General features: G+C 71.1%; 48 protein-coding genes (1 of these 48 running past the window's edge). 30 read left to right on the top strand and 18 right to left on the bottom strand.

Annotated features, from left to right (window positions below; genetic code table 11):
- Nucleotides 1–520: 520 nt before the first annotated feature.
- Nucleotides 521–3,337 carry a penicillin acylase family protein gene (locus AB0I59_RS36785; RefSeq protein WP_435831161.1) on the top strand — a complete coding sequence of 939 codons (2,817 nt, stop codon included), beginning with the start codon at nt 521–523 and terminating at the stop codon, nt 3,335–3,337.
- A 73-nt stretch (nt 3,338–3,410) separates the two neighbouring features.
- On the opposite strand, the gene AB0I59_RS36780 is transcribed toward AB0I59_RS36785, so the two are convergent.
- Both AB0I59_RS36780 and AB0I59_RS36775 read right to left on the bottom strand, forming a co-directional pair.
- A complete protein-coding gene (locus tag AB0I59_RS36780; protein WP_358140492.1) occupies nt 3,411–6,272 on the bottom strand; it encodes a helicase-associated domain-containing protein in 2,862 nt (953 codons plus the stop codon).
- 296 nt (nt 6,273–6,568) lie between these two features.
- A complete protein-coding gene (locus tag AB0I59_RS36775; protein ID WP_061256786.1) occupies nt 6,569–7,087 on the bottom strand; it encodes an ATP-binding protein in 519 nt (172 codons plus the stop codon).
- A gap of 156 nt (nt 7,088–7,243) precedes the next feature.
- On the opposite strand from AB0I59_RS36775, the gene AB0I59_RS36770 reads away from it, so the two are divergent.
- The 3 genes from AB0I59_RS36770 (at nt 7,244) to AB0I59_RS36760 (ending at nt 8,727) form a co-directional block, all read left to right on the top strand.
- Nucleotides 7,244–8,110 (top strand): Sco1979 family transcriptional regulator, encoded by an 867-nt coding sequence (locus AB0I59_RS36770; RefSeq protein ID WP_494410556.1) that lies wholly within the window; start codon nt 7,244–7,246, stop codon nt 8,108–8,110.
- Entirely contained in the window at nt 8,111–8,344 is a 234-nt protein-coding gene (locus AB0I59_RS36765; RefSeq protein ID WP_061256322.1) for a DUF397 domain-containing protein, read from the top strand. It abuts the gene before it with no gap.
- A gap of 83 nt (nt 8,345–8,427) precedes the next feature.
- On the top strand, nt 8,428–8,727 hold the full coding sequence (locus tag AB0I59_RS36760) for a hypothetical protein (RefSeq protein ID WP_358140489.1): 300 nt from the start codon (nt 8,428–8,430) through the stop codon (nt 8,725–8,727).
- Nucleotides 8,728–8,856: 129 nt separating this feature from the next.
- Here the strand turns inward: AB0I59_RS36760 and AB0I59_RS36755 are convergent, their stop codons facing one another.
- On the bottom strand, nt 8,857–9,435 hold the full coding sequence (locus tag AB0I59_RS36755) for a histidine phosphatase family protein (RefSeq protein WP_358140487.1): 579 nt from the start codon (nt 9,433–9,435) through the stop codon (nt 8,857–8,859).
- Nucleotides 9,436–9,572: 137 nt separating this feature from the next.
- On the opposite strand from AB0I59_RS36755, the gene AB0I59_RS36750 reads away from it, so the two are divergent.
- On the top strand, nt 9,573–10,442 hold the full coding sequence (locus AB0I59_RS36750) for a Gfo/Idh/MocA family protein (protein WP_061256326.1): 870 nt from the start codon (nt 9,573–9,575) through the stop codon (nt 10,440–10,442).
- Nucleotides 10,443–10,452: 10 nt separating this feature from the next.
- Here the strand turns inward: AB0I59_RS36750 and AB0I59_RS36745 are convergent, their stop codons facing one another.
- The 3 genes from AB0I59_RS36745 to AB0I59_RS36735 all read right to left on the bottom strand — a co-directional run bounded on the left by AB0I59_RS36745 (nt 10,453) and on the right by AB0I59_RS36735 (nt 13,817).
- The gene (locus AB0I59_RS36745) at nt 10,453–11,775 is read right to left on the bottom strand and encodes an acyltransferase (RefSeq protein ID WP_358140483.1); all 1,323 of its coding nucleotides are present in this window, start codon (nt 11,773–11,775) and stop codon (nt 10,453–10,455) included.
- 153 nt (nt 11,776–11,928) lie between these two features.
- The gene (locus AB0I59_RS36740; protein WP_358140504.1) at nt 11,929–12,570 is read right to left on the bottom strand and encodes a response regulator; all 642 of its coding nucleotides are present in this window, start codon (nt 12,568–12,570) and stop codon (nt 11,929–11,931) included.
- The gene (locus AB0I59_RS36735) at nt 12,567–13,817 is read right to left on the bottom strand and encodes a sensor histidine kinase (protein ID WP_358140480.1); all 1,251 of its coding nucleotides are present in this window, start codon (nt 13,815–13,817) and stop codon (nt 12,567–12,569) included. Before AB0I59_RS36735 ends, AB0I59_RS36740 begins: the two co-directional genes overlap by 4 nt.
- A gap of 227 nt (nt 13,818–14,044) precedes the next feature.
- Between AB0I59_RS36735 and AB0I59_RS36730 the strand changes: the two genes are divergently transcribed.
- The 6 genes from AB0I59_RS36730 to AB0I59_RS36705 all read left to right on the top strand — a co-directional run bounded on the left by AB0I59_RS36730 (nt 14,045) and on the right by AB0I59_RS36705 (nt 20,303).
- Complete coding sequence (locus AB0I59_RS36730) at nt 14,045–14,998, top strand: ABC transporter substrate-binding protein (RefSeq protein ID WP_358140477.1); 954 nt, start codon at nt 14,045–14,047, stop codon at nt 14,996–14,998.
- Nucleotides 14,999–15,026: 28 nt separating this feature from the next.
- A complete protein-coding gene (locus AB0I59_RS36725) occupies nt 15,027–16,097 on the top strand; it encodes a FecCD family ABC transporter permease (protein ID WP_082776946.1) in 1,071 nt (356 codons plus the stop codon).
- Nucleotides 16,094–16,891, top strand: a complete 798-nt coding sequence (locus AB0I59_RS36720; protein WP_358140474.1) for an ABC transporter ATP-binding protein — start codon at nt 16,094–16,096, stop codon at nt 16,889–16,891. The genes AB0I59_RS36725 and AB0I59_RS36720 overlap by 4 nt, the downstream gene beginning before the upstream one ends.
- A gap of 15 nt (nt 16,892–16,906) precedes the next feature.
- Nucleotides 16,907–17,605, top strand: a complete 699-nt coding sequence (locus AB0I59_RS36715) for an adenosylcobinamide amidohydrolase (RefSeq protein WP_435831162.1) — start codon at nt 16,907–16,909, stop codon at nt 17,603–17,605.
- A 128-nt stretch (nt 17,606–17,733) separates the two neighbouring features.
- Nucleotides 17,734–18,489 (top strand): ABC transporter ATP-binding protein, encoded by a 756-nt coding sequence (locus AB0I59_RS36710; RefSeq protein WP_358140468.1) that lies wholly within the window; start codon nt 17,734–17,736, stop codon nt 18,487–18,489.
- Nucleotides 18,474–20,303 carry a hypothetical protein gene (locus AB0I59_RS36705; RefSeq protein ID WP_061256337.1) on the top strand — a complete coding sequence of 610 codons (1,830 nt, stop codon included), beginning with the start codon at nt 18,474–18,476 and terminating at the stop codon, nt 20,301–20,303. Before AB0I59_RS36710 ends, AB0I59_RS36705 begins: the two co-directional genes overlap by 16 nt.
- On the opposite strand, the gene AB0I59_RS36700 is transcribed toward AB0I59_RS36705, so the two are convergent.
- Together AB0I59_RS36700 and AB0I59_RS36695 are read right to left on the bottom strand one after the other, a co-directional pair.
- A complete protein-coding gene (locus tag AB0I59_RS36700) occupies nt 20,293–22,041 on the bottom strand; it encodes a serine/threonine-protein kinase (RefSeq protein WP_358140465.1) in 1,749 nt (582 codons plus the stop codon). The genes AB0I59_RS36705 and AB0I59_RS36700 overlap by 11 nt on opposite strands.
- A complete protein-coding gene (locus AB0I59_RS36695) occupies nt 22,038–23,636 on the bottom strand; it encodes a zinc ribbon domain-containing protein (RefSeq protein WP_358140462.1) in 1,599 nt (532 codons plus the stop codon). Before AB0I59_RS36695 ends, AB0I59_RS36700 begins: the two co-directional genes overlap by 4 nt.
- A 196-nt stretch (nt 23,637–23,832) precedes the next feature.
- Here AB0I59_RS36695 and AB0I59_RS36690 point away from each other — a divergent pair, with 196 nt between their 5' ends.
- Nucleotides 23,833–25,011: a sensor histidine kinase gene (locus AB0I59_RS36690; protein ID WP_061256341.1), complete on the top strand. Its 1,179-nt coding sequence runs from the start codon at nt 23,833–23,835 to the stop codon at nt 25,009–25,011.
- Nucleotides 25,008–25,679 (top strand): response regulator, encoded by a 672-nt coding sequence (locus tag AB0I59_RS36685; RefSeq protein WP_061256343.1) that lies wholly within the window; start codon nt 25,008–25,010, stop codon nt 25,677–25,679. The genes AB0I59_RS36690 and AB0I59_RS36685 overlap by 4 nt, the downstream gene beginning before the upstream one ends.
- Here the strand turns inward: AB0I59_RS36685 and AB0I59_RS36680 are convergent.
- Nucleotides 25,622–26,320 (bottom strand): hypothetical protein, encoded by a 699-nt coding sequence (locus AB0I59_RS36680; protein ID WP_061256345.1) that lies wholly within the window; start codon nt 26,318–26,320, stop codon nt 25,622–25,624. The two genes, AB0I59_RS36685 and AB0I59_RS36680, sit on opposite strands and share 58 nt — an antisense overlap.
- A 196-nt stretch (nt 26,321–26,516) precedes the next feature.
- On the opposite strand from AB0I59_RS36680, the gene AB0I59_RS36675 reads away from it, so the two are divergent.
- Genes AB0I59_RS36675 through AB0I59_RS36665 form a run of 3 tightly spaced genes read left to right on the top strand, consistent with a single transcriptional unit; the run spans nt 26,517 to nt 30,491 of the window.
- Nucleotides 26,517–28,664 (top strand): DUF6421 family protein, encoded by a 2,148-nt coding sequence (locus AB0I59_RS36675; RefSeq protein ID WP_358140458.1) that lies wholly within the window; start codon nt 26,517–26,519, stop codon nt 28,662–28,664.
- A gap of 44 nt (nt 28,665–28,708) precedes the next feature.
- Nucleotides 28,709–29,365 carry an SDR family NAD(P)-dependent oxidoreductase gene (locus AB0I59_RS36670; RefSeq protein WP_358140455.1) on the top strand — a complete coding sequence of 219 codons (657 nt, stop codon included), beginning with the start codon at nt 28,709–28,711 and terminating at the stop codon, nt 29,363–29,365.
- A 52-nt stretch (nt 29,366–29,417) separates the two neighbouring features.
- A complete protein-coding gene (locus tag AB0I59_RS36665) occupies nt 29,418–30,491 on the top strand; it encodes a threonine aldolase family protein (RefSeq protein ID WP_358140452.1) in 1,074 nt (357 codons plus the stop codon).
- A 68-nt stretch (nt 30,492–30,559) separates the two neighbouring features.
- Here AB0I59_RS36665 and AB0I59_RS36660 read toward each other — a convergent pair whose 3' ends face one another.
- Together AB0I59_RS36660 and AB0I59_RS36655 are read right to left on the bottom strand one after the other, a co-directional pair.
- Nucleotides 30,560–30,856, bottom strand: coding sequence for a DUF3467 domain-containing protein (locus AB0I59_RS36660; protein WP_061256352.1), 297 nt, complete (start codon nt 30,854–30,856; stop codon nt 30,560–30,562).
- Between the two features lie 155 nt (nt 30,857–31,011).
- Complete coding sequence (locus AB0I59_RS36655) at nt 31,012–31,722, bottom strand: DUF305 domain-containing protein (RefSeq protein WP_358140448.1); 711 nt, start codon at nt 31,720–31,722, stop codon at nt 31,012–31,014.
- Between the two features lie 138 nt (nt 31,723–31,860).
- Here AB0I59_RS36655 and AB0I59_RS36650 point away from each other — a divergent pair, with 138 nt between their 5' ends.
- Nucleotides 31,861–32,610: a thioredoxin-like domain-containing protein gene (locus AB0I59_RS36650; protein ID WP_358140445.1), complete on the top strand. Its 750-nt coding sequence runs from the start codon at nt 31,861–31,863 to the stop codon at nt 32,608–32,610.
- 4 nt (nt 32,611–32,614) lie between these two features.
- Here AB0I59_RS36650 and ald read toward each other — a convergent pair whose 3' ends face one another.
- Nucleotides 32,615–33,730, bottom strand: coding sequence for an alanine dehydrogenase (gene ald / locus AB0I59_RS36645; protein ID WP_358140442.1), 1,116 nt, complete (start codon nt 33,728–33,730; stop codon nt 32,615–32,617).
- A gap of 341 nt (nt 33,731–34,071) precedes the next feature.
- Between ald and AB0I59_RS36640 the strand changes: the two genes are divergently transcribed.
- Nucleotides 34,072–35,004 carry an excalibur calcium-binding domain-containing protein gene (locus AB0I59_RS36640; RefSeq protein WP_358140439.1) on the top strand — a complete coding sequence of 311 codons (933 nt, stop codon included), beginning with the start codon at nt 34,072–34,074 and terminating at the stop codon, nt 35,002–35,004.
- Nucleotides 35,005–35,086: 82 nt separating this feature from the next.
- Here AB0I59_RS36640 and AB0I59_RS36635 read toward each other — a convergent pair whose 3' ends face one another.
- Nucleotides 35,087–37,339, bottom strand: coding sequence for a molybdopterin cofactor-binding domain-containing protein (locus tag AB0I59_RS36635; protein ID WP_358140501.1), 2,253 nt, complete (start codon nt 37,337–37,339; stop codon nt 35,087–35,089).
- A 201-nt stretch (nt 37,340–37,540) separates the two neighbouring features.
- On the opposite strand from AB0I59_RS36635, the gene AB0I59_RS36630 reads away from it, so the two are divergent.
- The 5 genes from AB0I59_RS36630 to AB0I59_RS36610 all read left to right on the top strand — a co-directional run bounded on the left by AB0I59_RS36630 (nt 37,541) and on the right by AB0I59_RS36610 (nt 44,114).
- Complete coding sequence (locus AB0I59_RS36630) at nt 37,541–39,067, top strand: PucR family transcriptional regulator (RefSeq protein WP_061256361.1); 1,527 nt, start codon at nt 37,541–37,543, stop codon at nt 39,065–39,067.
- Nucleotides 39,068–39,310: 243 nt separating this feature from the next.
- Nucleotides 39,311–40,603, top strand: a complete 1,293-nt coding sequence (locus tag AB0I59_RS36625) for a helix-turn-helix domain-containing protein (RefSeq protein ID WP_358140434.1) — start codon at nt 39,311–39,313, stop codon at nt 40,601–40,603.
- Nucleotides 40,604–40,827: 224 nt separating this feature from the next.
- Nucleotides 40,828–41,460, top strand: coding sequence for a copper resistance CopC family protein (locus AB0I59_RS36620; protein WP_061256365.1), 633 nt, complete (start codon nt 40,828–40,830; stop codon nt 41,458–41,460).
- A complete protein-coding gene (locus tag AB0I59_RS36615) occupies nt 41,457–43,448 on the top strand; it encodes a bifunctional copper resistance protein CopD/cytochrome c oxidase assembly protein (RefSeq protein ID WP_358140431.1) in 1,992 nt (663 codons plus the stop codon). The genes AB0I59_RS36620 and AB0I59_RS36615 overlap by 4 nt, the downstream gene beginning before the upstream one ends.
- 249 nt (nt 43,449–43,697) lie before the next feature.
- On the top strand, nt 43,698–44,114 hold the full coding sequence (locus tag AB0I59_RS36610; protein ID WP_061256369.1) for a sensor histidine kinase: 417 nt from the start codon (nt 43,698–43,700) through the stop codon (nt 44,112–44,114).
- Nucleotides 44,115–44,133: 19 nt separating this feature from the next.
- Here AB0I59_RS36610 and map read toward each other — a convergent pair whose 3' ends face one another.
- Nucleotides 44,134–44,982 (bottom strand): type I methionyl aminopeptidase, encoded by an 849-nt coding sequence (map, locus tag AB0I59_RS36605; RefSeq protein ID WP_061256371.1) that lies wholly within the window; start codon nt 44,980–44,982, stop codon nt 44,134–44,136.
- A gap of 43 nt (nt 44,983–45,025) precedes the next feature.
- Here map and AB0I59_RS36600 point away from each other — a divergent pair, with 43 nt between their 5' ends.
- Together AB0I59_RS36600 and AB0I59_RS36595 are read left to right on the top strand one after the other, a co-directional pair.
- Nucleotides 45,026–45,202: a hypothetical protein gene (locus AB0I59_RS36600; protein WP_228644827.1), complete on the top strand. Its 177-nt coding sequence runs from the start codon at nt 45,026–45,028 to the stop codon at nt 45,200–45,202.
- A gap of 71 nt (nt 45,203–45,273) precedes the next feature.
- Nucleotides 45,274–45,804 (top strand): hypothetical protein, encoded by a 531-nt coding sequence (locus tag AB0I59_RS36595; protein WP_358140426.1) that lies wholly within the window; start codon nt 45,274–45,276, stop codon nt 45,802–45,804.
- Here AB0I59_RS36595 and AB0I59_RS36590 read toward each other — a convergent pair.
- Entirely contained in the window at nt 45,779–46,366 is a 588-nt protein-coding gene (locus tag AB0I59_RS36590; protein ID WP_061256379.1) for a hypothetical protein, read from the bottom strand. The genes AB0I59_RS36595 and AB0I59_RS36590 overlap by 26 nt on opposite strands.
- Nucleotides 46,367–46,472: 106 nt before the next feature.
- Here AB0I59_RS36590 and npdG point away from each other — a divergent pair, with 106 nt between their 5' ends.
- Nucleotides 46,473–47,138, top strand: coding sequence for an NADPH-dependent F420 reductase (npdG, locus tag AB0I59_RS36585; RefSeq protein ID WP_358140423.1), 666 nt, complete (start codon nt 46,473–46,475; stop codon nt 47,136–47,138).
- A 21-nt stretch (nt 47,139–47,159) separates the two neighbouring features.
- Here the strand turns inward: npdG and AB0I59_RS36580 are convergent, their stop codons facing one another.
- Entirely contained in the window at nt 47,160–47,846 is a 687-nt protein-coding gene (locus AB0I59_RS36580; protein WP_358140420.1) for an alpha/beta fold hydrolase, read from the bottom strand.
- 128 nt (nt 47,847–47,974) lie between these two features.
- On the opposite strand from AB0I59_RS36580, the gene AB0I59_RS36575 reads away from it, so the two are divergent.
- The gene (locus tag AB0I59_RS36575; protein WP_358140417.1) at nt 47,975–49,147 is read left to right on the top strand and encodes a trans-sulfuration enzyme family protein; all 1,173 of its coding nucleotides are present in this window, start codon (nt 47,975–47,977) and stop codon (nt 49,145–49,147) included.
- 115 nt (nt 49,148–49,262) lie between these two features.
- On the opposite strand, the gene panB is transcribed toward AB0I59_RS36575, so the two are convergent.
- Nucleotides 49,263–50,114 (bottom strand): 3-methyl-2-oxobutanoate hydroxymethyltransferase, encoded by an 852-nt coding sequence (gene panB, locus AB0I59_RS36570; RefSeq protein WP_061256385.1) that lies wholly within the window; start codon nt 50,112–50,114, stop codon nt 49,263–49,265.
- Nucleotides 50,115–50,271: 157 nt separating this feature from the next.
- Here panB and AB0I59_RS36565 point away from each other — a divergent pair, with 157 nt between their 5' ends.
- The 3 genes from AB0I59_RS36565 to AB0I59_RS36555 all read left to right on the top strand — a co-directional run bounded on the left by AB0I59_RS36565 (nt 50,272) and on the right by AB0I59_RS36555 (nt 53,776).
- Complete coding sequence (locus AB0I59_RS36565) at nt 50,272–51,462, top strand: MFS transporter (RefSeq protein ID WP_061256387.1); 1,191 nt, start codon at nt 50,272–50,274, stop codon at nt 51,460–51,462.
- 129 nt (nt 51,463–51,591) lie between these two features.
- A complete protein-coding gene (locus tag AB0I59_RS36560; protein ID WP_061256389.1) occupies nt 51,592–53,154 on the top strand; it encodes an MFS transporter in 1,563 nt (520 codons plus the stop codon).
- A gap of 7 nt (nt 53,155–53,161) precedes the next feature.
- The gene (locus AB0I59_RS36555; RefSeq protein WP_063818781.1) at nt 53,162–53,776 is read left to right on the top strand and encodes a TetR/AcrR family transcriptional regulator; all 615 of its coding nucleotides are present in this window, start codon (nt 53,162–53,164) and stop codon (nt 53,774–53,776) included.
- Nucleotides 53,777–53,951: 175 nt separating this feature from the next.
- Here AB0I59_RS36555 and AB0I59_RS36550 read toward each other — a convergent pair whose 3' ends face one another.
- Nucleotides 53,952–54,178, bottom strand: partial view of an NAD+ synthase gene (locus AB0I59_RS36550; RefSeq protein WP_358140412.1) — the 3' end only. It continues 1,552 nt past the right edge of the window; only the last 227 of its 1,779 coding nucleotides appear in the window; the start codon falls outside the window, past its right edge; its stop codon occupies nt 53,952–53,954.

Here is a 54,178-nt window from a genome sequence, read left to right as displayed (position 1 = left end):
ACACGCAGAGTGTGAAGCGATCACGCCGACCGTGGTGGGACCTTGATCGGCGTGTCACCACGAAACAGGGCAAACCCAGGCTGATGCGGCACTAGCCGTGTGAGCGCGGGTGTCGTCTGGTCCCCGCAGGGCTCGGTGAGGTGGGGTTGGGCGGGGCGGGATGAGGCGAAGTTGGGCGGGGCTGGGCGAGGCTGTTGGCTGCCTGCCCCGCCTCCGTAGCCCCGCCTTCGTAACCCCTCTTCGTGATCCATCCCGGGCTCGCGCGCAGGCTGGCCTCCGAGGCCGTTTCGATGTGATGTCGCCTTCGATGGTGTCTTCGAGGTCTGCCTACAGAAAGCGGCCGTGAGGACGGACCACCCTGGTAGTTCGGACACCTGGACGGTTTGAGAGAAAGCTGGGGATTGATCTTACGCGCTAGGCCTTCATACTGTGATGCGCGTTCTGGAGGAAAGGTCGGTTGATGGTCAGGCTCGCCCCGTATGCTCGCTTCTCTTGGCCGATCCGATGGCTGTTCCGCTTCTTGACCGTTCTGCTGGTCCTCGCGCTCATACTCGCGGGGGTGGTCACGTGGGCCGTCCGGAGGTCCTTCCCGCAGGTGCACGGCGAGATCAAGCTGCCTGGTCTGTCGGCGAACGTCAGCGTCCTCCGCGATCAGTACGGCGTTCCGCAGATCTACGCCGACACCCCCGCCGATCTGTTCAAGGCTCAGGGCTATGTCCACGCCCAGGACCGCTTCTGGGAGATGGACTTCCGTCGTAAGACCACGGCAGGCCGCCTGTCCGAGCTGTTCGGGAGCTCGACCCTTGACATCGACAAGGTCGTACGCACGCTCGGCTGGCGTCGTACCGCCGAGAAGGAGTTCGGGCTGCTCGATCCCGAGGCGCGGAAGGCGCTCGAGGACTACGCCTCCGGCGTGAACGCGTGGCTGGACCAGCACCAGGGCTTCGCCGCACGCAGTCTCGAGTACGGCGTGCTCGCACTGACCAACGGCTCGTACGAACCGGAACCGTGGACGCCCGCAGACTCTCTCTCCTGGCTGAAGGCCCTCGCCTGGGACCTGCGGTCCAACATGAGCGCGGAGATAGAACGCGCCATCGACGCGTCGGTGCTACCGCTGGATCGGGTGAAGGAGCTCTTCCCCGGCTACCCGTTCGACCGCCACCAGCCGATCGTGACCAGGGGATCTGTGCGGGACGGTGAGTTCCGCACCGAGGAGGGGGCCGGCACCACCGCGGACAGTGCTGCGGGTACCGCGGTCGGGACGAGCGCGGTACCGGCCGCCGTGTCCGCAGGTTCGCCCGCCGTCGCCTCCGCTGCCGTCGTTGCCTCCGTCGCGGAGCGCGCCGGTCGGCCCGCCACCGAATCTGCCGCTCAGCCGATCGTCGAGTCCAGGACCCGGCCCCCCGGCGAACTCAGAACCGGACGCGCAATCGAACTCACGGCCGCAACCGCCGGCAAGACCGGCAAGACCGGCAAGACCGGTGGCACGTCCGCTGCCGTGTCCGATGCCGCGCGCACGTATGACTCTTCGGCTCGATCCGGTGGGGCGCCCGGCGATACGCGTGTGGACGCGCCCGCCGCCGAGGCGCTCGCCCGCGTTGCGAAGGTGCTCGACACCGTTCCCACCCTGCTCGGCACGGCCGGCGGCGACCAGGCGGGCATCGGCTCGAACTCGTGGGTGGTGAGCGGGAAGCACACCGAGAGCGGCAAGCCCCTGCTGGCCAACGATCCTCACCTCGGGCCGAGGATGCCCTCGATCTGGTACCAGGCCGGGCTGCACTGCCGCTCGCGCGGGCCGGCCTGCCCCTATGACGTCAGTGGATACACCTTCTCCGGCGTGCCCGGTGTGGTGATCGGGCACAACCACAAGATCGCATGGGGGTTCACCAACCTCGGACCCGATGTCACCGACCTGTACGTGGAGCGGGTGCAGAACGACACCTACGAGGTCAAGGGATCGTGGGTGCCGCTCCAGACACGGGTCGAGCAGATCAAGGTAGCGGGTGGAAAGACGGTCGAACTCCCCGTGCGCTCTACCGCTCACGGGCCGATCATCTCGGAGGTCCTGGGAGACGCCGGCGAGGCGTTGCCGGGCGCGGCGGCCAAGCTCGGCAAGATCGACAAGGGTATGGCCGTGGCGTTGCGCTGGACCGCGCTCGACCCCGGCAGGACGGGTGACGCGATCTTCCTGATGAACCGGGCGGAGAATTGGGAGCAGTTCCGCGAGGCGGCGTCGAAGTTCGAGGCTCCCGCCCAGAACCTGATCTACGCCGACCTGGAGGGCAACATCGGCTACCAGGCGCCGGGCAAGATCCCGATCCGGTCCGACGGCGACGGCCAGTGGCCCGCCGCCGGATGGTCAGGGGAGCAGGAGTGGACCGGATACATCCCGTTCGAGCAGCTTCCCCACGTGTACAACCCGCCCGAGGGGTTCATCGTCACCGCCAACAACGCCGCGGTCCGGCCTGACTACGGCCCGCTCCTCACGTCCGACTGGTCGTACGGGTACCGCTCGCAGCGCATCGTCGACCGGATCACGCAGGCCATCGACGCGGGCAAGATCACAGTCGACACCATGCGGGACATCCAGATGGACTCCCGTAACGGCCTCGCCGAGGCGCTCGTCCCGCACCTGTTGCGAGTGGGTGGAGGCGACACCGCGATGCTCAAGGGGTGGGATTTCGCCCAGACCCGGGACTCGTCCGAGGCCGCCTACTTCAACGCGGTCTGGCGGCACCTGCTCAAGCGGACGTTCGATGACGACATTCCCGAAAGCGGGCGGCCCGGTGGCGGCGACAGATGGTTCGAGGTCGTCAGGACGTTGCTCGGCGACCCGGACTCCCCGTGGTGGGACGACGTCCGTACCGAGGACACGACGGAGAACCGCGACGACATCCTGGCGGCGGCGATCAAGGATGCCGGTGCCGACCTGCGGGAGAAGCTCGGCGACACTCCGGAGGACTGGCGCTGGGGCGACCTGCACACCCTGGAGTTGACCAACGAGACGTTCGGCACCTCGGGCATCGCCCCGATCGAGTGGCTCTTCAACCGAGGCCCGCTCCATCTCGGTGGCAGCAAGGACGCGGTCGACGCCACGGGCTGGGACAGTGACAAGGGGTACGAGGTCGACTGGGTGCCCTCGATGCGGATGGTCATCGACCTCGCGGACTTCGATCGCTCACGCTGGGTCAACCTGACCGGGGCCTCGGGCCACGCCTTTCATGCCAACTACAACGACCAGTCCGAATTGTGGGCCGACGGTGGCACGACCGCCTGGCCCTTCTCCGAGCAGGGCGTACGCCGGGAGGCGGTGGACACTCTCACACTGACCCCGTGAACCGGCGACCCATGGACCGGCGAGCCCGTGAATCGGCGGTCGTTCTGTTCGGGGGCGATCAACGGCTTCTGTGCTAGTGGGCGGTGACGACCGATGTGATCTCGCTCAGCGGGAAGTCGAGGTAGTCCCCTGCCTCCTCGCACCAGGCGTCCAGGATGCCGCCGCCGCGCAGCTCACCGTGGCTGATCGTCGCGGTCACGCCGTCAGACAGTGTGATCAGGGCACGTACGCCGCGGTCGACGACGAACCCGAGCAAGGTCTGCTGCGCGGTCGGCAGCCGGGTCGCCAGGCGTCCGATCACCGCCCAGGTACGGCCCGGCGCCCGGTCGGACCTGTCGCCCGGCTGACGGGGCTGCCGGGGCTGCCGGGGTTGACCGGAAATATCCGGGCGACCGGCGTCGCCCGGTTGCGCGGGCCGACCGGCGACGATCAGCCGCCTTGCGTGCTCGCGGGGGTCCGGAGGCGGATCCGGCAGGGGGCCTGACAGCGGGTCAGAAAGCTGATGCGGGAACTGACCCGTCATCGGGCTGGGCAGCCCCTCCGGCGTGTGAGGCGGTGGGGGAGAAGGCGCGGGCTCGGTCGTCCGTCCGCCGGGCAGCAGAATCAACCGGCCACCGAGAGGTTCCGGGTCCTGCTCTCGTTCCGGGTTCCGCTGCCGCTCCGTATCAGGCTCTCGTTCCGAGGAAAGCTCCCGATCCGCGGCACGCTCGCCCTCTGCGCCATGCTCGCCGTTCGGGTCCTGGTCACGTCCCAGGCCATGACCCCCGGCCGGGTCCTGCTCCCGGTCCCGGCCCTGCGGAGGACCCGCGCCCTGCCCCGGCGCGGCACCGTGATCCCGACTCGCGCCATGCCACATGTCCGGGCTGAGTTCCGCGCCGATCCGTGATGCCGTGACGAGCCGTGATGCCGTGCCGGCCTGGACCGGCCGCCTTCCGTGGAGGTCGCGACGGATGGTGATGCCGCCTGCCCCGTCGGGAACCGGGGCGTACCCGACGTCGCGCAGGGCGGCGAGTGTCCGGTCGGCGGGTGCCTGGCTCGCCAGAACGGTCGGAGCCAGCGAACGGAGTCCGAGCCTGGCGAGTTTCCGATGGGCGGAGATCTCGGTCAGCAACGTGGGATCCGAACCGAGGATGACACAGCCCACCGAGGCCACGGTCACCTCGCCGTGCCTGCGCGCCACGTCACGGACCAGGTACACGAGAGGCTGGGGGAGAGCACCCACCTCGGCGAGCTGGTCGAGCAACGTGTCGGCGGTCTCCCCGCCGTCCAGTGCACGCCGTACGCTGGCCGGGCCGAACCGCCAGACCGACGCCGCGCCCCGGGACTCGCGGTCGGCGGCGCGGTCGAGCAGGGATGCCAGCTCGGCTGAGGGCGGACCGGTGACCACGGCGGTCAGGTCTGCCCCGAAGAGCGCCGTACGCTGGGCGCTCGCCAGTGCCTTGGCCGAGCGCTCCGCCAGCGCGGGATCGTGCTCGACCTCGGGCGCGGTGCCGTCGTTCTCGGCGCCCGCCACTGAGCCGAGCGCGGCCAGCGCCCGCCCCAGAGAGGTCGGGGCGCCGTTTGAGAACAGCCCGAGCAACCGCGCCTCCTCCAGGACGGCCGGGGCACATTCGGCGAGCAGTTCCCTGTCGAGCAGCGGCGCCTGCCAGTGGACGGACTGCACGAGCTCGGGGAAAGTGGCGAATCCCCGGCCTTCCGGGATCTCCGAGAGAGCGCCGATTACGGCCCGGCGGGTCCGGGCGATGGTCTCTCCCTCAGGGTCGTCGCCAAGCACGGTCGCGTACCGGTCCTGGACGCGGCGAAGCGACGACCGCTCCATCCGCCACCACGCGGCCAGCAGGACGCGCAGCCGGGCCGGGCCCTCCGACAGCCGCCAGGTGTCGAACCGGTCCGTGGGGACGAGCCCGCCCGTGTCCTCGTCCAACATGATCAGCCGGGAGACCGCGGACGTCTCGATCAGGAGGCGGACCTCCTCCTCGGTGCAGCCGGTCTCCTTGGCGACGCGCTTCACCTCGCGCACGCCGACGCCGCCGCCTTTCAGCAGAGGGAGCGGCGACTTGTCGATGTTCTCCAGCAGTGCGGTGGCGCGGTCGAGCAGATGGGGCGCGGCCAGGCACATCTCGTGTTCGACGGCGGCCACGTCGACCGGCACGGTGGCGAGATCGGGCGGGTAGGGCGTGAACGGCGCGTGATAGTCGGGGCCGCGCAGAGCCAGCGCGACCTCGCGGGGCATCCCCGCCACGCCCCACTGGGTACGGAAGAGCAGACCGCGGTCGAGGGCCCATTTCTCGGGCGTACCCGGTGTGATGAACAGGTCCCCGTTCACGCTGCGGATCGGCCCGTCCCAGGCGAAGTCGTCGAGCATGCCGATCGTGCCCTCCGGCGCGTCGGCGACCAGGGAGGAGAGCAGTTCGCTGTCACCGAGAGTCGCCGACACCCGGGCCATCAACTGGCGTTTCGTGCCCTGGGCGGAGATGCCCAGATTGCGGCACATCCGTCGCAGGCCCTCGGTGTTGAGCGTCCACGATTCGAGGTACGCCGACAACGGCTCGCCGAGGCCGCACGGAGCCGTCCACCATCGCGCGAGCGCCCCTGCCAGGGCGATCCTGCCATCCGGTGCGGGCCAGGCGAGCGCGTGGTCGTACAGCCGGTCCAGCCAGGGGATCGTCTCGGAGACGCTGACGCCGAGAAACCGGGCGAGTTCGTCCTCGCCGGGACGGCCGCCGAGCGCGAGGCACGCCTGCACGATCTCCAGAGCCGGGAGGGGCAGCGTGCGCATGACCTCCATCACGGCGAAGTCGCCGGAAAGCCGCTCGGCGAGCGCATCGAGCCTGCGTGGCCACGGCGGCGCGAGGGCGTCGGGGCGGTTGCCCAGTACGCGCGTGAGTCTTTCCTCGTCGAGAGTGGCCAGCCAGCCGGTCAGGTGATCGTCCATCACAGATCTCTTGGGAGTCTCGGGAGGCCACCGTAATCCAGATCACGTGCCCAAGGGGGCCGCGCGGCAGAAATATGAGCCTGCGTTCATTCGCACCGGGGACGGTGCGGCGCCCTTGGGTGGTCGCGAGACATGATCGCCGGCCCTACCGGGAGCGCCACTTCGTCAGCCCGGACAGATCAGCTGGACGGATCAGCTGGACGGATCAGCCCGGGCCCCGATGCCTCGGCCGGCATACATCAACGCGGCAGAACCCATGAGAGCCAGGCAGGCTGCCTGGAGCCTGCCCGCCGGGATCAGGCGGACAGGACCGCCCAGACGGCTTTGCCCTGGGGGGCGAGAGGTGACCAGCCCCAGCACACGCTCATGGACTCGACGATGTGCAGTCCCAGCCCGCCGGGCTCGAACGGCGACGGGTCGCGGAGCACGGGAACGGCGGAGCCGGGGTCGGTGATCGCGCAGGTGACCAGTGGCCCTCGGCGGATCAGCGACAGCCGTACGACCTCGCGTTCGCGGCGGCTCGGCATGGTGCTGAGCATGAGGCCGTGTCTCAGGGCGTTGGTGGCGAGCTCGGAGACGATGAGCTCCATGCCTTCGGCCAGGTCGCCCATGCCCCAGCCGGCCAGCGTGCCCGTGGCGAAGCTGCGGGCCGAATGGACCGATTCCGCTCGGGGAAGCAGAACGAAGGTGGCGCTTGCGGCGGTGGATCCAGGGGCGAGGAGATCGCGGGCGGGCTCCGGCCACCAGCCGAGAGGAGGCCACCAATCGAGCGCCGACCACTGGGTTTGGCCACGAGTCAGGTTCGCGGACTGCACGAGATCATGATGGTGCAAGCTCCCGTGCATGTGCAAGAGCGGATGCACGTGCATTTGAAGGATGCACGCGCTACGGTTACCCCCAATACACCTCTGGGACGAAGGGGGCGATCTTTGACAGACTGTGAACCAGTCCACATACCGGAGGAATAGCACGTGTCGATAGATCCGCCTGGATCCGGCTCCACCGTTCGGCGAATCATGCTGGGTGCGAGCCTTCGCAAGCTGCGCGAGGACCGGGGACTTACCCGGGAGGTGGCGGGATTCCATATCCGCGCCTCGGAGTCCAAGATCAGCCGGATGGAACTCGGCCGGGTCGGATTCAAGACACGTGATGTCGAAGACCTGCTCACGCTGTACGGCGTGCACGACGACGCCGAACGGCGCGGCCTGCTGGAAATGGTCCGGGAGGCCAACACGCCCGGTTGGTGGCACAAGTACGGCGACGTGCTGCCGGGCTGGTTCGTCACCTACATCGGGCTTGAGGAGGCGGCGAGCGTGATCCGCACCTACGAGGTGCAGTTCGTGCCCGGCCTGCTCCAGACGGCGGCGTACGCCCGCGCGGTGATCCGGCTCGGTTATCCGGACGATCCGGACGAGGCGATCGAGCACCGTGTGCATCTGCGCATGCAGCGCCAGGAGCGCCTGCGGCAGAAGGACGGGCCGAGGCTCTGGGCGGTCATCGACGAAGCCGCGCTCAAGCGTCCCATCGGTGGTGACGGGATCATGCGGGAGCAGCTCCAGCACCTGCTGGAGGTGGCCATGCTGCCCAACATCACCGTGCAGGTGATGCCGTTCCGCTTCGGCATGCACGCGGCCGAGGGAGGGGCGTTCACGATCCTGCGTTTCCCGGAGTCCGATCTTTCGGACGTGGTCTACGTCGAGCAGTTGTGGGGTGCCCTGTACCTGGACAAGCGTGAGGACATCGACCCGTACCTCACGGCCATGGAGCAGTTGTGCGTGGAGAGCACCACGCCAGGGGGTACCGCCGAGATCATCGGCGATCTTCTCAGAGAGATGTAAATGCAGACATATAACGGAATGCCCGCAAATGACCTGACCGGAGTCACCTGGCGGAAGAGCGTCCGGAGCAACTCGACCGGCAACTGCGTGGAGCTCGCCGAGCTTCCCGACGGCGGCGTGGCCGTGCGGAACTCGCGATTCCCCGAGGGGCCGGCGCTGATCTACACGCGGGACGAGATCCGGGCGCTGGTGCTCGGCGTCAAAGACGGGGAATTCGACGGCCTTCTGGTGTAACGCCGTTTTTACACGACACGCGCAGCCTTAACCGGCTCGTGCGGAGCCGCGTAACACGCGTCCGGCAGATTGGGTCCCACACGATGGTGACGATCAGGGGGCTCGGCATGCTGGACCAGATGACTCTCTATCCCGTGGCCGACGACGTGCTCTTCGCACCAGGAGGACGTGTGGTGATCCGCACGTACGGCGTCGCGTCGGTGGCGGAGTCCGCCGACGGCCGGCCCAGGTCCGTCGCCTACCGGACGTGGGTCACCGGGGTCATGGATCAGCCCAGGTACTGGCACTGGGGCCACTTCGAGGACGCGCGAAGGGGACACCGCAAGGTCCTCGAGTGGCTGACCGGCCGTGGGCCCCAGCCGCAGCCGGTCGCCGCCGGCTGAGCACGTAGACATACGCACACGTACGTACCGACGCATCAACGGCGATGCGTCGAAAGCGTGCTCCGCATCGCTCTTCGCACCGGCGGGAATCGTCGTGCCGGCCCGGAAACCGAGCCCGGAAACCGAGCCTTAGACCGGAGCGTTCCACCGCAGGATGACGGGCTCGCCATGCTCGAATCCCAGCGTGGAGTACGTCCCGGTGTCCAAGCGGAAGAACCGCCCGTTGTCGGCGGGCAGGCCCAGCCACCGGGCGGCGAGCACGCGCAGGAAGTGGCCGTGCGACACCAGCACCACGTCGCCGTCGATCGGCCGGATCCGCGCGATGACCTTGTCCGCCCGGTCGCCCACATGCTCGATGCTCTCTCCGGGGTGTGCGGCGTCGCCGGGGATGACCCCGTCGCGCCAGGCGTACCACCCGGGACGGGTCTTCCTGATCTCCTCGGTGGTGATCCCCTCGTAACCGCCGTAGTCCCACTCCCACAGATTGGGGTCGGTCTCGGTGGCGGAGAGCCCGGCGAGCCGCGCGGTCACCCGGGCCCGCTGCGCGGGGCCGGACAGGGCGAGGGAGAACGTCCGCCCCCGCACCACGCGGGCGAGCGCCCGTGCCTGCTCCTCTCCGCGTTTCGTGAGCGGCAGATCCGTCAGGCCCGTGTGCCGTCCGTCCCTGCTCCACTCCGTCTCGCCGTGCCGCAGCAGAATGACTTCCATACCAGGCATCATGCCGGTCCGCCGCCGCCCGTCCGCCACCCAGACGCCTGGCCAACCCGGTGATCGCGGACTACTCTCGTCGCGACGCCGCCGAAAACCCGCCGGAGTTCCCCAGGCGCTGACGAAAGGGATCGCCGATGGACGCTGTACCGGTGGGACTGGTCGGAGCGGGCCCCTGGGCCGACATGGTGCACGCCCCCGCTCTCGCCGCCGGACCGCACACACGGCTCGCCGGCGTCTGGGCGCGGCGGCCCGAGGCGGCGGCCGAACTGGCGGCCAAGCACGGCGTCCCCGCCTTCGAACGGCTGGAGGACCTGTTCGACGTCTGCTCGGCCGTGGCCTTCTCGGTGCCGCCCGCCGTACAGGCAGAGCTGGGGATTCTCGCGGCCAAGGCGGGCAAGGCGCTGCTGCTGGAGAAGCCGCTCGCGGCCGACCTCGACGGGGCGAAGCGGCTGGCCGACGCGATCGGCGAGGCCGGAGTCGCCTCCCAGATGGTCTTCACCTTCCGCTATTCGCCCGTGACCAGGGCCTTCCTGGAGAGGGCCCGCGCGATCGAGCCGTTCGGTGGCTACGCCGCCAACATCTCGGGCGCGCTGCACGGCGGGCCCTTCGCGACGCCGTGGCGGCTGGAGCGGGGCGCGCTCCTCGACGTCGGGCCGCACATGATCGACCTGCTGGACGCCGCTCTCGGCCCGGTCACCGCCGTCCGGGCGCACGGTGATCCGCTGGCCTGGGTCGGGCTGCTGCTGGAGCACGAGAGCGGCGCGGTGAGCGAGGCGTCGCTGTCCATGGCCGCGACGGGCGAGGTCCCGCCGTCCCGTGTGGATGTGTACGGCCGGAAGGGGAACGCCTCGCTGCCCGCCACGGAGCTCGGCGACGGGCTCTTCACCACGATGGCCGCCGAGTTCGCGGAGACCGTACGCCGGGGAGGCGGGCATCCGCTGGACGCCCGCCACGGTCTCCGCCTCCAGGAGATCATCCACGAGGCGGAGCGGCAGCTCGGATAGTTCCGGCCTCTCACGCCTGGCCGGCTCGCGCGGGTCCGGTCACGCCCCGCCCGTGCGGGTCCGGCCCGCCGGACCGGCGCGCTCCCGTACGGCTGAGCAGGAGAAGGCCGGCGATGAGCACGCAGGTGGCCAGCGGCGGGACGACCCCGACGGCGAACCCGGTGATCATCAGTGCGGTCAGCGCCGCACCGACCATCAGGGTGCCGACGACCACCATGCGCGCCGAGGCCGTACCGGGGGGTTCCTCCATCCGGCCGAACAGCCCGACCAACGCCAGCAGCACGACCGTGAGAGCGGCCAGCCAGAGCGGCATCCGCGTCCACCACGAGAGCGAGCCCACCTCGGGCGACTCCACCCCGAACCCGAGCAGCGCGATGCCCGCCACGGTGATCAGGGCGGTCATGTGCCACAGGTAGAGGGTCATCATCCGGGGAGCCAGGACGGTGAGCAGCGTGTCGGTCCACGGCCTCCGGCCGAACCGGTCGAGCGCCGGCCGCAGCAACATCGCCAGGCCGAGCTGGCCGGCGAACAGCGCGAGCATGCAGGCACTCGGCGGAGCCATGTTCGACACCGCGCCGGGCATGCCGATCATGCTGGCCGGGTACGGCCCGACGGCCACCAGGCCGGTCACCATGCCGAATCCGGCGACGGCCAGCGCCAGGGCCCGGCGTCCGGCCAGCCACTCCAGGCGGCCTTCGGCGTACAGGAACCCGACCTGGTGGACGGCGAGCCAGACGAAGAGCACGTTCAGATATCCGGCTTGCTCCAGCCCGGAGAACCTCACCACGTCCACCACCACCGCGCCGGCCGCCAGGGCCGGCAGCACCCGCCCGGTCGGGAGCCGGGTCAGGTACGGCGTGGCCACGACGGCCAGCAGATAGACCGCGAGGAACCACAGGAGCTGGCCCACGGTGCGCGCCGCCACCGCGACCGGCTGGGCGGGCGCGCCGAGGGCCGTGAGGACATACGGAAGCGGCAGCCAGACGAACGCCAGCGGAAGCACCGGCCAGGCGAGCCGCCGCAGCCGCCTGGCCAGCCAGAGCCCCGGCGCCTGCCCCTTACGCGCCGCGGACCGCCAGCTGATCGCGTTGGCCGCGCCGCCGGCGAAGAACACCAGCGGCATGACCTGGCTGATCCAGGTGATCAGCGGCACTCCGGCCAGGGCGTTCCCGGTCGTCAGCCGGCCGTCCGCGTAGACCAGCACCGGCATGGTCCAGTGCTGGACGACGACCAGGACCATACCGAACACGCGCAGGATGTCGACGAACCTGTCCCGGGGGGCAGGCGTCGCCGGAACGCCGACACGGGATGGGGGAAGCATGGTCAGTGACATGGGGGTTTCGCCTCCGCTGGGGATCAACCCCTTCAGAATGCCGAGAAACCCCAGTTCAGCGCAGCGGTGCAGGCCCCCGTACTGATCGTTCGGCCTGGCCTACCCCCGATGGTGTAGCCAGCTACACCCCCCGGCCCCGACGACCACGTCACATCACTGCGACAGGTAGCTCAGCACGGCCAGGACCCGGCGGTGCCCGCCGTCACTCGGCGGCAGCCCGAGCTTGACGAAGATGTTGCCGACGTGTTTGTGCACCGAGCGTTCGGTGACGGTCAGCTCCTCCGCGATGTCGCCGTTGGACCGCCCCTCGGCCATCAGCGCGAGCACCTCGCGCTCGCGCGGGCTCAGCGAGTCGACGGGATGCCGGCCGTGCCGGACCAGCAACTGCGAGATGACCTCCGGGTCCATCGCGGTGCCGCCTCCGGCCACGCGGAGCAGCGCGTCGACGAACTCCGAGACCCTGCTGACCCGGTCCTTCAGCAGGTAGCCGATGCCGCCTCCGCCGCCCGCGAGCAACTCCGTGGCGTACGTCTGCTCGACGTACTGCGACAGCACGAGGATCGGCTGGCCGGGATGCCTGCGCCGTACCTCGACGGCCGCGCGCACGCCTTCGTCGCTGAACGTGGGCGGCAGCCGTACGTCGACGACGGCGATGTCGGGGCGGTGCTGGTCGACGGCCTTCAGGAACGCCTCGCCGGTGTCGACTGTCGCGATCACCTCGTGGCCCTCGGTGCGGAGCAGCAGCGCCAGCCCCTCGGCCAGCAGCACGTTGTCCTCGACGATCAGCACTCTCACCGGCACGGCAGCTCCACGGTCAGGGTCGTCGGGCCGCCCGGAGGGCTGGCCAGGTCGGTGCGTCCGTCGAAGGCCGCCGCCCTGCGCCTGATCCCCGCGAGACCCGTGCCCCCGGCCTCGTCCGCCGCGCCACGGCCGTCGTCGGTGATCAGGACGGTCAGCCACCCGCCCTCGTCGTTCTGGCGTACGGACAGGCGTACGGACGCGGAGGACGCGCCGCTGTGCTTGGCCACGTTGGTCAGCGCCTCGGCGACGACGAAGTAGGCGGCCGCCTCCACCGCGGCGGGCAGCCGGCCGACCCCGTCCGTCGCCGTCGTCACCGGTACGGGGCAGCGCGCGGCGAGGGCGGCCACCGCGCCGGGCAGTCCCCGGTCGGCGAGGATGGGGGGATACATGCCGCGGATGATGCCGCGCAGCTCGGTCATCGTCTCCTCGGTGCTCTGCCGGGCCTCCGACACCAGCTCCGCCGCCTGGTCCGGGTCGGTCGCCATCATCCGTTCGGCGATGCCGAGGCGCATCGCGATCGACACCAGCCGGGCCTGCGCCCCGTCGTGCAAATCCCGTTCGATGCGCCGCAGCTCGGCGCCGTGCGCGTCCAGGGCCGCCGCCCGCGTCTCGGTCAGCTCCGCGACCCGTTCCGCCAGCCGTACGCGCTCGGGGGTGGCGAGGACCAGCCGGGCCAGATGGGCGTCGGCGAGGGCCAGCCAGGGGATCCCCAACAGCGCGACGGCGGCGACGGCCGCGAAGTGCACGGGGACGACGGTGACCACGCGGAACCAGCTGTCGATGCTGACGCCGGCCAGGTTGACGACGTGCTCGGGCAGCGGCGCCCACCACCAGATCGGCAGCGACAGGTCGAACCCGAGACCGGCCCACAGGGCGAGCGCCAGAGCGGGCAGCGCGACGCCGGTGAGGATGTGGAGGGCCAGCCACCCGGCGTCCCGCCAGGTCACCGGGTCGTTCAGGGTCAGCCGGGCCCGGTTCAGCACGCCGGATCGCGGGCCGTATCGGGCGGTGACCGGCCGGTCGAGCACCTTCGACGCGAGCCGCCTGGCCAGCTCGGCGACGCCGCGGTTCACCCTGGCGGCGTACGGGAGCAGGAGCAACCCGACGAACGTCACGCTGAGCAGCAGCGCCAGGACGAACTGCAGGAGCGCCAGCACGCAGAGAGGGACGAGCAGCAGGCTGAGGACCAGGTGACCGGTCGCCCGCGCGGCCCTTACGACGCGCCGCCCGATGCCTCCCACGGGGGCAAGACTATGGGGTCAGTGACCCGGTTGATACCGTTCATCCCGACGCACGGCGTAGCGAAGTCCGGTGAGATTCCGGCGCTGTCCCGCAACTGTGAACCCCCTCCCCCGGGGATGAGCCAGGTCGCCTGCACCGTGCCGACGCCATCGACCCTCGTGGAAAAGGGTGATCCGTCAATCGACACGGGTCTCTCCGATTCCCGGCGATCCCCCTGGAGGACTTCGTGTCGCCCCTACGCACGGTTGTCGCGGGCGCGTTGCTGGGTGTCGTCGCCCTGGCCGGATGCGGCCAGACCGACGAGACGTCCGGCGCCGCCCCCGCGGCCACTCCCACCGGCGCCACGAGCGCCGCGGCTTCCGCCTTCCCCGTCACGGTCCAGGCGGGCAACGGCGCGGTGACCATCGCCACGCGCCCGGAGCGCATCGTGTCGCTCTCCCCGACGGCCACCGAGACCCTGTACGCCCTGGGAGCGGGCAGCCAGGTCACGGCCGTCGACGACCAGTCCAACTATCCGGCGGACGCGCCGAAGACCGCGTTGTCCGGGTTCAAGCCCAACGTCGAGGCGATCGCCGCGGCCAAGCCCGACCTGGTCGTGCTCTCCAACGACATCGACGGCGTCGTGGCGGGGCTGGCGAAGGTGGGCGTGCCCGTCCTCGTGGAGCCCGCCGCCAACACGCTCGACGAGGCGTACGACGAGATCACCGACCTGGGCGCGGCCACCGGCAACGCCGAGAAGGCGACGGAGATCGTGACGGGCATGAAGCGGGAGCTCGACCAGCTCGCCGCCGCCGCGCCCAAGGACAAGAAGCTGACCTATTATCACGAGCTGGACACCACGCCCTACGCGGCGACCTCCAGCACCTTCCTCGGCCAGATCTACGGCCTGTTCGGGCTCGTCAACGTGGCCGACGAGGCGCCCGACGCGGCCGGCGGCTATCCCAAGCTCTCGGCGGAGTTCGTCGCCAAGGCGGACCCGGCGCTGATCTTCCTCGGGGACACCAAGTGTTGCGGCCAGAACAAGGACGCGCTGGCCAAGCGTCCCGGCTGGTCGGAGCTGTCGGCGATCAAGAACGACGCCGTGATCGAGCTCGACGACGACATCGCCTCCCGCTGGGGTCCGCGTGTCGTCGATCTCGCCAGGACGGTCGGCGAGGCCGTCCAGAAGGCCGCGAGCTGAGCCGGACGAGCCAGGTGACGAGCACGCCATGACCGCCGATCAGCCGGCTGTCCAGCCACGCGCCGCTCTGCCGCGCACCGGACGGGTGCGGGCGGTGACGCTGCTGATCGCGGTGGCCCTCCTGCTCGTGAGCATGCTCCTCGGGCTGCTGGCCGGCGCGGCCGGGATCTCCCCGAAGGGGATCCTGCTCGCGCTGCTGGACCGGATGCCGTTCGTCGACGTGGATTCGGGACTCGCGCCGGTCGAACAGGGACTGCTGTTCCAGCTCCGGCTGCCGAGGGTGCTGCTCGCGGCGATCGTCGGAGGGCTGCTCGCGGTCGCGGGCGCCGGTTACCAGGGGGTCTTCCGCAACCCCCTGGCCGATCCCTACCTGCTCGGCGCCGCCGCCGGAGCCGGGCTCACCGTGACCCTGGTGATCGTGTTCTCCGGCGGCGACACCGGGGCGGTCACCGTGCCCGTCGCCGCCTTCGCGGGCGCGGTCGGCGGCGTGTTCCTCGCGTACGCCGTGGGCAACACCGCCGGACGCGGCGGCGGAACGGCGACGCTGGTGCTCGCGGGCGTGGCGGTCACGTCGTTCCTGACCGCGATCCAGACCTTCGTGCAGCAGCTCAGGGTCGAGGAGCTGCAGCGGATCTACTCCTGGATCCTGGGCGACGTCGGCGGCGGCTGGGAGCAGGTGTGGCTGATCGCCCCGTACGCCACGGTGTCGACGATCGCGCTGCTGCTGCACGGGCGGCTCCTCGACGTGCTGTCGGTCGGCGACGACGAGGCCACCGGGCTGGGGCTGCGCGCCGGCCGGGTCCGGCTCGTCGTGCTGCTCGCCGCGTCCCTGGCCACCGCGTCCGCGGTCGCGGTCAGTGGCCTGATCGCCTTCGTCGGGATCGTGGTCCCGCATGTGGTGCGCAGACTCGCGGGCTGGTCCTACCGGGTCGTGCTGCCCCTCTCCTTCCTCGGAGGCGCGGCCTTCCTGGTGCTCGCCGACCTCGTCGCGCGTACGGCGCTCGCCCCGGCGGAACTGCCCATCGGCGTCGTCACCGCCTTCGTGGGCGCGCCGTTCTTCGTCGCGGTCCTGCGCCTGACCCGGCGGGTGGGCACGTGAGCGGCCCGCGGACGTACCCGCTGGAGGTCAGGGACCTCGGCGTGACGCTCGACGGGCGCGAGGTCCTCGCCGGCGCCGGCGTCTCGGCGGGCGGCGGGACATGGCTGGCCGTCGTCGGTCCCAACGGCGCCGGAAAGTCCACGCTGCTCAAGGCCATGATGGGACTCCTTCCGCACACCGGTGAGGTCGTGGTCGACGGCGTCCGGGTGCGGGACCTCAAGCCCCGGGAGCGGGCCAGGCTCATCGCGTACGCGCCGCAGAGCCCGTCGCTGCCGCCCGACATGACCGTGTTCGACTACACCCTGCTCGGCCGGACCCCGTACATCGCCTACCTGGGACGGGAGAGCGCCCGGGACCGCGAGATCGCCGGGGCGGTGCTGGAGCGCCTCGACCTGTCGGGGTTCGCGACCCGGCCGCTCGCCCACCTGTCCGGCGGCGAACGGCAGCGCGTCGTCCTCGCCCGGGCGCTGACCCAGCAGGCGCCCGTGCTGCTGCTGGACGAGCCGACCACCGCCCTCGACCTGGGACACCAGCAGCAGGTCCTCGAACTGGTGGACCGGCTGCGTGCGGGTGACGGGCTCACCGTCGTGACGACGCTGCACGATCTGAGCCTGGCCGGGCAGTACGCCGACACGCTGCTGCTGCTCGCGGGCGGCAGGGTGATCGCCTCAGGGCCGCCCCGGCAGGTGCTGACCGAGCCGCTGCTGGCCAGGCATTTCGGCGCCCGGGTACGGGTGGAGCCGGGAACGGACGGCCGTCCCCTCGTGCACCTGGTCCGTCCCGGTGATCGGTAGGTTCCCGGCATGAGAATGACACTCGGATACCGGGACGAGGACGGGGCGCGGCTCGCGTCGTTGCTGTGGGAGTTCGGGCCGGGCTGGCGGATGATCTCCTCGGCGATGCTCGGCGGCGGCATCGGCCCCCGGGAGTGGGTGCTGAACGCCCAGGTGATCGCCGCGTACGTGCGGATGGACCCGCTGGACCACCTGGCCGAGCTCGGCCCGGAGGGCGCGGGCCCCGGCGTCGGCATGCTGACGGCTGCCTCCGTCGACCGGTACGTCCTGGCGTCCGACGGGGGAGTGGACGCGGTCGCCACGGTGGGGCTGCGGGTTCCGACATGGGCGGCGTCCCCCGAAGGCAGGCCCGATCCGGAACTGCGTCCCGCGCTGCTGGATCCGGTGCCCCCGGCCGTTCCCGCCCCCGGGACGATCAACATCGTGGTGGCCGTACCGGTGGCGTTCACCGACGCGGCGCTGGTCAACGCGGTCATGACCGTGACGGAGGCCAAGACCCAGGCCCTGATCGAGGCCGGGTTCCGGTGCACGGGCACGGCCTCCGACGCCGTCTGCGTCGCCGTACGGGACACCGGGGCGGGCGGTCGGCCAGGGGACGGCACGGGAGAGCTCTTCGGCGGCCCGAGATCCACGTGGGGTGCGCGGATCGCCCGAGCCGTGCACCGGGCCGTGCTCGCGGGAGCCGAGCAATGGACGGCGACACACCTCGGGTGATCGTGTCTCGGCCGGGCGGGATGTAGACGGCAGATCCATTCGGATGATGGAATTTCGTGATCCGCACCTGCATGCCTCGTACGCGGCCCGGCCACACCCCCACGCCAGCGCACCTGGAGAGAGCCTCCATGACCTCAGCGTTAGAGATCACCGGACTGTCCAAGACCTTCGGTGACAAGGTCGCGGTCGACGGCATCGACCTGGTGGTCCCCCAAGGTTCGTTCTACGGTCTGGTCGGCCAGAACGGCGCGGGCAAGACCACCACGTTGTCCATGGCCGTCGGCCTGCTGCGGCCGGACGCCGGTGGCTCCCGGATCTTCGGTGCAGACGTCTGGACCGACCCCTCCACGGCCAAGGCCCTGGTCGGCGTGTTGCCCGACGGTCTCGCGATGCCGGAACGGCTGACCGGGCGCGAGGTGCTCACCTATCTCGGGCTGCTGCGCGGCCTGCCCAGGGACGTCGTCGCCGAACGCGCCCACGAGCTGCTCGCGGTGCTGGAGCTCGACGAGGCGGAGAAGACCCTCGTGATCGAGTACTCCACGGGCATGCGCAAGAAGATCGGGCTGGCCATCGCCCTGCTGCACGCCCCGCGGCTGCTCGTGCTCGACGAGCCCTTCGAGGCCGTCGATCCCGTCTCGGCGGCCACGATCAAGACGATCCTGCGGGGCTTCGTGGCGGGGGGCGGCTCCATCGTCCTGTCCAGCCACGTCATGGCCCTGGTCGAGCAGCTCTGCGACCACGTCGCCGTGATCGACAAGGGCAGGGTCGCCGTGGCGGGGCCGCTGGAGGAGGTCAGGGGCGGCCAATCCCTGGAGGACACCTTCGTCGGTCTCGTCGGAGCGTCCGACCTCGGGGCGAAGGAGCTGTCGTGGCTGTCGCGCTGACCATGGTCGCGATGAAGGTGGCCATCCTCCGGAACTCGATGACCGGCCAGAAGGGCAGCCTCATCGCGACCGGCGGCGGGCTCGGGCTGATCCTGGTGGCCGGGACCGTCGCCGCCGCGGTCCTCAACGGCGACCTGCTCGCCGCGGCGTACGCGATCTGGATGCTCGGATGGATCTTCGGCCCGGTCTTCGCCGGGGGCGGCGACGAGACGCTCCGCCCCGAGTACTTCACCCTCATCGGCCTCCCGCCGCGCCGCCTGGCGACCGGCCTGCTGGTGTCGGCCTTCGTCGGCGTCGCGCCCGCGATCAGCCTGCTCGCCCTGACCGGGCTCGTGGTCGTCGGCGTACGGCAGAGCCCGCTGGCGGCCCTGGTCGCGCTGCCCGCCATGGCCCTGCAACTGGCGATCTTCGTCCTGCTGTCCCGGGTCGCGGTGGCCGTCCTGGGCATCGCCCTGCGCTCGCGCGTGGGCGCGATCAGCGCCGGCTTGATCAACGGCGTGATCCTGGCCGCGCTCGGCCAGGGCTGGATCCTGGCGGTGGCACTCGGCCAGGCGGGCGGGCTCCCCGCGGGGGTGTCGGCGACGGTCCGCTACCTCCCATCCGGCTGGGGGCTGGTCGCGGTCGAGGCGGCGGGCGCTGGTGACTGGGGGCACACGGCCCTCGCGGTCGGCGCGATGGCGGTGCTGGTCGTGCTGCTGCTGGCCGCCTGGGCGGCGCTGCTCACCCGGCGCGCGGGCGCCACCAGACCGTCGACCCGAGGCCGGCGGCCGATGAGGGCCTCGACCGTGTCGGGCGCCGTGCTGGCCAAGGAACTGCGCACCTGGTCGCGGGACCTGGTGCGGACCCACCAGCTGACCTTCGCCCTCGCCTACGGCGTCTTCTTCACCGCGGCCCCGCTCGCCCTCGGGTGGAACGGCATGCTGCCCCTGGCCGGGCCGATCTTCATCGTCATGGCCGCCGCCATGTCGGCCAACGTGTACGGCATCGACGGCACCGCGTTGTGGCTCACGCTGATGTGCCCGGACGCGGCCGACGTGCGGGGCAGGCAGCGGGCCTGGCTGCTGACCGTGGGGCCTGTGGCGGTGACCCTGACCCTGGCCTTCACCTCCGTGACCGGAGGGCCGTGGCCGCTGGTGCTGGCGCTCACGCCGGCCCTGCTCGGCGGCGGCGCCGGGATCGTGGTCCTGATGTCGGTGTACGGGCTCATCCCCGGCACCGATCCGCATCGGCGCGGCGGCAACCCGCTGCGCTTCACCGAGGACGACGGCGCCATGACCGGCCAGGCGTACGCCGTACTGGCCCTGGTGGCGCTCACCGGGGCGCCCGCGGGGGTGGTGGCGGCGTTGTCCGGCTGGCCGGGCGTGGCCGTGGGCGTGGTGACCGGCGTCCTGTGCTTCTGGTTGTTCGGGCTGCTCGCCCAGCGGCGGCTGCACAGCCACGGGCCCGAACTGCTCCACATGATGCGCACGGGCAAGCGGCCCCCCGCCGCACCGGGGAGCCGGTGGGGCCGGGTGAGGTTCGAGGACCTCCCGCGCCGCGAGCGGATCGTCTCGGTCGTCTGCTGGTCGACCGGAGCCATCCCGCTGTTCCCCCAGGGCATCGTGGCCGGCGCCTTCAAGATCAACGCAACTTCGGAGCGGAGCTGGTTCCTCGCGCTCTATCTGCCCGAGGCGCTCCAGTGGCCGGTGATCGTCTTCATGGTCCTGCTCGGCCTCTCGATGTACGGCCTGGGCCTGTGGCTGCCCTACCGTCACCGAGACCGTCACCGCGCCGGCACGGCCTCGCGCGGTGACGTCCAGGGGCTCACGGAGTGAACTGCACGGTGTTGACCATGTGGTCGATCAGGCCCTGGTCGCACTTCGCGCAGAAGAACGTGATCAGCACCGACGACTCCCCGGTCTCCTGCCGTACGACGTAGGCGGAGAAGTCGAGCCGGCCGCCCTGCTGGGGGTCGCCCGCCACGCCCGTCAGCTTCACGGCGGGCCGCGCGCCCACCGTGACCGCCATGGGAGCGCCGGTGAAGGCGACGTTCCCTGGTAGCGCGGACTGCAGACTCTGCTGGAGTTCCACCGGTGAGTCCGACGTGCTCAGTGCGTTGTTGACCTGGGCGAAGATCCCCGAGGCGCGTTCCGGCTGCCCGCTGATGATCGGGTTGACCGTGGACCAGTCGGTGTTGCCCGGGATGGCGAACAGCGCGTTGAATTCGTCGGTCGCGGGCGTGGCGATCATCCACTGGTCGCCGTTGGTCTTCGCGGTCCCCCAGGTCGCCGGGTAGGCGATGGTGAAGGGCGCCGCGACGGAGCCGGGATAGGTGTTCCAGCTCGCCGCGGTGTCCCCGCCCCGGGTGAGGATCAGCGCGGCGGCCACCACGATCGAGACCAGTACGGCACAGCCGCCGATCAGCGGCCCCAGCGGCAGCCGGCGGCCCCGCTTCGCCGGGGCGGTGGCCGCGCCGTCGTCCGGTGATCCGGGGGGATACGACGTGGGAGGACGGGAGACGGCAGGCTGGGAGACGGGAGGCCGGGAGGTGGACGGGTGTGACACGGGAGGGTAGGACGTCGGCGCCGACGACCCCGGCGGGTAGGACGAGTGGCTGGACGAGGGACCGGACGCGAAGGCGGGCCGCCCGTGCGCCGGGCTCGCCCCCGCCTCGTCCCCGTCGCCGCCATGAACGCCGCCATGAACGCCGCCCTGAACGCCGCCGGAACCGCTGATCGCGTCGCGCAGGGCCGAGACGAACGCCTGGCACGTCGGGTAGCGCTCCTCCGGCGACTTCGCCAGGGCCCGCGCCGTCACCTGGTTGACCGCGTGCGGCAGGTCCGGGCGGTACGGCGTGAGCGGGGGCGGCTCGTGCGAGACGTGCGCGTACAGCAGGGCGAGCTCCGTGTCCCGCTGGAACGGCGGGAGCCCGGTGAGCGCCTCGTACGCCACGCAGGCGAAGGCGTACAGGTCGCTGCGCCCGTCCACGGGCAGGCCGCGTATCTGCTCGGGGGCGACGTACCGCGGCGTGCCCATGAAGTGCCCGTGGCTGGTCAGTCCCGCCTCGGCGGACGAGCTCTTGGTCAGCCCGAAGTCGGTGAGGTAGACGTGGTCGTCGTCCGCCACCAGGATGTTGGCCGGTTTCACGTCGCGGTGGACCAGCCCGTTGGCGTGCGCGGAGTCGAGCGCCGAGGCGATCTGCGCGAACAGCCGGTTCGCGCGCGCCACCGGCATCGGTCCCGCCGACTGCACGAGCCTGCGCATGTCGCTGCCCTCGACGTACCGCATGGCGATGAACAGCAGCTCGTCCTTCTCGCCCGCCTCGTAGATCGGGATGATGTTGGGGTGGTCGATGCTCGCGACCAGCCGTGACTCCCGGACGAACCGCTCGCGGAACCTGTGGTCGTGGGCGAGTTGCGGCGCCAGGATCTTCAGGGCGACGGCGCGCCCGAGCCGCCGGTCCCTGGCGCGGTAGACGGTGGCCATCCCGCCGCGGCCGACGACCGCCTCGATCGTGTAGTCGCCCAGCGTGCGGCCGACCAGCCCGGCCGGTGTCGAGGGTCCTTCGGTCATCGCGAGTCCGCCGGATGCCCGCAGAACCCGCAGAACCGGTGGCCCTGCCCGAGCCGCATCCCGCACTGCGTGCAGAACTTGAGCTGCGCCTGTCCGCGCGGCGGTGACGGGTCGCCCGGAGGCCGTACGTCCAACGGCCGGACCTCGACCGGCCGCGCGTCCTGCGCTCTCTCCGGGACCTCCGGAGTGCCGGGAGCGGGCGTCGCGGCCACCGGCACGTCGAACGAGGGCGCGTCGAACGGATGGGCCTCGAACACCTGGGTCCTGGCGGGCGGCCAGGACGAGACCGGCACGGCGTCCTGACGTGCCGCCTCCTGATGGCCGTCCTCGTGCCGTCCGGGCTCCCACGAGCCGTCCGGAGCGGGCGCGGGCTGCCCGGCGCCGGACCGCCTGCGGCGCAGCAGGGCGGGCATGGCCACCGCCGCGATCACGATGACGACCACGGCGCCGCCGCCCACCCAGAGCAGCGGTGACACCCCGGACGACCGCTTCTCCGCGGGCCCGGCCGACGGCGACGGCCGGTTGCCGGTGTCCTCGGCGGTCCCGGCCTTGGACCTGGCGACCTTGAGGTGGTCGAGCGCGACCGCGTGGTCCGGCCGCAGGTTGAGCACCTGGAGCAGCACGGGGACCGCTCCGGCGTAGAGCTTGTTGTGATAGGACGCCAGCGCGCTCTCGTACACGACGTCGACCGGGCCGCGGCGGGGCGTGACCCCGGCGGCGACCAGCGAGGTGCGGATCTCCTCGACCGGTGTGATCGTCAGAGGAGTGCTGGAGTCCCCGGCCAGCAGTCCCACGACCTCGCTCTTGTTGTCGTCGATGAGCGCTCCGCCCGAGGCCCCGTCCTTGAGCAGCTTGGCGAGCTTGTCCCGGTCCTCCTGCTTGAACGTGCGGGTTCCGGGCGGGTCGAGGTGGGCGGTCTCCGCCTTGGCGGGCTGCTTCGCCGACGGGCGGCCGGCGAAGGAGATCACGTCGAGGGCGACCACGGACTGGCCGAGCGAGACGCCCATGGGGACGGTGGGGAGGGTCTGCTTCTCACCGCCCTTGGTGACCTTCAGCACCGCGGGGGCGGCGGGGGAGGTGCCGGTTGTCAGGATCTGCGCGGGCAGCCCGTCCGGCAACGGGGGGTCGAGATAGGGGAAGACGGTCACGTTCGTGGTAACGGTCGCGATGCACGTCGAGTTCGGACCCTGGGGCGGGTAGCAGGCCTGTAACCGCCGGTTCAGGTCGGCGTCGTCGAGGGAGTGCCGGGAGAAGTCCGCCGGGATCTTGACCTTGAAGTATTCGGCGAAGACCTTGTTCGCGGCGTAGACCCTGGGGTCGCGGCTCGACTGCACCACGCCGGTCGCGGTCACGACCACTCCGTCCGGGGTGACCGTGAACCCGCTGCCGTCGGCCAGGTCGGTGTCGTACTCCCGGACGATCTGCTGGATGACGCTGCGGTCGTCGAGCAACGTGATCGAGACGTGCGAGGTGGACTCGACGCGTACGGCGCCGGGGGTGACCCGGTCCGTGGAGCCGCTGGGATGGGGGTGCAACGGCAGTGAGAGCATGCCGAGGGCGCCCAGCCCCGCAATGAGGGAGTGCAGGGAGGGCATTTCCGCCTCCTATGACCCGGTGGGAACAGTCCAAGGGTCCCAGTGCGGAGAGTGATGTTCAAGGGTCCGCACAGTGACCGACATTCAGTTGATACCGGTGCTCGATCGCGCGGTCACTTGTAAATGACTTGGCAACGAATTGGAGACGTGGTCAGGCCCGTATGCCCGACAAGGGGGGCATATTAGTGTGCCCCGTATGCCCTCCCTCATCCGGCATCTACGTACGCTTCCCCTGGTCGATCTCCTGATCGGCGTCGCGGTGATCGTTCTCGGCACCGTCGAGGCGCTGACGGTCGCGACGTCGTACGGCGCGGCGGAGAACCCGGAGTTCTGGTGGATGCTCCAGGCGATCGTCACCGGTGTGCTGGTCGTCTACCGCCGTAGGTTCCCCGTGGCGGTCTTCATCCTGATGCTGCTCGCGCAGTACGCGTGGCACCGGCAGGGGAACGAAGAGTGTCCGGTCTGGCAGCTCGCCTCGCTCCTCATCGTCTTCCACACGCTCGGCGCGAAGCTGCCGCCGAAGCCGGGGGCGTCCTGGGCGATCGTGGGCATCCTCGTCTTCGACTCGGGCGCCGTGGACCACCGGACGCTCCCCCTGGAGGAGGTCATCTTCCTGACGGTCATCTTCGGCTCCGCGTACCTGACCGGGCTGGCCCTGCGTGGCTACCAGATGCGCGCGCAGCGGATGGCCGAGCGGGCGGCCCACCTGGAGCTGGAGCGCGAGCGCCGGGCCGCCGAGGCGGTCGCCGCCGAGCGCACCCGGATCGCCAGGGAACTGCACGACGTCGTCGCCCACAGCGTGAGCATGATGGTCATGCGGGCCGGGGTGCTGCGCCGCAGCCTCGGGGGCGACAACGAGATCCTCTCCGGCATCGAGCAGACCGGCAGGGAGGCCGTCGAGGAGCTGCGCATCATGCTCGGGGCGCTCAGGATGCCGCAGGACGAGGCGCTGCCCCAGCCGGGCCTGGACATGGTGGACAGCCTCGTCTCCACCGTCGGCTGGTCGGGGCCGCGCATCGGCCTCACCGTCGAGGGCGACCCGGTACGGCTGCCGCCCGGTCTCGACCTGTCGGCCTACCGGATCGTCCAGGAGGCGCTGACCAACGCGGTGAAGTACGCGGGAGAAGCCGAGGTCACGATCACGATCGCCTATCGCGAGGACGTCGTGGAGCTGGACATCGTCGATAATGGCACGACCGGCCAGACTGCGGCCGGGACCGGGCTGTCCACCGGTAACGGCCTCATCGGCATGCGCGAGCGGGCCGAGCTGTTCGGCGGCTCGCTCGAGGCGGGCCCTACGGCCGAGGGCGGTTTCCGGGTCCACGCCAGGCTTCCCATCTCCCAAGGGATCTCCATGAGCGAGCGTGCGCGATGAGCGCCGAACCCCCGATCCGCGTCGTTCTCGCGGACGACCAGGCCATGATCCGCGCCGGGCTGCGGATGGTCGTCGAGAGCGAGCCCGGCATGGAGGTCGTGGGCGAGGCCGCCGACGGAGTCGAGGCGGTGGCCATCGCGCGGCGGTTCCAGCCGGACGTCGTTCTCATGGACATCTCGATGCCGCGCCTGGACGGCCTGACCGCGGCCAGGCAGCTGCTCGACACGCCCCGGCCCCCGAAGATCATCATGTTGACGACCTTCGACACCGACGAGAACCTGTACGCCGCGCTCCGCGCGGGGACGAGCGGGTTCCTGCTCAAGGTGTCGCCGCCGGAGCAGCTCGTCGAGGCCATCAGGGTCGTCGCCGGAGGCGACGGGCTGCTGGACCCGGCCGTGACCACCCGGGTGATCGCCTCCTTCGCCGGGCGGCACGAGCCGGTCCGCCCACCGCAGCTCGCCGAACTGACGCCGCGCGAGCTGGAGGTGCTGCGGATGCTCGCCCGCGGCCTCACCAACGCCGAGATCGCCGGGGAGCTCTTCGTCGGCGAGGCCACGGTCAAGACCCACGTGGCCCGCGTGCTCATGAAGCTGAACCTCCGCGACCGCGCTCAGGCGGTCGTGTTCGCGTACGAGTCGGGCGTGGTGACCCCGGGGGCGGCGGGGTAGTAGGCCGCCCACGCGTCGTCGCCCATGCGCAGCACCTTCAGGCCGACCGCGCCGAGAGCGACGACGGGCAGCGCCCAGAAGGGGATCGTGAGCGGGCCGTACGGCACGGGGAACGACGCGATGTAGCCGATCGCGACCGTGAGCGGCACCCACCAGTGGACCGCCCCGGCCCGCCACACGGCGGTCAGCAGCAGGGGCAGGGAGACGAGGCCGACCATCGCCGGGAGCACGAAGGCGAAGGTCTGGTGCGGCAGGTCCATCATCTCGTTCAGGATGCGCTGTGCCTCCTCCGGCGGGTAGTGCTGTCCGAGCCACCACTCGACCGGGTCGGTCATCAGCAGCGATGACAGGTTGATGTAGCCGAGGACGGTTATCACGCCGGCGATGTTGCCGAACACCACGGCGCGGCGGCGTACGAAGTGGAGCAGGCCGACGGCCATGACGGCCATCAGCAGCCAGCTCCAGTGATAGAGCGCGGATTCGAGCTGGGCGAGGGCGGGGTTGGCGCCGTAGCTGACCGCCTCGCGGTCGTCGCCCCAGGTGCCGGGGTCGACGATCACCGCGATGAGCTGCAGCAGCGGGGCGAGGATCAGCAGGGTGCCGGTGGCGACGCGCCTGAACCGGGTCGAGTTCTTGAGCATGGACGTTCCTCACGATGACGCGCGTGCGATCGCGTTCCGATCGCGTTTCGATCGCAGCGGGACGTTAGGTCTCCGTCCCGCCGGCGTACGTCCATCGGCGGGGTGATTCACGGTCCACCGCTCGGGTGACTTGTGGTCACAGGTGTCGGTATGTGTATATTTTCCTGCAGATAGGTCCTGATTCGGGAGATATTTCATGACGACGTTCCCCTCGATCCTGTTCGACGAGGCACACAGCGAGGCATGGACCATCCGCCGTGAGGTCGCGGAGGCCATGAATCCGGCGCATCCCGACGACAACAGCTACGCCAGAGCCGCGGCGACGCTGCGGGAGCTGGGCCACGCGGTGACCGCCCACACCGGGGGGCCGATCACGCCCTCGCTGCTGAGCGCCCACGACGTCTTCGTCGTCGCGCACCCGTCGGGCGAGCTGTGGGAGCGGACCACCGGACTGGGCAGCCCCGTCTTCCCCGCCGAGGAGCTGGACGCGATCGAGGCGTACGTCGCCGACGGCGGCGGGCTGGTCGTGCTGGCCGAGTGCGAGCAGGAGAAGTACGGCAGCAACCTCGCCGACCTTCTGGCCCGCTTCGGTGTCGGCATCGAGCACGTCACCGTCCAGGACCCCGCGAACTGCCACAACAAGGTCGCCACGTGGGTCCTCGGCACTCCGCTGACCGGCCCCGTGCCGGCCGCCGCTCCCGCGAAGAGCGACGAACCCGCGCAGGATCTGCTCGCGGGCGTCCGGCGGGCCTGCTTCTACCGTTCCGGCACGCTGGTCCCGCCGCCCGGCGCGACGGTGCTGTTCGAGACGTCGGCCACCGCGGATCCCGCCCGCCGCCCGCTCGCCCTGGCCGTACGGCACGGCAGGGGACGGGTGGTCGTGCTGGCCGACTCCGACCTCTTCGGGGACGACTCGATCGGCGAGTTCGACCACGAGCGCCTCTGGGGGAACCTCGTCACCTGGGTGGCCAGGGACCCCGCCGTGACCGCCCACGCCGCACGGTCGGCGGAGGGCTCCAGCCAGGAGGCCGGCCAGAACTCCGCCGAGAACTACGCCGAGGTGTTCGCCGGGCTCAAGGCGGCCGTCGAGGAGCTGCGCGGCCTGCAGGCCAAGGACGGGTCCGTGGTGGGCGACCGTGACCGGGCCGTCGCGCTCGTCGGCGACATCGTGGACCACGTCGTACGGCTCATGCCGCGCTTCCCGCACGACCGCGTGTACCTGGAGGCGGTCGTCGCCGACTTCCGCACGTGGGTGGCCGACGGGCTCGGCGTGCCCGACTTCCTCGACTCCCTGGAGGCGTTCCACCCCGACACCCAGCGTGTGGACGGGCTGGAGCACCTCGTCGTCTTCCCGATGTACACCCAGAACGGCAACCTCGACCGCAACATCGAGGCCGTCTGGATCCGCACCGTCTGGCCCGAGTGGCTGGCCGAGCTGGAGCGCGGCGGCTACGACAACCCGATGTTCGTCCCGATCGCGTTCGAGGACTTCACCTCGGGCTACGACACCAACTCGGCCGTGCTGTTCCCCGAGACCGTCGCCGTCAGGCGCACTCCGCCCGCGTTCACCTGGGGCGGCATCTTCTGCGACCGCGAGGCGGCCAGGTTCCGCGTGGTGAGCCGGGCCGCGGCGGCCACGCTGAAACTGGCCCTGCCGCCGGACGCGGCCCGGCTGCTCGCCTCCCAGCAGCTCGCCCAGGACACGTTCGTGCTGTGGGACCTCGTCCACGACCGCACCCACAGCCACGGCGACCTCCCGTTCGACCCCTTCATGATCAAGCAGCGGATGCCGTACTGGCTGTACTCGCTGGAGGAGCTGCGCTGCGACCTGACCGCGTTCGGCGAGGCGGTGAAGCTGGAGGCGGACGGCGTTCCGCAGGCCAGATACGTCCAGTACGCGATCCTGTTCGACCGGCTGTTCCGCTTCCCGATCACCGGTGACCGGGTGCGCAACTACGACGGGCTCGGCGGGCAGCTGCTGTTCGCCTACCTGCACAGGAACGACATCGTCCGGTGGACGGACAACCGGCTCACGATCGACTGGGACCGGGTCGCCGGCGGCGTCGCCGACCTGCGCGGCGAGGTCGAGAAGCTCTACCGCGACGGCATCGACCGGGCCAAGCTCGCCCACTGGCTCGCCGCGCACCAGCTGGTGGCCGCCTATGTCGAGCCGCACCCCGCCTCGGTGTGGCACAAGGGAGTGGACGCGCTGCCGGTCGAGGGCTTCCCGAAGGCCGTCGTGGATGCCGTCCTCCCGGACGAGTTCCCCCTGAGCATGTTCTACGAGGCCCTGCGTCGTAAGCTCGCCGATGTCGTCGAGTCCACCAGGGGTATCCGGGCGTGAGCCGGTCCACCCGTACGAGCCGTACGCGAGAGAGTGAGTGAGCGATGAGCAGAGTGATCCTGGTCGCCGGCGCGGCCGGTCCGGCCGGGCAGGCCGTCGTCCGCCGGTTCGAGGAACTCGGTGACACCGTGATCGGCGTCGACCGCACGGGCGCCGACGGGTGCCTTCCGATCGACCTCCTCGACGAGCAGGCCGTACGCGATCTGGCGAAGCGGATCGGCGACGAGCACGGGCGGGTGGACGGCATCGTCCACCTCGTCGGAGGCTGGCGCGGGTCGAAGACCTTCGCCGAGACCTCCCTCGACGACTGGAACCTGCTGCACGACCTGCTCGTCCGCACGCTCCAGCATGTCTCGCTCGCGTTCGAGCCGCTGCTGCGCGCCAGCGACGACGGCCGGTTCGCGATCGTCTCGGCCAAGGCGGCACAGGCGCCCACCCAGGGCAACGCGGCGTACGCGACGGCGAAGGCGGCGGCGGAGGCGTGGACGCTCGCGCTCGCCGACGCCCTGAAGGGCACGGCGTCGGCGGCGACGATCCTGGTGGTGATGGCCCTGGTCACCGAGGCCATGCGGGCGGCCAACCCGGATCGGCCGTACAAGGGGTACACCGACGTCGCTACCCTGGCGAAGGCCGTTTCGGACCTGTGGGAGCGTCGCCCAGAGGACGTCAACGGGCAGCGGATCGACCTCACGGCCGTCTGAGTACGCCGTCTGAGTACGCCTGAGGAAATGTGAGAGGACAGGGGGAGCTTTCGTGACCACGGATGCCGTTCGGCGGCACGATCCCGAGATCAAGACGTTCGCGAGCGACAACTACGCGGGCGTGCATCCCGAGATCCTGGAGGCCATCGCTCTCGCCAACGGCGGTCACCAGGTCTCCTACGGCGACGACGTCTACACGGAGGCGACGCGGGAGATCTTCCGCGGGCACTTCGGCGAGCAGGCGGACGTGTGGCCGGTCTTCAACGGCACCGCGGCCAACGTCATCTCGCTGCGCTCGATGTGCTCCCCCTGGGAGGCCGTGGTGTGCGCGGAGACCGCGCACATCAACACCGACGAGGGCGGCGCGCCCGAGGTCACCGGCGGGCTGAAGCTGCTTCCCGTGCCGACCCCGGACGGCAAGCTCACGCCCGAGCTGATCGACCGCCAGGCGTGGGGGTTCGGCGACGTGCACCGGGCGCAGCCGCGGGTGGTCTCGATCTCCAACACCACCGAGCTGGGCACGCTCTACACGCCCGGCGAGATCAAGGCGATCTGCGACCACGCCCACGAGCTCGGCATGCTGGTCCACCTGGACGGCTCGCGCGTCACCAACGCGGCGGCCGCCCTGGACGTGCCGCTGCGCGCGATCACGACCGACGCCGGCGTGGACGTGCTCTCGTTCGGCGGCACCAAGATCGGCCTGCTGCTGGGAGAGGCCGTGGTCGCGCTCAACCCCACCGCCGTCGCCGGCCTGCCGTACCTCCGGAAGACGAGCATGCAGCTCGCCTCCAAGATGAGGTTCGTCTCGGTCCAGTTCGAGGCGCTCCTCGGCGGCGACCTGTGGCTGCGCAGCGCCCGCCAGGCCAACGCGATGGCGGCCCGGTTGGCGCACGCGGTCCGGGACATCCCCGGCGTGGAGGTTCCGCGGCCGGTCGAGGCGAACGCGGTGTTCGCGATCCTGCCCGCCGACGCGGCCGACCGGCTGCGCAAGCGCTTCCGGTTCTACAACTGGAACGAGCAGATCGGCGGCGGCCGGGTCGAGGTCCGCTGGATGTGCGCCTTCGACACGACGGAGGCGGACGTCGACGCCTTCGCGGCCACTCTCGCCGCCGAGATGCACGCCTGAGCGTGTCCCGACACCCGGGCCGCTCGTGAGAGATCCGGAGACCGGCCACAAGCTCTGCGCCCGCAGGCTCAGAGCTTGTGGCCGGTCTCTTTCTCGAAGGCCGTGAGCTGCTGTTCGAGCGCCTTCATCAGTTCGAAGACCTGGGCCGGTGGAAGCCGGATCCGGCTGACGATCCGCGTCGGCACGCTGACGTACGGCGTGCCCGACTGCGGGTCGTCCGCGAGAGCCGGTGGCCGGGTGATCACCGCGAAATCCAGGATGAACCCGTCACGGGTATGCCAGACCGAGGCGAAGTTGGCGTACTGCCCCGCTTCGACCTCGGCCGAGATGCTCACCTCGAGGCGGCTCTCCGGCTCTTCAATCAATGTTCGACTCTCCTCCGGACACTTCCCCTCATGTTGCCCTGGCGAGCGCGATTCCGCGCGTTATGACACGACTCGATTCCCAGAGGTCGATTCATCGCGTACCGGCGGACGATCGAGGGTGACTGAGGGTGACTGAGGGTGACTGAGGGGGCGGCTCAGGGAGTCAGGATCGACGGGAGCGGCTGCGCGCCGCGCGCGCGGAGGAAGTCCTTCATCAGCGTGATCTCGGCGGTCTGGCCGTCGACGATGTGCTGGGCCAGTTCCCGGACCTCGGTGCGGTCCGACAGCCGCACGACGCCCCTGGCCATGTCCACGCCGCCCTCGTGGTGACGGATCATGAGCTGGAGGAAGAGGATCTCCGCGTCCCGCCCCTTGGCCGCGCGCAACCGGTCCATCTCCTCGGGCGAGGCCATCCCCGGCATCGCGCCCTGCGCCCCGCTCACGGCCGCGCTCTGGGCCGTGGCGCCATGGCCGTGGCCCGCCATCCACGCCATCGGCGGGCGGTCCGACGCCTGGTCGAGGCCCCACTGCTGGAGCCAGCCCATGAAAATTCCACGCTGGGTGGACTGCGTGGTGATGATGTCGTAGGCCAGGTTCCTGATCGGGCCGTCCGTGCTCACGTCCCGAACGGCGAAGGCCATCTCGACCGCCTGCGCGTGGTGGGTGGACATGTCCCTGGCGAATCCGGCCTCCGGGGACGTGTCGCCCGGGGCCCCCGACCCGCCCATCAGCAGCAGGAGCGCGGCCGCCGCCGCCACGAGGGCGATCAGCACCACCAGGAAGGCGTTCCTGCGGGGCCGCGCCGCCATGCCGGCCGCGGGATCGGCGGCCGGTTCCGCGGCAGGGGGAACGGTCTCGGTGCTCATCGCTCCACAGGCTACTCGGCGCGACGGGGCGGCGCGGCCTCATGATCGGGGCGTCGCGCGGGGCGGCGACCGCTCCGGCCAACCCACTATTCTCCATACGCAATGCGGGGAGTTTGGTGACCAGTCGCTGGAGGACCGATGAGCAAGGAAAAGGCGCAGGCGCGGCGCGAGCACCTCGCCCGCATGCGTGCGGAGCAGAAGCGCAAGGAGCGGCGCTCCGCGCTGCTGATGTGGGGGATCGGCGGTCTCGTCGTCATCGTGCTCGTCGGCCTCGTCGGGTTCTACGTCATCAACGACCAGGCGCAGAAGTCGCTGACCGGTGTGAAGACCTTCGCCTACAAGGGGTCGGAGCACACCTGGGAGAAGGTCGCCTACACCGAGGCCCCGCCGGCCGGAGGCCCGCACAACTACTACTGGCAGAACTGCGGCATCTACGATCAGCCGATCCACAACGAGCACGGCGTGCACTCCCTTGAGCACGGCGCCGTGTGGATCACCTATCGGCCCGGCCTGCCGCAGGGCGACGTGGACACGCTCAAGTCCCTCGCGTCGAGCGACTTCATGCTCCTCAGCCCGTACGAGGGGCTGAAGAGCGACGTCGTGGTGAGCTCGTGGAACCACCAGCTCGCCCTCAACGGTGCCGACGACCCCCGCCTCCCGGCGTACATCAAGAAGTACAAGCAGAACCCGACCTACACCCCCGAGTTCGGTGCCGCCTGTGACCGGGGCATCGGCACCACGTCGGCCCAGCAGGCGCTCCCGGCGCCCGACCCCTCGGTCGGCCCGGCCACCGAGCCGTCCGCCGCGCCGTCCACCATGCCGTCCGCCGCGCCGTCCACCATGCCGTCCACCGAGCCGTCCGCCGCTCCGAGCCCGGCCGCTTCCTGAACCGTCACGCGAGCGCCTGCTCCAGGGGCACCGCCTCCAGCCCGTGCGCCTCGGCCACGGGCCGGCTGGTCAGGTGCCCCTCGTGGGCGTTGAGCCCCTTGGCGAGCGCGGGATCGGCCATCAGCGCGTCACGCCAGCCGAGGTCCGCGATCGCCAGCGCGTACGGCACCGTCGCGTTGGTCAGGGCGAACGTCGAGGTGTGCGGCACCGCGCCCGGCATGTTGGTGACGCAGTAGAACACCGAGTCGTGCACGCGGTAGACGGGGTTCGCGTGCGTCGTCGGCCGTGAGTCCTCGAAGCAGCCGCCCTGGTCGATCGAGATGTCGACCAGGACGGAACCGCTCTTCATCCTGGAGACCAGGTCGTTGGTGACCAGCGTGGGCGCCTTGGCCCCCGGCACCAGCACCGCGCCGATCACCAGGTCCGCGTCCAGCACCGCCCGCTCGATCTCGTACGCGTTGGACGCCACGGTCTGGCAGTGCCCCTGGTAGATGACGTCGGCCTGGCGGAGCCGGTCGATGTCGAGGTCCAGCAGGAGCACCTCGGCCTGCATTCCGAGGGCGATCACCGCGGCGTTCATGCCGGAGACGCCCGCGCCGATCACCACCACCTTGGCCGCGTAGACGCCGGAGACGCCGCCCATCAGCACCCCGCGTCCTCCGCCCTGCCGCATCAGGTGGTACGCGCCGACCTGGGGGGCGAGCCGGCCCGCGACCTCGGACATGGGGGCGAGCAGCGGCAGCGCCCCCGTCGCCGTCTGGACGGTCTCGTACGCGATGGCGGTGACGCCCGAGTTCAGCACGGCCCGGGTGCACGGCTCCGACGCGGCCAGATGCAGGTAGGTGAAGAGGACCTGCCCCTTGCGCATCCAGTGGTACTCCTGGGGGACCGGCTCCTTGACCTTGAGTACGAGCTCGGCGCGGGACCAGACCTCCTCGCCCGACTCCAGGATCTCCGCGCCCGCCCCGATGAAGTCGTCGTCGGTGATGGCGGATCCGACACCGGCCCCCCTTTCGACGAGGACCTCGTGGCCGTGCCGTACCAGCTCGTGGGCGCCGGCGGGGGTGAGGGCGACACGGTATTCGTGGCTCTTGATCTCGCGCGGAACTCCGACCTTCATGCCTTCACTGTCCGTGCCGTGGAACCGTAGCGGCAGGTCACCCGACGCAACCGATTGCATATCGTTCGTCACAAATTGTGGTGAATGTGTATTCGTGAAATATCGCTGATCATCCGATTACCTCGCCATGGCATAGCTCGATAGGCTCTGCGACGATGTCAGGGATCGAGGTCGGGATGCAGAACACGCCGGTTCCAGGTGACCAGGGGCCCGATCACAGGCCGGACGGTCCGCAAGCCCCGTCGGGAGCCCCCTCAGCGGCCCCATCGCCGGCTCCGCCGGCGCCAGGGCCAGGTGCCGCACCGGGCTCCGCTCCGGCCGGCACGCCGGGCTCGCCGGGTATGCCGGGTACGGCCCAGCAGGGTCCCGCGCAGGCGACCCGCGGGACCACGATCGTCCTCGCCGTCGCCCTCGTTCTCGTCGTCGTCATGACCGGTGTGCTCGGCGCGGTCGCCGTCCTGATGACCCGCAACCAGGACACGCCCCCGCTGTCCCGTACGGCGCCGCGCACCCTGCAGACGTCGATCCACTTCGCGCCGGTCACCGGGGTCCGCCAGGGGCCGTGCACGGGGACCGACGCGGTGCCCGACGACGCGGGGACCACCTGTTACCAGCTCGATCCGGGGGTCACGGTCACCACCGTCCAGAAGATCGAGCCGGTGGCGGAGCAGAACGGCACGTACTCCATCCGCGTGGTGCTCTCGCCCGCCACCCGCGAGCAGGTCGCCGAGCTGACCCGGGAGACGGTGAAGCAGCAGCTCGCCATCGTCGTGGGGGAGAAGGTGGTCGCCGCGCCGCGCGTCGCCCAGGAGATCACCCAGGACAGCCTCAGCATCGCGGGTTTCACGAAGGCCGACGCGGACGCCCTGATCGCCCGTCTCCTCGGCAGCGGCGCGGGAGACACCGGCACGGGCACCACCGGTGACACCGGCGGCGCGGGAGACACGACCGGGGGCACCGGCGACACGACCGGCGGCACCGGGGGGCCGAACCCGCAGCAGTCCACAGCCGGGACCCAACCGCCCGCCCCCACCGGAGCCGCCACGGGCGCCGACACCGGCACCACGACGGGCAACACGACCGGCGACACCACCGGGGCGACGCAGGCCCATGTCACCCAGGGCGGCCAGTCGAGGGAGCCCGGACGCTACGCGACCTGCAAGGAGGCCCGTGCGGCCGGCTACGGGCCGTACACCAAGGGCGTCCACAAGGAGTACGCCTGGTACGTCGACGCCAACAACGACGGCGTCGCCTGCAACTCGCCCGACCTCTGACCTCCTTCGTGGGGCGCGGCCCGGGAGCTCACCACCGCGCCGAGGACGGCCGGATCGGACGAAACGGTCCAGATGCCGCCGATCAGCTCGCGCGGCCGAACGCGATGTCGTCGGGGCGGATCGGGACGCGGGGCAGCTCGAGCCCCGTCGCCGCCCGTACGGCCGCCGCCACCGCGGGCGTGGACGACAGCGTGGGCGGCTCCCCGGCCCCGCGCAGGCCGTACGGCGCGTGGGGGTCGGGGTTCTCCAGGATCGACAGCCGCATCGGCGGCATGTCCAGGATGGTCGGGATCAGGTAGTCGGTGAACGACGGGTTCGTCACCTTTCCATCGCGCACCTGGATCTCCTCCATCAGGGCGAGGCCGAGACCCTGCGCCGAGCCGCCGTGGATCTGGCCCTCCAGGGCGAGCGGGTTCAGGATCCGCCCGACGTCCTGCACGGCGGCGAGTTCGACGACCTTGACCAGACCGAGGTCCACGTCCACGTCCACGACCGCCCGGTGGACGCACAGCGCGAGCTGGGTGTGCGAGTCGCCCTGACCGGTGACCGGGTCCATGGGGAACGTCGGCCGGTGGCGGTACTCCCGCGTCTCCTCGACGGGCCCGAACCGGTCGAGCAACTCCTCAAGGGAGAACCCGGGGTTGGCGGCGCCGAGCTCGTCCAGGCGTTCCCGTACGGCCGCGCACGCGGTCTTGACCGCGCCGCCGGTGACGTAGGACTGGCGGGACGCGGACGACGAGCCCGCGGAGCCGACGGAGGTGTCCGCGGGGGCCACGGTGACCCGGTCGACGCCGAGCTCGGTGCGCGCGATCTGCGCCTGGACCGCGACGAGGCCCTGCCCCACCTCGGCCGCCGCCGTGTGCACGAGCACGTGCGGCTCGCCGCCGAGGAGCTCGATCCGGACCCGGGCGGTCGAGTAGTCGTCGAAGCCCTCAGAGAAGCAGATGTTCTTGATGCCGACGCCGTACCCGACGCCGCGCCGTACGCCCTCGCCGTGGGTGGTCTGGGCGACGCCGCCCGGCAACGACCGCAGGTCCGCGGGCCCGGGGAGCGGCCCGGGGAGCGGCCCGGGAAGTGGCCCGGGAAGTGGCATCGCCTCCAGCTCGCGGAGCATGGAGGCGAGCGGCGCCGGGGTGTCGATGAGCTGACCGGTGGCCAGTCGCGACCCCTGCGCGACGGCGTTGCGCACCCGGATCTCGACGGGGGACAGGCCGCAGGCCTCCGCGAGCCGGTCCATCTGCGACTCGTAGGCGTAGCACGCCTGGACCGCGCCGAAGCCGCGCATGGCGCCGCACGGCGGGTTGTTGGTGTACGTGCCGTACGCGTCGATCGACACGTTCGCCACCTCGTACGGCCCGACGCCGAGGGAGGCGGCGTTGCCGACGACGGCGGGCGAGGACGAGCAGTAGGCGCCGCCGTCGAGCAGGATCTCGGCCCGGACGTAGACGAGCCTCCCGTCGGCGGTCGCTCCGTGCTCGTAGCGCATCCACGCGGGATGCCGGTGGACGTGCCCGAAGAACGACTCCTCACGGCCATAGACGATCTTCACGGGGCGGCCGGTGCGCAGGGCCAGCATCGACGCGTGGATCTGCATCGACAGGTCCTCGCGGGCGCCGAAGGCGCCGCCGACGCCCGCCAGCGTGAGCCGTACCTTCTCCTTCGGCAGGCCGAGGCACGGCGCGACCTGGTCCTGGTCCACGTGCAGCCACTGGGTGGCGACGAAGAGGTCCACGCCGCCGTCGTCCGCCGGTACGGCGAGGCCGGACTCGGGGCCGAGGAACGCCTGGTCCTGCATGCCGACCTCGTACTCGCCGGTGACGACCACCTCGGCCCCGGCTCCGTCGCTCGTGCGGGCCTCCGGCCCGGCCGATCCCACCCTCACCGGCTGGTGCCGCACGATGTTGCCTCCGGGGTGCACCGGGGGACAGGACGGGTCGAAGGCCGCCCGGCGGGGATCCACGACGGCCTCGCGGACCTCGTACTCGACGACGACGGCGGCGGCCGCCCTGCGAGCCGTCTCGGGGTGGTCGGCCGCCACGACGGCCACCGGCTCGCCCTGGTAGCGCACCTGGTCCACGGCCAGCACCGGCTGGTCCTTGTGCTCCAGGCCGTAGAACTTCTCGCCGGGCACGTCCTCGTGGGTCAGTACCGCGAACACGCCCGGCATGGCGAGGGCCGGCCCGACGTCGATCGAGCGGATCCACGCCGACGGGTGCGGGCTGCGCAGTGTCGCGCCCCACAGCATGCCGTCCAGCCACAGGTCGGAGGCGTAGGCGAACTCGCCGGTCACCTTCAGCGTTCCGTCGGGGCGTGGGGCGCTCGCGCCGACGCCCATGCTGGTGCGGGTCTCGGTCTGCAACGGTCGCTCCCCACTTCCGGCCTGCCTTCACGCCGCCGCCGACCTGGCCGTACCCGCCGGGCCCGGGGCGTACCGGCAGTACATCAGCCCAGGTCACGGGGGCCAATTGCCGTCGTGATGAAACGCTGTGACCCCAGGGGATGCTAATTGTAGATTTCTCCAAATAATCTGATTCGCATGCTTCTGCGGGATCTGCTGGCCGTCGAGGAACTCCGGCTCGCCCTGCTGGCCGGAGCCGGCGGCGTGGACCGCGAGATCGGCGGCGTGCTGGTCACCGACCTGCCCGATCCCGGACGCTACGTCTCCGCGGGGGACCTGGTGCTCACCGGGTTGATGTGGCGCCGGGATCCCGCCGACTCCCGGGCGTTCGCCGACGCGCTCGTCACGGCCGGTGTGGTCGCGCTCGGTGCGGGGGACGCCCGCCTCGGCATGGTGCCCGACGACCTGGTCGCGGCGTGCGAGGAACGGGGCCTGCCCCTCTTCGCGGTACCCGTCGAGGTCTCGTTCGGCGCGATCGCCGACCTCGTGAACCGGCGGCTGGCCGGGGCCCGCGCGGGGGACCTGCGCAGCGTGCTCGGCAGCCGCCGCAGGATCGTCGCCGCGGTGGCCGAGGGCGCGGGCCTCGGCCGGCTCTTCGCGCTCATGGCGAGCGAGCTCGGGGTCACCGGCGCGGTGCTGTCCGCAGCCGGTTCCGTCATCGCGGGAGACCTGCCCGAGGAGCAGGCCGTACGGCTGGCGGGCGAATACCTGCGCGCCATCCGCCTTCCCCGGGTGGTCAGGGCGGGCGGGGACGCCGGGCCGTTCACCCTCTTCGCGGTGGACCGCGCACACCGGGCGGCGGGCTGGGTGCTCGCCTGCCGGGGCGAGCTCGACGTCGAGATCGGGTACGAGCTCGCCTCGTGCGTCGCCATGGAGCGCGCCCGCATGGAGGAGGGGCGCCGCGTCGAACGACGGCTGGCCGAGGAGCTCATCGGCCTGGCCACGTCGGGCCGCGCGGACCTGGCCGAGCTCTCCGCCAGGCTCAGGACCTGCGGGATCGACGCGGCGGAGCCGTACGCCGTGGTCGCCGCGACGGTGACGCGGCCGGGCGCGGCGGACGGTCCCGACCCGGCGACGCTGGGCGGCCAGGTCGTCGAGGAGGTGCTCGGCCGGCGGGCGGTGGCCGCGGCCGGGGCGGACGGCGCGGTCGCGCTGGTGCCGCTGCGGGATCACGGTACGGCGGCCGCGCTGGCGGCCGAGGTCGGGGAACGGGTGGCGGTGATCGCCGCGGGGCTTCCGCGGGTTCGCGTGTCCGTGGGGGTGAGCGCCGGGCTGGCCGGGGCCCCGGCGATCCGCGGCGGCACCGAGGAGGCGGGGTACGCGAGGCGGATGGCGGAGATGCGCGGAGGCGGCGTCGTCACCAGCGACGAGATCTACACGCACGCGCTGTTGCTGGCGACGGTGCCGGACGGGGTGCGCAGGTCGTTCGCGAGCCGGTTACTCGACCCGCTCTTCGACTACGACCGGCGCCACCAGGCGGAGCTGGTGCTGACCCTCGGCACTTTCCTCGACTGCGCGGGCTCGTGGAACGGGTGCGCGGAACGGCTGCACGTCCACGTCAACACGGTGCGCTATCGAATCCGCCGCATCGAGGAGCTGACCGGTAAGGATCTCTCCTCGATGGCGGATCGGGTCGATCTCTTCCTTGCGTTGCGGGCGGGATGACGTCGGTCGCCGGACAGTGTCGTGGACCCGATGGATGTGGAGGCTAGATAACGACTCAGCAGCACCAGTCGGCCATCACGTACTTGGGGGAAGACGTGTCCGCACTGGCGGCCGTAGCATTTGCCCCGACAACCACACCGGTTGAGAAGAGAACGGCCAGGACAGAGACGATGAGTCGGCGGCGCATGAGCAGCTCCTGTCGGGAAATCGTCTGATTTAACACCATTCTTGCAGGGGGAGCCCGTGACCAGTCAAGATCTAGTAGGCCAGCGCATCAAGATGATCCGCCGCCAACGTGGTCTTTCTCAGGCTCAACTGGCGCATCCGGAGCTCTCGGACAGCTACGTCTCCCTTATTGAGAGCGGCAAGCGGACGCCCACTCCGGCCGTTTTGGAACTGCTCTCACAGAAGCTCGATTGCTCGCTCACTTATCTGATCAATGGCGTGACCGCCGAGCAGATGGAGGAGCTCGAACTCGGCCTGCGCTTCGCCCGGCTCGCCCTGGACAACGGTGAGGTCGAGGAGGCCAGGCGCCGCTTCGGCGAGCTGCTGGCCGACCGGAGCCTGGTCGGCCTCTCCCAGCTGCACCAGGACGCCGAGTTCGGCTACGCGCTCGCCACCGAGGCGTGCGGCCACCTCGGTGAGGCCGTCACGATCCTGAACGGCCTCCTCGAGACCGAGGCCGGGGCGATGCCCGAGGACCGCCGGGTGGCGATCGCCGTCGCGCTGTGCCGGTGCTACCGCGAGAAGGGCGATCTCGGGCTGGCCGTCCAGGTGGGCGAGACGATGCTCAAGGACATGAACCGCGCCACCTGGACCGACGACCTGATCGAGCTCGCCGCGACCCTGCTCGCCGCGTACGGCGTGCGCGGCGACCTGCTGCGCGCCAGCCAGTTCGCGAACGAGCTGCTGGCCGCCGCCGACCTGCTCGGCACGCCCCGCGCGACGGTCGCCGCGAACTGGAACGCGGCAAGGATCGCCGAGCTCACCGGGCGCGGCGAGGAGTCCCTCGCGCTCGCGGAGCGCGCGCTCGCCGTACAGGGTGAGACCGGCGACTCGCGCAACCTCGCCCGGCTCCGCCTGGCGTACGCCATCCTGCTGCTCCGGGTCCGCCCTGACGACCTCGAGACCGCCCGTGACCTGATGGAGCGGACCCACAGGGAGCTCGGCGAGTCGGCGGCGAGCAAGGCGGACATCGCCCGCTGCTCCGTGTTCCTGGCCCGCACCGAGCTGGCGCTGCGCCACCCGGAGCAGGCCGCCGAGCACGCCCAGGCCGCGAAGGACCTGCTGGAGGAGCCCCTGCGTGAGCTTCGGGCCGAGGCGCACCTCGTGCTCGGCCAGGCGTACGAGCAGCTCGGCAGGCACGACGAGGCGGCGGCCGAGCTCGCCGCGGCGGGCGAGTGGCTGGAGCGGTCGCCCAAGGTCAGGATGGCGGCGCAGGGCTGGCTGGAGGCGGCCGAGGCGTTCCAGCGCATCGAGGACCACTCCGCCGGCGCCGTCGCCTACCAGCGCGCGCTCGCCTGCGTCGGCCTGTAGCCTCTCCGGCCGCTAGGGCCGGTACGTCCTCCGGCCTCCGGGGTGTCGATCGCGTCGATCGCGTCGATCGCGTCGATCCGGAGGCCGCGAGGCCGGTGCCGTGGGGATTCCGGGCCGTGCGGGACGCCGGGGACGCTGGGGACGTGGCGTTACGCGAGTGTCCCGTCTCTGTGGGTGACGCGGGGTAAGGACCGGACCCACGCGTCGGTAGCCTTGGAGCTGCCATGAGAAAATCCCCGCTTGCGGCCCTGATCGCGTTCGTCGCGACTCTCTTGCTGGGCACGGCTCTCGCCATGCCCGCGCTGGCCCACACCTCGCTCAAGAGCAGTGACCCGAAGGAGAACGCCCGGGTCGACGGCCTCACGAAGGTGAGCCTGGTCTTCACGGAATCGGTCCGCTTCCCGGTCGTGCTGGTGCGCGGCTCGGACGGCAAGAAATATGAGACCGGCGACCCGACTCTCGACGGACCCAAGGTGACCCAGGCCGTCGCCGACTCGCTGCCCGCCGGCGCGTACACCGTGGCCTGGCGGGTGGTGTCCAGCGACGGCCATCCCATTGAAGGGGAGATCCCGTTCACCGTGGTCGCCTCCGAGGCGGCGCGGGCCACCCCGGACACCGGTGCGACGCCCACGGCGTCGGCCCCCACCCCCGGCATCGAACCGAGCGTCCAGCCGAGCGTGGAGCCGAGCGTCGAACCGACGGCCGGGCCGACCTTCGTACAGGCGGGTGACGACCAGGCACAGGACGCACAGGACGAGGGCGGCCAGGGCGCCGTCCCCGCCTGGGTATGGATCGCGGTCTTCGGAGTGGCAGGCGTCGGCATCGGAATGGCGCTCAGCATGCGGAAGAAGCCGTGAGCCGGACCGCGCGCCTGGCGGTCGCCGCGATCTGCGCGGCGGCCGTCGCGTTGGTGATCGGGATGGTCGCCGGTGGCGCGGCGACCCCCCGGATCATCCCCGGACTGCCCGACGAGGGCACGCTCACCCGATGGATGCTCCCGCTGTCCAAGCTCGCCATGGACGGCGCCGGGCTCCTCACCGTCGGCCTGCTGCTGATGAGCGCGGCGTTCCTGCCCAGTGACAAGGGCCTGCTCGGCAAGCCCGCCCAGGACTACGTCAAGGCCGCCTCGTGGTCGGCGTGCGTCTGGGCGGTCGCGGCCGCGTCCACGCTGGTCTTCAGCCTGTCGGAGACGCTCGGCATGCCGGTCGGGGACGTCCTCGGCGGCAACGAGCTGACCAGCTACGCCAGCCAGGTCCCGCAGGGCATCGCGCTCACCCTCGTCGTGCTCTTCGCGGTCGCCGTCGCCCTGTTCGCGCGCGGCGCGATCACGGTCGGCTCGGCCGCGGGGCTGCTGGTGTTCGCGCTGGCCACACTGCTGCCGCCCGCGCTGACCGGGCACTCCTCCTCGTCGCCCAACCACGGGCTCGCCACCACGTCGGTGGCCTTCCACGTGCTCTTCCTGGCGCTGTGGGTGGGCGGGCTCGGCATGCTGTGCGTGCACTCCTTCCGCGACGGCACCCGGCTCGACGTCGCCGCCTCCCGGTTCTCCCGGATGGCGCTGTGGTGCTTCGTCGGGGTCGGCGTCTCCGGCGTGGCGAGCGTCCTCGCCCGGCTGGCCTCCGTCGAGGCGCTGTTCACCACGCCGTACGGCCTGCTGCTGGTGGCCAAGATGGCGGCGTTCGTCGCCCTCGGCGTGATCGGCTGGTGGCACCGCCGCCGCACCGTTCCCGCGCTGACCGCGGGGCAGCCAGGATCGTTCTTGCGGCTGGCACTCGGCGAGATCCTGCTGATGGCCGCGACGACCGGTGTCGCCGTCGCCCTCGCCCGCACCGCCCCGCCGGAGATCAAGGGCCCGATCGACCGCGCCTACGAGCTGCTCGGCTACATCGTGCCGCCCCCGATCTCGCTGGGCAACCTGGTGACGCTGTGGTGGTTCGACCTGTTCTTCGCCGCGGTCGCCGCCGCGCTCGCCGGCCTCTACGCGGCCGGTGTCGTACGGCTGGCCCGTCGCGGCGACTCGTGGCCGCACGGCCGGACGGCCTCCTGGTTCCTCGGCGTCGTCATCCTGGTCCTGGCCACGCAGAGCGGCATCGCGAAGTACGCGCCGGTCCTGTTCAGCGTCCACATGGCCGAGCACATGGTGCTCGCCATGCTGGTGCCGATCCTGCTGGTGCTCGGCGCCCCCGTCACGCTCGCGCTGCGCGCGCTGAAGCCCGCCGTACGGCGCGGCGACCGCGGCCCGCGCGAGTGGATCACCGTGATCCTGCACAGCCGGTACGTCAAGTTCGTCGCCCACCCGGCCATCGCGACCGCGATCTTCATCGTGTCGACGTACGCGCTGTACTTCACCCCGTTGTTCGCCTCCGCGATGCAGGAACACCTGGGGCACATCGCGATGACGGTGCACTTCCTGGTCAGCGGCTGCCTGTTCTTCTGGGTGATCATCGGCGTGGACCCCGGGCCGCACCGGCTGCCCCATGTCGGGCGACTGCTGCTGCTGTTCATCACCATGCCGTTCCACGCGTTCTTCGGCATCGCGCTGATGAGCATGGGCACGGTCCTCGCCGCCGACTGGTACAACCAGCTCGGCCGCACCTGGGGCGCGTCGTCGGTGTCCGACCAGCAGACCGGCGGGGCGATCGCCTGGGGTTTCGGTGAGATCCCCACCCTGATCGTGGTCATCGCCCTGGCGATCCAGTGGTGGCGTGCCGACGACCGGGTGGCCCGCAGGGCCGATCGCCGGGCCGACGAGCGGGCCGCGAAGACGGGCGGCACGGGCGACGCCGAGCTGGACGCCTACAACGACTACCTGGCCAAGCTGAACAAGCGCGACACCGCCCAGTGACCCGTCGTCGATCCGTCGTGCCGCCGCCGGGTCCGCCCTGTCGAGTCGGGTCGTTGACCCGTCCTCTGACGCCGCCCGCGGGTACGGTGGAAGCGCGTGACCTGCTCGGAGAACGGGCATAACCACGTGTGCGACCGGGCCGTGCCCCGGGCGGAGTCATGTGGTCGGTAAGCCCGTTCAGAGCTCGTGCCGTTGGCGTCCGCGTCGCCGTCCGCCGGGATGACGGCGCGGCGATTGAGGAGGGGCGGGTTGGCGGAGGAACTGCGGATCCGGTCGAACGGCGATCTGGCGTCGGCTCTGGAGGACTATCTCGCGGAGTGGTCCGGGCGTTCGGGCATCGCGGTCGAGATCTGGGCGCTGCCGGGCCAGGCGGTCTCGCGGCGCGTCGCTCAGGCGGTGTACGCCACCGTCGTCGAAGCCCTGGCGAACGTCGAGCGGCACAGCCACGCGCGGCTGGTCTCCGTCGCCGTCACCACGGGCAAGGCGGGCCTGCGGATGACCGTGAGCGACGACGGCGCCGGGTTCGCCGTGGACGAGGCGGCGCCGAACGCGGCGCGGGGGCTGACCGCCATGCGCGCCCACTTCGCCGGCGTCGGCGGCACACTGACGGTCAACAGCGTCCCCGGTGGCGGGACGACCGTCACCGGGGTGGTCCGCGCCGGCTGACCCGGCGGCCGGATGAGACCTAGGGCAGCGTGAGGATCTCGTGGCCTGAGTCGGTGACCAGGATGGTGTGCTCGAACTGGGCGGTCCGCTTGCGGTCCTTGGTCACGGCGGTCCACTGGTCCGGCCAGATCTCGTAGTCGATGGTCCCGAGCGTGAGCATGGGCTCGATCGTGAACGTCATGCCGGGCACGAGCGTGACCGCGAGCGAGGGATCGTCGTAGTGCGGGACGATCAGGCCCGAGTGGAACGACGTGCTGATGCCGTGGCCGGTGAAGTCGCGGACGACGCCGTAGCCGAATCGCTTCGCGTACGCCTCGATCACCCGGCCGACCACGTTGAGCTGGCGTCCGGGCACGACCGCCCTGATCGCGCGCATGGTGGCCTCGCGGGTGCGCTCGACCAGCAGCCTGGACTCCTCGTCCACGTCGCCGACGAGGAACGTCGCGTCGGTGTCGCCGTGGACGCCCCCGATGTACGCAGTGATGTCGACGTTGACGATGTCACCGTCGTTCAGCACGGTGTCGTCCGGGATGCCATGGCAGATCACCTCGTTGATGGAGGTGCACAGCGACTTGGGGTAGCCGCGATAGCCCAGGGTCGAGGGGTAGGCGCCGTGGTCGAGGAGGAACTCGTGACCGATCCGGTCCAGCTCGTCGGTGGTGACGCCGGGAGCGACGTGCCTGCCGACCTCCTCCAGCGCCTGGGCGGCTATCCGGCCGGCGACCCGCATTCTCTCGATCGTCTCGGGAGTCTGGACGTCGGTGGTGCCCTTCTTCGGGGCGGCCTTCCCCACGTACTCCGGGCGTTCGATGTGGGCGGGGACCTTACGCATGGGCGACACTCGCCCTGGCCGGAGGAGTGTTGTCATGCCGCCAAGTCTAGATGCGGTACGGAGGGGGAGGATTAGCCCCGTGAGCGATCAATGGTGGTTCTGCCTCAAGCACATGCGTGTCGAGCCGGACGAGGGTTGCCCCAACAAGGATCGTATGGGCCCGTACGCCACGGAGGCGGAGGCGGCGAACGCCCTCCAGACGGCCTCCGAGCGGAACGAGGTATGGCAGGCCAAGGATGAGGAATGGGACGACTAACGCCTTGACCTGAAATTGGGGGACATGCCCGCCGATGGCCTGCGAAGCTGGCCTGGGGCGGGAGGTGGTACATGGCGGAGCCCAAGGAGCCCGGAGCTCTGAGCGGTGTGGACGAGGGCGCGCGCCGCATGTCGGGCGCGGAGCGCCGCGTGGCGGCGCTGCTGGCCGCCGAAGGACACCAGGTCGTCGCCGTCGCCCCCGTCGACGGCCGGAGAACCGGTCACCGGCATCCGGCCGGCCGCGCCGACGCCCTCGTCGACGGACGGCCGACCGACTTCGTCGTGCTCACCGAAGGGGACACGGGTGTGGCGGTGACGATGGCGCTCAGCCGCGCCGCCCGCCACGCCGACCGCGCTGTGATCGACGCACGCGGTACCGGGCTCGGCCGGGCCGCCGCCGAGGCCGGGGTCCGCTGGTTCACCGCGGTCCCGCACAGCCACGTGCTCCGCGGCTGGCGGGTCGTCGGCGACGGTTACGACATCCGCTTCGACGCGGACCTCGACCCCGGCCCCGACCCCCGGACGGATGCCGGGCCCGTGCCGTCCGGCTCCCCGTCCCGCCCCACCGGGCGGCGGATCAGTCCGGGACGCGCGGCCCGCTGACCCGGTCCATGAGGCGGGCCAGGCGTTCGCGCAGGCCGAGCCGCCGGACGTCGCCCGCCGCGCTGCTCACCAGATGCTGGGCGCCGTCGAAGCTGAGCGGGCCCTCCAGGCGCGGTACGGCCAGCGAGTCGTGGGCGAGCGACTCCAGCGTGGGATCCCCGACGTCGAGCGCGAGGATCGTCGCGCCGGTCCGGCGCGCGTCGTCCACACGCTCCAGGAGTGGCACCGGAGCCCGCTCCTCCGCGACCACGAAGAGCGTCTCGCCGCGCCGGGCCTCGCGCAGCCGGTCCAGGCCGATCCGCAGATGGGCGGGCGCGTTCGCGGGCGGTGACCAGCGCAGCAGCGTCGGGGAGAGTTGGGGGAGTCCGGACAGCCGCGCCTCGTCGGACAGGTGGGCGGTCAGGTGCCATGGTTCGTCGTCGGGCGTCCCCACCAGGAGCAGACCTCCGGGAGAACGGGTCGCGCGCAGGGCCAGTCCCAGTTCCCGGGTGCGCTCCAGCCAGCCGGTCGAGGCGAGCACCTCGCGGAGAAGGCCTACCGAGTCAGCATCCACGAAGCCCATGGTGCCTGACAGGTTCGGACGCGGTCCGGTGAATCCCGATCTCGGCGCGGTGCTCCGCGCCGCCCCTGCCAGCGGAGAGCCGGAAGCGCCCTGGCATGATCTGCCTATGGCAGATCTGAATGACTTTCCGGACGTTGCGGGCCTCTCCATCGGGATCCTCGGAGGCACCGGTGACCAGGGCAAGGGCCTGGCGCGCAGGTTCGCCCTGGCCGGTCACACCGTACTGATCGGTTCCCGCAGCGCCGAGCGCGCGCGGGAGGCCGCAGAGAGCATCGGCGTACGCGGCGCCGAGAACGCCGCCGTCGCCGCCGAGGCGGACATCGTGATCGTGGCCGTGCCGTGGGACGGGCACAAGGCCACGCTGGAGTCGTTGCGCGGCGAGCTGGCCGGGAAGATCGTCGTCGACTGCGTGAACCCGCTCGGTTTCGACAAGCAGGGCGCGTACGCGCTTCCGGTCGAGGAGGGCAGCGCGGCCCAGCAGGCGGCGGCCGTACTGCCGGACAGCCGCGTCGTCGCGGCGTTCCACCACGTGTCCGCGGTCATCCTGCTCGACCCGGAGGTGGACGAGGTCGGACTGGACGTTCTCGTGCTCGGCGACGACAGGGAGGCCACGGACCTCGTGCAGGCGCTCGCGTCGCGCATCGCGGGCGTGCGGGGCGTCTACGGCGGCCGGCTGCGCAACGCGGGCCAGGTGGAGGCGCTGACCGCCAACCTGATCTCGATCAACCGCCGCTACAAGGCGCACGCGGGATTCCGGATCACCGACGTCTGACGGTCCCCGCGCACCCCGAGATCATCCCCCGGTGGCGGATCTGATCAGCCACGAGGCGACCGACTCGGGGTCGGTCAGCTGGTGCAGATGGCCGCCGGGAATGCGCTCGACCGGCCACCCGCGCTCGCTCGCCTCCTTCGCCGTCTCGGCGTACGGCGAGTCGAACCACAGGTACGCGCCGCGGACGTGGTCCCAGCGCGAGGGGACCGGGATGTCCAGCAGGTAGTAGTCGAGCGGCAGGCGGGGCTGCTCGGCCACGACCACGCGCCGTGTCGCCTCGTCGGGGAAGAGGTCCGCGACCACCTCGTCCGGCCACCAGTCCGTCCAGCGGGGCAGGATCCCCGCGTCGTCGGCGAGATCGCGCAGGAAGGCGGCCGGCTCGGGAGGCTCTCCCGGGACCGGACCCCTCCGAGGCGGGAGCGCGGCGTCGACGAACAGGCAGGCGGAGATCCGGCCGCGCAGCGCCTCCGCGATGAGCGGGACGAACCGTCCGGCGTTGCTGTGCGCGACGATCACCAGCGGGCCGTCCGGCGGGGCGGCGGCCGTCACCGCGTCGACCACGCGCGGCCAGTACGGCGCGGGCCCGGCGGTCACGTCGACGAGCGACGGCACCACGGCGGCATGGCCGCGTGCGCGCAGGACCTCGGCCACGGGGTTCCACGTCGCGGGGCCGAGGGAGGGGCTGTGGACGAGCATGAAGGTGTCCATGCCCGCCAGCATTCACAATCGCGGCCGGCCGGGACAGGGTGATCCTCTGAGCGCGTAACGGTTTCCCCGCACGCGGTGATGGCTCCCTGATCTGACATCGTTCGGGAAACCAGGTAATCCTTGTAGGTATGACCTCTTTGCGCCCCGAGACGCGAGCCGTCCACCTGCCCCGACCGGATCTGAACGGCAGTACGCCGATCACGATCCCCATCTATCAGACGTCGGGATTCGCGTTCGACAACCCCGCCGTCTTCGCCGACGGGATGGGTCGGCCGGACGGCGCCTTCGTCTACGGGCGGCTCTCGAACCCCACCGTGCGGGCGCTTGAGGAGGCCGTCGCCGGGCTGGAGGGCGGCCCGGGCGCCATCGCCACCGGTTCGGGGATGGGCGCCATCAACACGGTGCTGCTCGCGTTGCTGCGGCCGGGCGACCACGTGATAGCCCAGCGGGCCCTGTACGGAGGCACCGCCCACATGCTGGCCGATCTGACGGCGCGGTTCGGCATCGACGTGACCTACGTGCACGAGGCGGACCCCTCGGCGGTGCGCGACGCCGTACGGCCGGAGACGAAGCTGCTCTACCTGGAGACGATCGCCAATCCGATGACGCAGGTCGCGGACCTGCCCGGGATGGCTGCCGCCGCGCGCGCGGCGGGGTTGCTGACCGTCGTGGACAACACCTTCGCCTCGCCGATCCTGTGCCGGCCGATCGAGCACGGGGCCGACGTGGTGGTCCACTCCACCACGAAGTACCTCTCCGGCCACACGGACGTCCTGGGCGGCATCGCGGTCTTCGCCTCCGATGACCTGCACCGGAAGGTCTGGTCGTATGCGATCGAGCTCGGGGCCACGGCGGATCCGTTCGCCGCCTGGCTGACCCTGCGCGGGACGCAGACCCTGGCGCTGCGCATGGAGCGCCATTGCGCCAACACGCGCCTGCTGGCCACCCGGCTCGCCGAGCACCCCGCCGTGGCCGCGGTCCACTGGCCCGGCCTGCCCTCGCATCCCTCGTACGAGGTGGCCGCCAAGCTGCTGCCCGACTTCGGTGGCGTGTTCTCGTTCGACCTGACCGGCGGGCGGGCGGCCGGTGAGGCGTTCATGAGCTCCGTACGGCTCGCGCTGCTCGCGCCCTCGCTGGGCGGTGTCGAGACGCTGATCCTGCACCCCGCGACGACCTCGCACCGGTCGCTCGACGCGGCGGGGCTGGCCGCCGCCGGGATCGGCGAGGGGACGGTCCGGGTGTCCGTCGGCATCGAGCATCCCGAGGACCTGTGGGCCGACTTCGAGCAGGCGCTCGGCTGACGACCCGGATCAACCGGCCCCGATCACGACGGCCCCGATCACGGCGGCCCCGATCACGGCGGCCCCGGTCACGGCGTACGCGTGACCGGGGCCGCCGGGCGGTGGCGCCGGGAGATCAGTGGTAGCTGTGCTCCGGAGCGGGGAAGACGCCGGACACGACCTCGTCGGCGTACGCGCGGACGGCGCGGTCCATCTCGCCCGCGAGGTCGAAGTACTTCTTGACGAACTTGGCCGGGCGCGGCGTGAGCCCCATGAGGTCCTGCCAGACGAGGACCTGGGCGTCGGTGCCCGCCCCCGCGCCGATGCCGATCGTGGGAACGCTGAGTGACGCGGTCACCCGCTCGGCCAGATCGGCGGGTACGCACTCCAGGACCACGCCGAACGCCCCGGCGTGCTCCAGGGCCTTGGCGTCGGCCATCAGCTCGTCGCCCGACTGGCCGCGGCCCTGCACGCGGTACCCGCCGAAGACGTTCACCGACTGCGGGGTCAGGCCGATGTGGGCCATGACCGGGACGCCCGCCGAGACGAGCATCTCGACCTGGGACAGCACGCGACGGCCGCCCTCCAGCTTCACCGCGTGGGCTCCGGCCTCCTTCATGAAGCGGGCGGCCGTCTCCAGCGCCTGCTGCGGCGACGCTTGGTAGGACGCGAACGGCAGGTCGGCGATCACCATCGCGCGCTTGGAGCCGCGGACCACGGCGGCGGTGAGCGGGATGAGGTCGTCGACCGTCACCGGAAGGGTCGAGTCGTACCCGTAGACGACCATGGCGGCCGAGTCGCCGACCAGCATGACGGGAATCCCCGCCTCGTCGAACACCCTCGCCGTCATCGCGTCGTACGCGGTGACCATCGGCCACCTCTCATGACGCTCCTTGGCCGCGGCGAGATCGCGGACGGTCACCCTGCGTCCCGACGCGCCCCCGTAGAGCGCGGTGGACGCGGCGGATGCAGCGGAAACAGAGGACATGGCTACCTCCAGGTCTCGTGGCGCCCCTGTGGCGTCCCCGGACAGTCAGATCATCGCATGCGACCCGCAAATAGAACACCCGAGGGACTGGCCGTAATCCGGTGGAAACCATGTCGGTGGGGCACGGCACAATGCCATTCCGGAGGTAGACAACCAAATGGCACTCGAACCTTACCGGAGGGTTCTCGCCCTGCCGGGCGTCCCCGCGCTGCTGCTGGTCGGCATGCTCGCCAGGATCCCGATGACCGGCACGGGCATCACACTCACCCTGCACGTGGTCAACGGGCTGGGGCTGGGATTCCTACAGGCCGGATTGATCGGCGCGGCCAACCTCGTGGGAGGCGCGATCGGCGCGCCGCTCGCGGGACGTTTCGTCGACCGGCGCGGCCTGCGTCCGGTGTTCGCGGTGACCACCACCGTGCAGTTCGTCTTCTGGTGCTCGGCACCGTGGCTCCCGTACGAGGCGCTGCTTCCTGGCGCGCTCGTCGCGGGACTGTTCAACCAGCCCGTCTTCGGCGCGCTCAGGCAGTGCCTGGGAGCGATGGTCCCGGCGGAACGCCACCAGTCCGCGTTCGCCCTGGACTCGATGGCCGTCGAGGTGTCGTACATGGTCGGGCCCGCCCTGGCCGTGGCCATCTCGACCGGCTTCTCCAGCACGGTGACGATGTACGCGGTGGGCGTCGGCCTGGTGGGCACCGGCGTCGCCCTGTACGCGCTGAACCCGCCGACCAGCTCCCCGGGTGACGACGCCGCCGTGGCGGTGCCGCGGCGGAGGTGGCTCACGCCCGGCCTGCTCACGCTGTTCGGCGTCGCCTCGTCGCTCACGTTCGTGCTGACCACGACGGAGCTGTCGGTCGTCGCCATCCTCAAGACCGGCGAGGCCACGCGGTGGACCGGTCTGGTGCTCGGGCTGTGGTGCGGATACTCGCTGATCGGCGGATTCGTGTACGGCGGGCTCTCCCGCGGCTTCTCGCCGCTGCTCCTCACCGGGATCCTCTGCGCGTTCACCGCGCCCGTCGGGATCGTCGGCGGAGGTTGGTGGTGGCTCTGCCTGGCGCTGATCCCCGCCGGCCTGCTGTGCGCGCCCGCGATGTCCGCCACCGTGGCGGCGGTCAACGGGCGGGTGCCCGCGGGGGCGCGCGGCGAGGCGATGGGCCTGCACGGCACGGCGCTGCTGATCGGCGGCGCCTGCGCCGGACCGGCGGCCGGAGCCGTGGTCGACGCGCACGGTCCGGGCTGGGCGTTCGCGGCCTCGGGCGCGGTCGGGCTGGTGCTGGTCCTGATCGCCCTTCCGTTCTGGAACGAGGCCCGGCGGCCCGCGTCCGATCCCGTGACCGCGAGCGTCTGACCCGGCGCTCGGGGCCGCGCGGCCCCGAGCGCCGTCCGCATTATGAAACGCGACGGTTGCGTATCGAATATCGAACCGCTACGGTAGCGTTCCGAAACTCATGCGTATCGAAATTTGACTGGGGGACCCTTGGACGCGCATACCGGCCACCCACGCCGCTGGCAGATCCTCGGCGTGATGGTGTTCAGCCTGCTGGCCGTCGTGCTCGACAACACGATTCTCAACGTCGCGATCAAGACCATCGCCGACCCGGTGCACGGTCTGGGAGCCACCCAGAGCGAGCTGGAGTGGGCGATGAACTCCTACACGCTCGTCTTCGCGGGCCTGCTGTTCACCTTCGGCGTGCTCGGCGACAGGTACGGCCGCAAGAAGATGCTCCTCGTCGGCATGGTGATCTTCGGTCTCTCGTCGCTGGTCAGCGCGTACGCGCAGGACCCGACGCAGCTGATCCTGGCCAGGGCGCTGATGGGGCTCGGCGGCGCGGCCATCATGCCGGCCACGCTGGCGATCATCTCGAACGTCTTCCCGATCCACGAGCGGGGCAAGGCCATCGGCATCTGGGCGGGCGGCGTCGGCATCGCCGTCGCCATCGGGCCGATCACCGGCGGCCTGCTCCTCGAGCACTTCTGGTGGGGCTCGGTCTTCCTCGTCAACATCCCGATCGTGCTGGTCGGCCTGGCGCTGATCGCCACTCTCGTGCCGGACTCGAAGGACCCGGGCAAGACCGGTCTCGACCCGGTCGGCGTGCTGCTGTCGATCGTCGGTCTGGTGGCCCTGGTCTACGGCATCGTGCGGATCAGCGACCTCGGCACCTTCGCCGACACCTCGGTCATCGTCCCGTCGCTGATCGGCCTCGCCATCCTCGGCGTGTTCTTCTGGTACGAGCGGCGCATCGACCACCCGGCGTTCGACGTGCGCAACTTCAGGAACGCCGCCTTCTCCACCGCCATCGCGAGCGTCGGCCTGGTCTTCTTCGCGGCCATGGGCGTGATGTTCTTCATGGCCTTCTACTGGCAGATCGTCCGGGGTTACTCCCCGCTCCAGTCGGGCGCGCTGGTCCTGCCGTTCGCCGTGGCTCAGCTGATCTTCGCGCCGCGGAGCGCCAAGGTGGTCGACAAGTACGGCGCCAAGACGGTCGGCACGATCGGCATGATCGTGATCGCCGCCTGCCTCGCGGCCTACGCCCTCGTCGGCGTCGACACGCCGATCTGGATCCTGCTGGTGCTCACCTTCGTCCAGGGGTCGGCGATGGCCCACATCATGCCCCCGGCGACCACGGCCATCATGAACGCCCTGCCCCGGGAGAAGGCCGGTGTGGGTTCGTCCATGAGCAATGTCGTCCGGCAGGTCGGCGGCACGCTCGGCATCGCCATCCTCGGCGCGGTCCTGTCCGCGAGTTACCGGAACGGCATGGAGGGCGAGGTCACCGCGGTTCCGGAGCAGCTCCGCCACGTCGTGACCGAGTCGATCTCCGGTGCCGCCGGTGTGGCCGCGCGCCTGGGCGACCAGGGGGCCGGCCTGATGAGGGCGGCCAACGAGGCGTTCGTCTCGGGCATCCACTGGGCGGCGCTCGGCTCGGCCGCGGTCGCGCTCATCGGTGCCCTTCTGATGGCGCGCTGGATGCCCGGGAGGCCCGCCGCCGCGGTGGAGGCGCAGTCACCCGAGGTGGACAGGGAAGCGGCGGTAGTGTGAGCGCACGATGATGACGCGGCAGACGGCGGAAGGGGCGGCCCGTGCCGCGGGGCGCCCGCGCAGTGAGAAGGCGGAGAAGTCGATCATCGAGGCCACCCTCGAACTGATCGGCGAGGGCGTCGCGGTGTCCGAGCTGTCCATCGAGGGCATCGCGGCCAGGGCGGGCGTCGGCAAGACGACGATCTATCGCCGCTGGTCCAACAAGGAGGACCTCGTCGTCGACGCCCTGACGACGCTGAAACCGCCGATCCCGCCGTTGCGTGGGGACTCCGTCCGGGACGACCTGGTCGCCTACCTCTCGGTCATGAGGGACGAGGCCCGGCACACCCACACCCGCTGCATCATGAACATCGCGATGAGCGACTCGGAGCGGCACCCCCGCCTCGCCGCGCGGTTCGACGAGCTGGCCATCCAGCCGCGCCGCGCCGTCATGATGGAGGTGCTGCGGCGCGGCATCGAGCGCGGGGAGCTGCGCCCCGACCTCGACGTCGAGATGGCGATGGCCATTCTGAGCGGCGCGATGTTGTGGTACACCAAGTGGTCGCACCGGGCCACCGCCCTGCCCGACGACCTGGCCGAGCGGATCGTGGACGAGGCGCTGCGCGGCTTCCGTCCCCGCTGACCTCCCGCCGCCGGAGATTCGTCCGCCAATGGGAGCCACCGAGTCGGCTGATCAGGCGGACTCGGTGCCCGGTAGCCGCCGGTGAGCGAGCACGTTCGTCCGCTGAGCCCTCCTCCGTCCATGGGCGGAGGAGGGCTCAGGTCTGAGGTGAGACGTTCCATGCGGGAGAGACGGATCAGCGGGTCGTCTCGCGCCACCGGTTCGTGATCGGCAGCCGGCGGTCACGGCCGAAGTTCTTCGGCGTGATCTTCGGGCCGGGCGGATACTGGCGCCGCTTGTATTCCGCCAGGTCCACCAGCCGGATGATCCGGCTGACCAGCTCCGTGTCGTGGCCGGCGGCGACCAGCTCCTCCCGGCCCATGTCCTTCTCGACGTAGTCGTCCAGCAGCCGGTCGAGCACGT

It is taken from the genome of Microtetraspora glauca (assembly GCF_040656155.1).
GTDB classification, from domain to species: domain Bacteria; phylum Actinomycetota; class Actinomycetes; order Streptosporangiales; family Streptosporangiaceae; genus Microtetraspora; species Microtetraspora glauca.
The sequence above is the reverse complement of the archived record's forward strand: the minus strand, read 5'-3'. Positions and strand labels throughout refer to the sequence as shown.

Excerpts from the sequence above, each read along its gene's own strand:
- AB0I59_RS36630 (WP_061256361.1), top strand. The coding sequence starts at position 37,541 with ATGCTTCTGCGGGATCTGCTGGCCGTCGAGGAACTCCGGCTCGCCCTG.
- panB (WP_061256385.1), bottom strand. The coding sequence starts at position 50,114 with ATGTCCTCTGTTTCCGCTGCATCCGCCGCGTCCACCGCGCTCTACGGG.
- AB0I59_RS36675 (WP_358140458.1), top strand. The coding sequence starts at position 26,517 with ATGACGACGTTCCCCTCGATCCTGTTCGACGAGGCACACAGCGAGGCA.
- map (WP_061256371.1), bottom strand. The coding sequence starts at position 44,982 with ATGACAACACTCCTCCGGCCAGGGCGAGTGTCGCCCATGCGTAAGGTC.
- npdG (WP_358140423.1), top strand. The coding sequence starts at position 46,473 with ATGGCAGATCTGAATGACTTTCCGGACGTTGCGGGCCTCTCCATCGGG.
- AB0I59_RS36745 (WP_358140483.1), bottom strand. The coding sequence starts at position 11,775 with ATGTCACTGACCATGCTTCCCCCATCCCGTGTCGGCGTTCCGGCGACG.
- AB0I59_RS36710 (WP_358140468.1), top strand. The coding sequence starts at position 17,734 with ATGACCTCAGCGTTAGAGATCACCGGACTGTCCAAGACCTTCGGTGAC.
- AB0I59_RS36635 (WP_358140501.1), bottom strand. The coding sequence starts at position 37,339 with ATGGGCGTCGGCGCGAGCGCCCCACGCCCCGACGGAACGCTGAAGGTG.
- AB0I59_RS36555 (WP_063818781.1), top strand. The coding sequence starts at position 53,162 with ATGATGACGCGGCAGACGGCGGAAGGGGCGGCCCGTGCCGCGGGGCGC.
- AB0I59_RS36580 (WP_358140420.1), bottom strand. The coding sequence starts at position 47,846 with ATGGACACCTTCATGCTCGTCCACAGCCCCTCCCTCGGCCCCGCGACG.
- ald (WP_358140442.1), bottom strand. The coding sequence starts at position 33,730 with ATGAAGGTCGGAGTTCCGCGCGAGATCAAGAGCCACGAATACCGTGTC.
- AB0I59_RS36715 (WP_435831162.1), top strand. The coding sequence starts at position 16,907 with ATGACACTCGGATACCGGGACGAGGACGGGGCGCGGCTCGCGTCGTTG.
- AB0I59_RS36650 (WP_358140445.1), top strand. The coding sequence starts at position 31,861 with ATGAGCAAGGAAAAGGCGCAGGCGCGGCGCGAGCACCTCGCCCGCATG.
- AB0I59_RS36680 (WP_061256345.1), bottom strand. The coding sequence starts at position 26,320 with ATGCTCAAGAACTCGACCCGGTTCAGGCGCGTCGCCACCGGCACCCTG.
- AB0I59_RS36640 (WP_358140439.1), top strand. The coding sequence starts at position 34,072 with ATGCCGGGTACGGCCCAGCAGGGTCCCGCGCAGGCGACCCGCGGGACC.
- AB0I59_RS36620 (WP_061256365.1), top strand. The coding sequence starts at position 40,828 with ATGAGAAAATCCCCGCTTGCGGCCCTGATCGCGTTCGTCGCGACTCTC.
- AB0I59_RS36670 (WP_358140455.1), top strand. The coding sequence starts at position 28,709 with ATGAGCAGAGTGATCCTGGTCGCCGGCGCGGCCGGTCCGGCCGGGCAG.
- AB0I59_RS36700 (WP_358140465.1), bottom strand. The coding sequence starts at position 22,041 with ATGACCGAAGGACCCTCGACACCGGCCGGGCTGGTCGGCCGCACGCTG.
- AB0I59_RS36655 (WP_358140448.1), bottom strand. The coding sequence starts at position 31,722 with ATGAGCACCGAGACCGTTCCCCCTGCCGCGGAACCGGCCGCCGATCCC.
- AB0I59_RS36695 (WP_358140462.1), bottom strand. The coding sequence starts at position 23,636 with ATGCCCTCCCTGCACTCCCTCATTGCGGGGCTGGGCGCCCTCGGCATG.
- AB0I59_RS36765 (WP_061256322.1), top strand. The coding sequence starts at position 8,111 with ATGCAGACATATAACGGAATGCCCGCAAATGACCTGACCGGAGTCACC.
- AB0I59_RS36575 (WP_358140417.1), top strand. The coding sequence starts at position 47,975 with ATGACCTCTTTGCGCCCCGAGACGCGAGCCGTCCACCTGCCCCGACCG.
- AB0I59_RS36690 (WP_061256341.1), top strand. The coding sequence starts at position 23,833 with ATGCCCTCCCTCATCCGGCATCTACGTACGCTTCCCCTGGTCGATCTC.
- AB0I59_RS36565 (WP_061256387.1), top strand. The coding sequence starts at position 50,272 with ATGGCACTCGAACCTTACCGGAGGGTTCTCGCCCTGCCGGGCGTCCCC.
- AB0I59_RS36725 (WP_082776946.1), top strand. The coding sequence starts at position 15,027 with ATGACCGCCGATCAGCCGGCTGTCCAGCCACGCGCCGCTCTGCCGCGC.
- AB0I59_RS36760 (WP_358140489.1), top strand. The coding sequence starts at position 8,428 with ATGGTGACGATCAGGGGGCTCGGCATGCTGGACCAGATGACTCTCTAT.
- AB0I59_RS36755 (WP_358140487.1), bottom strand. The coding sequence starts at position 9,435 with ATGGAAGTCATTCTGCTGCGGCACGGCGAGACGGAGTGGAGCAGGGAC.
- AB0I59_RS36685 (WP_061256343.1), top strand. The coding sequence starts at position 25,008 with ATGAGCGCCGAACCCCCGATCCGCGTCGTTCTCGCGGACGACCAGGCC.
- AB0I59_RS36750 (WP_061256326.1), top strand. The coding sequence starts at position 9,573 with ATGGACGCTGTACCGGTGGGACTGGTCGGAGCGGGCCCCTGGGCCGAC.
- AB0I59_RS36590 (WP_061256379.1), bottom strand. The coding sequence starts at position 46,366 with ATGGGCTTCGTGGATGCTGACTCGGTAGGCCTTCTCCGCGAGGTGCTC.
- AB0I59_RS36595 (WP_358140426.1), top strand. The coding sequence starts at position 45,274 with ATGGCGGAGCCCAAGGAGCCCGGAGCTCTGAGCGGTGTGGACGAGGGC.
- AB0I59_RS36780 (WP_358140492.1), bottom strand. The coding sequence starts at position 6,272 with ATGGACGATCACCTGACCGGCTGGCTGGCCACTCTCGACGAGGAAAGA.